This window comes from Geovibrio sp. ADMFC3 (genome assembly GCF_054687035.1).
In genome coordinates, this window is sequence record NZ_BAAFZG010000002.1 from 2,931,216 (window position 1) to 2,988,886 (window position 57,671).

Sequence of the window (57,671 nt, forward strand, 5' to 3'; positions counted from 1 at the left end):
GCGATGCTTTCTCTTTCTCCGAAAGACAGAATATTGATGGAACTGGTATATTTTGACGGTGTATCCGCTTCTGAAGCAGCGGAAATGATGAACATGACAAAGGCAGGGGTAAAGGTCAGAACATTCCGTGCCAAGAAAAAACTTTCAGACGCACTTAAGAAAATGGGAATCAGGGACAGTAACTATGAATAATGAAAAATTGATATCAGAGCTTGGCGATGCCAGCAGAGCATTCAGGAAAACTGTTCCTGATGAATACTTTGCGGAAAAGACATACAGAAAAGCCATTGAAAGCAAGCAGGATTTACCATTTGCAGCTATGAAATCTCCGGCATTTGCTGTTCTTGTGCCTGTTCTGTGCGTTCTTGTGGCTGTTTTCTTTATAACAGAAAACTATATGGTGCAGGAAAAAGCGGTTTACCTTATGGAACTTCTTGTAACCGGTGTTTCCGGCGTTGTTATATAGGTTTGCCATGAAGAGAGCAATTTATATAGGCATTATTTTTCTGATAGGTTTTGTGACGGGTGCTACTGCAATGAATATATTCCGCATAGCGCAGTTTCACCACATGCGTAAGGAACCGCACAACATAGCGGAAAAGATACATTCTACCTTGGAAAGAGAGCTGAAGCTTAGTCCGGAGCAATCTGCAGAAGTCAGACGTATCCTTGAGGAGACACGCCCGCAGGCGGATGCTTTACGTGAAAAAACTAAAGCAGAGGCCGATAGAATTTTTGAAGAAACCTTCAGAAAGATGGAAAGTGTTCTTGATGACGGGCAGATGAAAAAGCTGATTCAGCTCCATGAAAGATTTAAAAATAATCCTCCGCCACCTCCGCCTATGGGCGGTTTTCCGCCTCCGCCGCCGGACAGACCCTAGGTTTTTACCGGCAGTTTTAATGTAACTTTGAGACCTTCTTCTGTGTTGGATGCTGATATTGTTCCTTCATGAAGATCCACGGCACGCTTGGCTATAGCGAGACCGAGCCCGGTTCCTCCGGTTTGTCTGTCTCTGTCGGCATTTTCCCTGAAAAACGGGATAAAAATTTTCTCAAGGTTATCTTCATGGACACCATTTCCGTCATCAGTAACTTCCACAGTGACAAAATATTCATCGGCGCTGACATTTATTTCAATTTTTCCTTTTGAATAGCGGAGAGAATTTCTCACAACATTCTCAATGGCGCTCGAAAGAAGCCTTTTGTTACCATATATTTTGTAGCAGATGCACCCGCTGTATAAGATTTTTTTCCCTGACGCTTCTGCTTCAAAGTGGAAATCAGGCATGAGGCTTTCAAGAAGTCCGCAGATATCAAAATGCTCAAACCTGATCTGTTTATCCGTACAGTCTGAAACTGCCTTGAGATCAGATATCATTGCCCCCATCCTGTTCCATTCAGTTTCGATGCGGTTCAGAAGTTTAGCGGTGGGCTGATCAGACTTTGCCAAAGCCAGTTCAATGGCAAGTCTCATCCTTGTGAGGGGTGAGCGGAGTTCGTGGGATATGTCTCTGAACATTCTGATCTGCTGCTGTCTGTTTTCTTCCAGACGTTCAGCCATCTGCATAAACTTGTGTGCAAGTTCACCGAATTCATCGTTTCTGTGCGCAACATTGCTTAGGGAAATATCAAACGAACCTTTGGCTATTTTGTCCGAAGCCACATTAATTTCCTTAAGAGGAACAGTAAAGTGCCTCGCCAGATAGAAACTGATTAGCGAAATAATGATTATATGAAGGAGAATTTCCTGTGAATATTCCTTTATCCATACCATAGCGACTGTTTTTCTTTCAGGGCGGCTGAAAACCAGAATAAGATACTTCACCTTGTCATATGAATTGCCGGCATCATCAAGGAGAATATATCCGTTTATAATTTCACTTTCATTTATCTGCCTTACGACACGGAGCTTCTGCTTATGCAGTGTTGTGACTGTTTCCTTAACTACGTCATGAAACGACTGCCCTGTCAGTTCTTCAAGGCTGCTGTTGAAAAGGTAGCCTTTAGTTTTAGAAGCGGCAGATTCTTTTGTGATATATTTTATGAAGCTGTCGGCATCCATTGACTTATATTTATCAGAGAGAAGGATGCTTAAATTAATTTCGTTTGAATGCTGTGCCTTTATGCTGAGGATTCTGACAAAATCCTTGTCTGACATTACATAAAGAAAAATGCTGAAAACACTGAATGCTATGAGGCTTATCCAGAAAGATATAAAGATCTTGAGGAATATTCCGCCTTTAACAAGTCTCAATTCTTAACCTCTGCGGTGAGAATGTAGCCTGCGCCTCTTATGCTTTTGATTGAATCCGTACTGCCTATTTTTTTCCTTATATTGCTTATATGAACATCAATACTGCGGTCAAATGAGTTAAGCTCTCTTTCAAAAACAAATTTGGAAATATCGTCCCTGCTGACTGTTTTTCCTGGATTCCGCATAAGCATTTCAAGGATCTGGAACTCTGCGGAGGTAAGGGGAACTTCCTCTCCGTCAACATAAGCATTCAGCAGAGCAGTGTTAATACGCAGATTTCCTGCTTCAATTATATCGCCGGTGGAGGAGCGTCCGGTACGCCGGAGAATAGCTTTAATCCTGACTATCAGTTCACGGGGGTTGAAAGGTTTAGGGAGGTAGTCGTCCGCTCCGTTTTCTATACCGGATATTCTGTCGCCTTCTTCACCTCTGGCAGTGAGCATAAAAACCGGAGTGTCATTGGTTTTCCGGAGTTTGCGGAGGATAGTGAAGCCGTCCATCCCCGGGAGCATCACGTCTAATATTATAAGAGAAAAGTTTCCGTTTGCGGCTTTTTCAAGCCCTTTTACACCTTCATGGACACTTTCCACAAGGAAACCTTCCTCACCGAGATAGGTTTCAAGAAGTTCGCAAAGTTCTTTATCATCATCTATGATTAGTATATTTGCATTTATAAAATTCATAAATACAATTATAAAAGTAAACTGCAATAAAATCACGTTAATTTACGTTAAGCGTGCTGACGCTGCTTTACAAAAATTTACCAAGCAGTTAAGACTTTTTTTCTTTAAATAGGTCAATGTAGTGTAAAGTTTTATTATTCCGCAGGGATGGGATGATTATGAAATATATGATTGCATGCGTGCTTTTTTTCTCTTTAGCACTCATGGGATGTGGGGTCAGAGAGCAGTCGGTCAAAATTAAGGAACTCAAAGCTGAAGTACCGGAATCATTTGTTAATGTTTCTGCGGGCTATGTTCCTGATAATTCATCGGAATGGTGGAGTATTTTTGACGACATTGCTCTGGATCGGCTTATTCGTGAGATGTTTGCAGAAAACTATGAGCTTGAAGATACTTACGTCGCTTTGGAAATAAAACGTTCAGGAGTGAAGTCCGCCCGTGCGGACAGAATGCCTGTTGTAACAGCCGGCGGCGGGATTAACGAGACTTCAAGGGAGTCCGGCGGCGAAAGGAAATGGCAGGATGAATATGAGCTTTCTGTCAGAGCCTCATGGGAGGCAGATATATGGGGCAAGGATGCAAGCCTTGTTTCAGCAGCAGAGTATGATTCTGAATATGCAAGAATGACCCTTCGGGGCAGATACATTTCTCTTTCTGCCGAACTGGCGGACAGATACTTCCTCTACAGATACGAAACTGAACATCTTCTGAAATTAAAAAAGCTTGAAAAGTTATATGAAAAGCTTGTCAAAGCAGACAGAAATTCTTTCAGATCAGGGCTTGGCACTCTTGAAGATATATACGAATCTGAAAAAAAGCTTGAAACTGTCAGAATAAACAGAGCGTTCGCTGAATCCACTGCCATGAGCCTGCGTGAAGAGATAGGGCTTCTTCTTGCCAGAAGGGGCGCAGAGCTGCCTGAACTGCCTCAGGGATGGCAGGTGCGTATTCCTGATGTGCCCTATGCTGTCCCTGCCGATGTAATAACCTCAAGACCTGACATCAAAGCCGCTGAATACGCAATATACAGAACAGACAGACAGCTTGCCTCTGCCATAGCTAACAGGTATCCGTCGCTTTCCATTTCTGCAGCGGGTGTTTACGGTTCTGACAGTGTTTCCGCACTGATACGCCCTGAATCCTTTGCATTTTCACTTATTGCTGATGCTCTTTTCACTGTTTTTGACGGCGGAAAAAAGAAAACAGCCGTAACTGTAAAGGAGCTTGAGCTTGACTCGTACATATTAAAATACAAACAGGCAGTGCTTACCGCTCTGCATGACATTGAGAAAGGGCTCCTTGAAAATTCCTACAGAGAAAAAGCCATTACCGAACTTAGGCGCACCGCAGAGAAAAACAATTCTCTTTATGAACTTGGCAGCCTCAAATTCAGAGGCGGTCTTATCCCCCTCAGAAGTGTAATATCCGCTGAAATAAGCATGCTTGAGCAGGAAATAGCGCTTCTGGGCGGTGAACGGGAACTGGTGAGCGCAAGAATAAGTCTTATCCGTGCCTTAGGGAATGGATGGGAGAATAAATATATAGCTGAAATGGAAAAATCAGGAGACGGGAAATGAGCAAGAACATAATTAAAATTATTCTGCCGGTGGCAATTATCGGAGTTTCGCTGCTGGTCTGGAAATACTATATGTCCAACATTCCCGTTCCTGAAAAAAATGACCCTGCTCGGATTCCCCCTGTTGTTATTACAGAAAAAAGCACAAAGACTTTTATTCCCCTTGAACGTGAAGGATACGGCAGAGTGCAGGCGGAAAAAACTATTGATGTTAAAACAGAAACAGGCGGAACTGTAATATATAAGAATCCTGCTTTTGATGAAGGCGGCAGAATAAATAAAGGCGATGTGCTTTTCAGGCTGGAGTCTGTTTCCTACGAAGCTGCTCTGAGTGAGGCTGAAACAGCCCTTGCCACCGCAAGACTGAATCTGGCGGAAATTGAACATTCTGCAGATATAACCTCCAAAGAATGGGAGCTGTGGAATGAGGGCAGAGAAAAACCTGAAATTCCGGGAAGGCTTGCCGATTACCAGCTTCAGAAGGCGGAAGCGCAGGCAAAGCTTGTTCAGGCGGAAGACAGGCTGCGTCTTGCAAAGAGCAATCTCGGCAAAATAGTCTACTACGCTCCATTTAATGCTGTGGTTGTTTCATCTTCAATTGAAAACGGAAGTGTTGTTAAATCAGGCGATGTGCTTGGTTCACTGGCGGGGAATGACCTGTACGAAGCTGTTGTTCCTTTTCCAGCTTCGGTTTCAGTGGATTTCCGTTTTGCTCTCACAGAAAAAGAGGCATCACCCGTTGCCGTAATATTAAAAGACGGACATAACTCATGGGAATACAGAGGTTATCTGGCAAAGCTTCTGCCTGCTGCTGACGAAACAACAGGCATGGTAAGAGCAGTGGTGAGGATTCCTTTAAAAGAAAGTAATATCGAAAACAAGCCTGCGCCCGCCATAGGAATGACGATTAAAGCTGTTCTCCGCACCAGAGAGCCTGAACAACGGGTGATCATACCCGAAGGGGCGCTCCGTGAGGGTTCGCAGGTCTGGGCTGTGGAAAACGGCAGACTCCGTGTTATTCATGTGGATGTTCATTCTTATAAGGAGGACAGGGTTATCCTTTCCTCTGGTCTTGAGGGAGGAGAGGAGCTGATAGTCTCCAGACTCCGCGGCGCAGTGGACGGTATGGATGTTACCGTGCGTGATGCGGACAATTCCACCCTTTCAGGGAGTCTTAAATGATCCGCAGGGGCGGTGCTGTGGGCTGGATGGCTAAAAATAAGGTAGCCTCCAACCTTCTTATGCTTTTCTTCCTTGTGGGCGGCATATTCATGATGCTGAACACCAAGCAGGAAGTTTTTCCTGACTCTGAAAAAGATATTATTAACATAACATTTGAATACACAGGCGCTTCACCCGCAGAAATTGAAGAGGGGATGATTCTCCCCACGGAAGACGCTGTAAGCAGCCTGCATTTTGTAAATAAGCTCACATCTGTTGCCCGTGAGGGTTCTGGTTCAGTGAGCATTGAGCTGATAAAAGGTGTGGACAGACAGCAGGCGCTTCAGGATGTTAAATCTGAAGTTGATAAAATATCCACCTATCCCGATGAGGCTGAAACACCGGATGTTGAGCTTGAAATAAGGCGGAGAGAAGTTCTGACCGTAAGCGTTTACGGTAATGTGAACGAAGAGGCGCTGCGCTATTATGCGGACAGGATAAAAAACGGACTTCTTGCAACAGAGGGTATTACCCAGCTTGAATACGTCGCTGTGAAAGACAGGGAAATAGCTGTCTGGATACCGGAAGAGACCTTACGTAAGTACAGCATAACCCTCAGAGATATATCAAACGCTCTCAGGGAAAACTCCATAGACTATCCGTCCGGAACCCTTGAAACCGAATCCGGTGATATTAAACTCCGAATGTATGATAAGCGCCGCACAGGGCAGGAGTTCAGGGATATTCCCGTTGTCTCATCCGCAGGCGGCGGCACTGTTCTTTTGGGTGATATAGCAGAAATTTATGATGGTTTTGAAGAAAAAGACATACTGGAACGTTTCAACGGCGCTCCGTCTATTTCAATAGATGTTTACAGGGTGGGCAAACAGACACCCGCCAGCGTATCAGAGCGGGTTCATGATACAATAAGCAAAATCACTCCGACATTTCCGGATTCGGTTAAGGTTACAATCTGGGACGACAGGTCAGAGCAGCTTGAAAACCGAATAAATCTGCTTATGAAGAACGCTGCTTTTGGTCTTTCGCTTGTTGTTATAATCCTTGCAGTGTTTCTAGAAACAAGGGTTGCACTCTGGGTAGCTCTGGGGATCCCCATATCAGTATTCGGATCTTTCTATTTCCTTAATCTGGCAGGCGCTTCCATCAACATGATAACAACTTTTGCATTTATAATGACTCTTGGTATTGCGGTGGATGATGCCATTGTTGTAGGAGAGAACATACACTCGCACTATAAATCAGGCAAAAGCAGATACCGTGCCGCAGTTGACGGCACAAGGGAGATGTTAAGCGCTGTTACCTTCTCTGTTCTTACCACAGTTGCCACATTTGCACCGCTTCTGTTTGTTGAAGGGAGCATGGGACTTCTTATGAACACCCTTCCGGTGGTTGTTATCTCTGTTCTTATGGTTTCTCTTGTGGAATCATTTTTTATTCTCCCCGCACATATGAACAGCGGGAGGGATACGGAGAAAAAAGCTTTAATCTCTTTCGGGATAAGGGAAAAAATAAGAAATGCCCTGGACAGGTTTGTTAACGGTCCGTTTGAAAGATTTTTGCGTCTTTCCATGGAATATAAATACGCAACAGTATCAGTCTTTTTTGCGGTTACGATTGTATTTGCCGCTATTGTCTGGTCGGGAAATCTGAAGTTCAGGTTTCTTGCCCCGCTTGAAGGTGACAGAGTCAGGGCGACAGCGGTTATGCCCACCGGAACAGCCTCCGCTGTATCTGAAAGAGTTATAAAAAGGCTTGAGGAAGCGGCGTTTCAGGTTGATGCGGATATGATGAAGCAAAGAGGCAGTGATAATGGCTTTATCGAATACATAAACAGCGGTGTCAGGGGAGACGGCAGCGTTGTTGTCAATGTTATGCTTTATGAATACGAAATACGAAAATTCCGCACCGGGCTCTTCGAGGAAAAATGGCGTGAGAAGGTGGGAAATATCAACTCTGCGGAATCACTGAGCTTTGATTCCCAGCTTAGGAACTTCGGGGCAAATATCTCCGTTCGCCTTGATCATGACAATGAGGAAACACTGCGGAGCGCAAGCAATATTATTAAACAAAAACTGGCGGAATACGGCGGTGTTTATGATATTGAGGACTCCTTTGCATCCAAACAGCAGGAAATTCACTATAAACTCAACAGCTACGGCAGATCACTCGGACTCACTAATGATATCATCGCCTCGCAGGTCTCTCCGGCATTTCTCGGCATAAAATCCCTGACCTATCAGAGAGGGCAGGATGAAGTGACAGTGAGGGTTAAATATCCCGATTACGGGCGGAAATTTCAGGGTGATATATTTGCACTGAATATAAAGACTCCTGCCGGTTCTGAAGTGCCTTTAAGTGCGGTAGCGGAGGTTTACTTCACAGAAGATCTCACCGAAATAAACCGAACAAACAGACGCAGGGTCGTAAACGTTATTGCAACAGCAGGTGTGACATCAAACCCGCAGGAAATAATGAAGGATCTCGCTGCGAACACTCTGCCGGAGGTTCAGGGTCTTTTTCCCGGTCTGGAATGGAAATTTGAGGGGCAGGAAGAAAGCAGGCGGGAATCTATGGACAGCCTTAAATACAACATGACATTTGCCGTGCTGATAGTTTATGCATTGATTGCTGTCCCTTTGGCAAGCTATGTGCAGCCGCTTATAATCATGTTTTCAATTCCTCTGGGACTCGTGGGTGCAGCAGCAGGGCATATGCTTCTGGGCTTGAGTTTAAGTCTTATGAGTATCTTCGGAATGGTTGCTGTGAGCGGTGTTGTTGTTAACAACTCTCTTGTACTTGTTGACTTCATCAACAGGTTCGGACGTGACAAAGGCTACGTGAATGACGAAGTTATAATCGACGGCGCAAAACGCAGGTTCAGACCGATTATCATGACATCTCTTACCACCTTTTTCGGTCTTGCGCCTATGATAATGGAAACATCAATACATGTGCAGTTTCTTATACCTATGGCTGTGAGCATAGCCTTCGGAGTTCTGTTCACAACTATTGTTGCACTTTTATTTGTTCCCAGCGCATATTCAATCATGGAGGATATTAAGCGTATGTTCGAGAAAGCCAAATAAAAGAGCTTCTCCCTGTATTTCATGCTTATTTTAATGGTATTATTTATTGTTAAGAAAAGACATGCATATATATTTAAAATATAGAGCTGTTTCGGCTGTTTTTCAGACAGAGACAGCGTTTTTGTTTTGAATATATCCGGGGAGTTTCCATTGTCTGTCACACGCCAAACGACACTTGGGGTCGTTCTGATAGTCTTACTGGCAATCTTCATGTTTACGGCTCTTTCCGTTATTCATGTCAATAAAGATCTCTCCTCCGCCATAGAATATAAACACAACAAAATAGATCAAATGCTCGCTCTTCAGTCTGAGGAGTTTGAAAGAGCTTTAAGGAGCAGGTTCAGGGCTCTTCTTTCAGATTACTACCTCCGTGAAGTGATGGCATCCAAGGACAAGGAAAGAATCCGTCTTTATTTCAATGAGAAGTACAGCGCTCTGGTCGGTGAATATCATACAGAAGTTGTGGTTCATATACATGATGAAAACGGCAGATCATTCATGCGTATGCACGCTCCGGGGCATCTGAACTATATGGGTTATCCCAGACCGATGATAAAGGAAGTTGCGGAACAGAAAGAACCCAGATTCGGTTTTGATTTGGGCTGTTACGGTCTTTATTACAGATATGCGGAACCTGTGTTTTATATGGGTGTTTTTGTCGGAGTGGCTGAAATAGGAATCGGAGTGGATTATCTGCTTTCCAGAATGAAAAACACCCTTGATTTGGAAATGGGGCTGTTTATTCCGGCAGAAAAGGCGGAAACTCTCTGTTTTGAACCCAGAGCTGAAAGTCTTGATGGTGAGAGGCTTCTTAATGTGTCCAATGATGAGTTTATCCATATTTTCAATAAAGCAGACTTCTCAAAAGGGGTCGCAAAAGAGGTAGAAGAAGACGGCAGAATATACCGTGTTCACATGGGGCATTATCTTAAAGGATATAACGGGCAGAAAATTGCCAGCATTGTTACCTTTCAGGACATAACTTATGAAAAAGACGCCATAGGTCACTTTCTGAAACTCGCCGTTATTATGGCGCTGCTTTTGATGGGCGTGACGGTTCTTTTGATGAAAAACTCCTTCATGCGGATAATAAGCGACTTGGAAAAAAAGTATAAGGAAAGCAAATCCAGAGAGAATTATCTGGGTGAGATAATAGCCAACTCGCTCAATGAAATATTTATATACGATATAGACACGCTTCGCTTTGTAGAGGTGAACAGGGGCGCATGCGAGAATCTGGGTTATACGCATAGCGAGATACTTCAGATGACAACTCTGGATATTAAGCCTCAGATGAGCTACAGCCAGTTGAGAAAGCATATGATGCCTGTTTTGCAGGGGAAAAATGCCACTGTAATGTTTGAGACAGTTCACCGCAGAAAGGACGGAACCCTTTATCCGGTTGAGATACATATTCAGAAAACCTCACTTCATGGACGGGATGTTATGATGGCTGTGGTGCTTGATATAACCCAGCGTAAGGACGTGGAAAACAGGCTTAAGGCTCTTAATGATGCCCTTGAAAAAAAGGTGGAGCAGGAAACGGAGCGCAGGCTTTTCAGCGAAAAAATAATGATGGAGCAGAAGAAGTTTATAGATATGGGGCAGATGATAAACGCTGTTGCCCACCAGTGGCGCCAGCCTCTTAATGCGCTGGGGCTGTATGTTCAGGATATGAGAGAAACCCATTACAGTCAGGGGCTTGATGATGTGTACGTGAATCAGATAGAGTCGGACTGTATGCACATAATCAACCATATGTCAGACACAATAGATGATTTCCGCCGTTTCTTTGCTCCGGATAAAAGCGCAGAACCCTTCGAGATAATTGTATCTGTTATTGAAACCATACGCCTTGTGAGCGCACAACTTACCTCATCAAGCATTAATTACAAGATAATATGCAAATGCGGTGAGCAGACATTCCTTTCTGAAAACTCTGTGGAAAGCCCGGACTGTATAAAACATAAAACTCTCGTGGACGGTTACGAAGGTGAGTTTAAGCAGGTGCTTCTTAATATTATTCATAACTCAAGGGACGCTATAGTAGAAAGAAAGCTTACTGAATCTGATGATTTTCAGGGCTTTATAGAGTTTGAGCTTGATGCGGGCGGTGAAAACATTCTCCTTCTCATAAAGGATAACGGCGGCGGCATACCTGAAAAAGTGATTCAGAAAATCTTTGACCCCTACTTCACAACCAAAGAAGAAGGCAAGGGAACAGGGATAGGTCTGTACATGTCAAAAAATATAATTGAACAGCATATGAAAGGTTCTTTAAGCGCAGAATCAAAGGACGGCTGCGCCGTTTTCAGGCTTGTTCTTAAACATGCGGTGGTGAGAAATGGCGGCTGAAATATTGAGGGCTAAGATACTTTATATCGAAGACGATGCCCTGACTAGAATGCTTATGGTACGGCAGCTTAAGCTTTATTTTTCTGATGTTTTCGAGGCAGCAGACGGTAGAGACGGACTTAAGGTTTTTTTCTCATCTGCGCCGGATGTAATCATAACTGATTTATCAATGCCTCATATGGACGGATTTCAGCTTGTGGAAAAGGTCAGAGCCTGCGGCAGCAGCACAAAGTTTATAATCACCACAGCCTTCAGAGAGGAAACCGCCTCCCTGAAAGACTGTGAAATTCTTTTTAAACCGATAAGCTTCGCGGATGTTTATGCCAGTGTTACAAAGCTTTTGAAACTTCAGTGACTTAACTGACCAAGCCTTTCCAGCCAGAACTGGTATTCTTCTGATGATACTTCCGACTGCCAGAAGCCGGTGAGTATTGCTGCTGTTATGCTTGCCCAGAATATTATGAATACAGCTAGGGTAATATATCTGTAGTCTGTTTTGTAAGTTTTCAGACATTTATCATTTGCCCGCACTCTCACGCAGTCGTGGCAGCCTATACACTCCGGTGAATGAACTGTTCCCGCCTTATGAACCTGAATATCCATCGGGCACACCTGAGTACACTTCATGCAGTTTATGCAGGCATCTTTATCTCTTTGTATTTTAAAAGGCGAAATCATTGAAATAAGCCCCATCAGCGCACCGTAAGGGCAGAGAAACCTGCACCAGAAATTTCGGAAGAGAAGTCCCAGAATCATAAGCACGGCAATAACTATAAGCGTGGTACGTGAGGGATCAGCAAAGAAATCCATCATTTTGGCATCGGATACTTTATTATAAGGAGCGTTAAGAAAGCCCTCTATTGATGGAAGAGACATCTGAATCAGGATTATATAAACAAAGAAACCGAGCAGAAGATATTTCAACAGGAACAAAGGGTAGGCGGCAAACCTGTGTATTTTGATATTTTTCCCCACGCTGCCTACTGTTTCGGAGATTAACCCTATCGGGCAGATGTATCCGCAGAATCCTCTTTTAAAAACGATACTGATTAAAAGAAAGACAATCAGCAGTGTGAGACCCGCCGGATGCACCATGTCATAATTTCCGCTCATAACAAATCTCTTAAGCCCCATCAGTGCGCTTATAGGGAGAAATGCTTCAACGCCGCCCGGTTTTACTGCGGATGTATCTCCGGCTCTTAATGCTCCAAGGAAAAAGAAAAACCTTATGCCGATGTAAATAGTTGTTAAAAGGAAGAAATATTGGATAACTCTTCGTACTGCAATGCTGTCCGATTTGAGAAATCCTGTTACTTCCCTGAAAATACTTTTCATTAAAATCTCCTTTTTAATAAAATGTTAGGGCATCATAGCCTTAAATTTTATTTCTATAATTGATCCCGAACAAAAAACAGCAAATTAGTTCCCTTAAATGTATAAAATATAACCAGTGGTTCTTGATGATAAATAGTTTATAGATAAGGAAATTTGTTTCAAAATAGAACAATACTGACAAAATTGTAAAAAATGTTGTGATAACCGCTTAAAATTTAGGCAGCAGCGTTGTAATAAATCTTCCAAAAGCTTGTTTTTCGTGGATTTATCAATGGCACAGGCATTGCTTATTAAACTCACATGGAAAAGAGATTAAGCTACTATAAACTTCTTTTGAATACAATATACGATATAAGCCTTGAACTGAACTCAAAGGTCAGTGAGAGTGCTGCGCTTCAGAATGTTATGAATATTATGAGCAATAACCTTAACATTCAGAACGGTACGATTCTTATCTTAGAGCCTGAAACAGGACTTCTTGCCCCTAAGGCGTCCCACGGTCTCAGCCGTGCTGCTTTGGCAGAGATGTTTTACAAAAGCGGCGAAGGCATGGTGGGAAAGGTGTTTAAGTATGGTTTTCCCATAATGCTTCACGATATAAGCCTTGAACCGGATTTTGAAGATAAGATAAAGCGGAAGGACAGCGAAAAAACAAGTTTTATCGCTGTTCCCATAACTAACGGGAGTATCAAAATTGGTGTTCTCGCAGTGGACAAACACTATCATGAGGTGGTGAGTTATGAAGCAGAGGTGGATATTCTCAAGATGATCGCCGCTCTTCTGGCATCTTTCATGCACAAAATGTCCCTGATAAATAACGAGAAAAAAGAACTGATAGAGGAAAAAGAACGTCTCCGCAGCGAGGTTGTCGGAAAATTTTCAGTGAAAGGACTCGTGGGCGGCAGCAAAGTGATGCAGGAAGTCTTTAAAAAGATCTCGCAGGTTTGCCGCACAAAAACCACGGTTCTTATAAGAGGCGAAAGCGGTACGGGAAAGGAAATGGTGGCAAAAGCCATACATTACTCCGGAGACCGGTCACAGAAAGCATTTGTAGCGGTAAACTGTGCTGCTATCCCCAAAGAGCTGATAGAGAGCGAGCTGTTCGGCTATAAAAAAGGCGCTTTCACGGGTGCCAATGCAGACAAAAAAGGCAAGTTTGAGCTTGCCAACGGCGGAACGATTTTTCTTGATGAAATAGGAGACATGCCTCTGGAAGCGCAGAGCAAGCTGCTTCGTGTGCTTCAGGAGATGAGCATCGAACGTGTGGGCGGCTCTGAACCTACGCCTATTGATGTGAGAGTGATCGCCGCAACAAACAGAAACCTTGAAAACGCTGTGCGTTCCGGCGAATTCAGGCTGGATCTTTACTACAGGCTGAATGTTGTCTCCATCTTCCTGCCGCCTCTCCGTAAACGCAGAGAGGATATACCGGAACTTGCCGGAACAGCCCTTGATAAATTCAACGCAAACTACGGAACAAAGCTAAAGATATCTCCCGATGTTTTCCCTCTGCTGATGAAATGCTCATGGCCGGGCAACATACGTGAGCTTGAAAACTGTATAGAGCGTGCTGCTCTTTCTGTAACAGGAGATGTTATCACGCCCGAAGAGTTCACCTGTTCCAGAGGTGAGGTCTGTCTTGCTCAGTTGATGGACAACAACGGGGATACCGGATGCGGTGAACATGCTGTCTGTATTGAGTCTTTGAACATGGATATGAACGGTGAGCAGAAGTTCTTCTGTGAGCATTTTCCTAAGGCCGGAGAAAGGCAGGAAACTGTGAACCACGCCAAACCTCAGTCAGAAATGCCCCTTGCTGTTGATGATGAAAAACAGATGGTGATAGACGCCCTTGAAAAAACAGGCTGGGTTCAGGCTAAGGCAGCAAGACTTCTTGGCATGACCGTACGCCAGATCAACTACCGCATAATGAAGTTCGGAATCGAAGTTAAGAAAATATAACAAACAGAACCCCTACAATTAATGTAGGTAAGCTTACAAAAACAGAACAAGAAATTCTCCGGTGCGTGTAAGTTATTGATAAAAATGGTGTTCATGACTGGCACGCCGCTTGCATTAGTATCTGTCAAAAGAATAAGGAGGATTTCAATGCCCTATATCACAGGAATTACCAAAGACGGCGGAACATGGACGCCTGAATTCGTTATGGCGGTTGACAACGAAAAATGTATCGCATGCGGACGCTGTTACAAAGCATGTAACTATAATTGTCTCAGCCTTCACGAAGATGATGACGATGATTCTGCAAAAAGATACATGGTTCTTGAAAACGACGGAGACTGTGTAGGCTGCAAGGCTTGTTCCGTTGCCTGTCCTAAAAAGTGTTTCACACACGCACCCATGGAGGCTTAATATGGAATTCAGAGAAAACCAGAAAGTCAGAGTTCTCGGCTGCACGAAGAGTGACGGAACCTGCGCAGGCTGCAACCGTGGTAAAGTGGTCGCCGAAGAGGGAGAGGAAGGTTTTGTCTGCCAGATTACGGAGTTCCTCTTCGAGCCTGTAGTAGTGGTTCATTTCCTTGAAACCAACAAAAAAGTCGGCTTCAGGAAGCATGAGCTTGAAATAATTGAAGATTACGATCCGGACTCTATGGTCTGGATAAAAATTAAAAAAGACGGTTCTCAGAATACGGTTTCAACATCGTAGCGCCCGCCGATTACAAGGTACTCCAGCTCTCCGCTGAAAGACCTTTTGGGAAGGGCTTCTGAGAAGTAGACTATCTTTGTGTAAGGCACTTCAGCCTTAATTATCTTACTGCCGAACTGTTCTGCTATTTCCTTTTCCGAAGTGAATGAGGAGAGAGAGTTCAGTTCGATGCAGTATTTTCTTTTTGAGAGCTGGCTTATGATTATGTGGTCGCTCAGGTCATTCACCCCTCTGTAAAGGGTTATGGAAGGAACATGATTTTCACAGTATGCCTTAATAATTGTCTGGGTATATGTATAAAGGAGGTCAAGCTGGGAAAACATGCTGTTTTTGTTTGTTCTGGAGTTCATCCACTCCTGAAGATAATCGTAATACTCCTTGGAGTAAAGACCGGGAATACTCTGACCATGATAAAACGGGATAAGTCCGAATCGGTTTTCAACCCATCCCTTCAGCACTGCTCCGGCAGAATTGTTGGAGTCAAAAAGCCAGCTTTTCAAAAGCCTTATATAGCTCCCCACCTTTTTGCCGTTTACACGTTCCTCCAGCGCAAAAAGCTCATTCATATAGCTTTCAAAAAATGCAGAGGCATCATTAATACTGCCTGCGGAGGCAACAATCTCGAAAAGCCTGCGGTGATACTCCACCACCCCGTCGATTATAATGGGCGTAATGCCGACATTATATTCCCTGCTTACAAAAAGTTTTGCAGGAATGTTTATTTTGTTTGTGCTGTGGTAATAAACACCTGCTTTATGGCTGTCATCAAGATTGATCATATCGAAATATGCCAAGACAAAGGAAAGTTTGCAAATGAAAAATGAAGTTTTTGAACGGTCGCTTGCTGCATATATCTGTTTTGCCATAGGTGATGCTCTCGGAGCAACAACAGAATTCATGCTTCCGAGGGAAATAAAAGAAAAATACGGCATACATGATAAAATAATCGGCGGCGGCTGGCTTCGTTTTAAACCGGGCAATGTCACAGATGATACGGAAATGTCCCTCGCCCTCGGTGAAAGTATTTTGGAAACCGGCGGATACTCTGTTCAGGGAGCTGCTGAACACTTTGCAAAATGGATGAAGAAAAAACCTGTGGATATAGGCAGCACAGTGAGAAGGGGGATTGTCAACTTTATTACAAAAGGTTCTGTTGTATCCCTTTACTCAACATTTTCTGCCGGAAATGGCGCAGCAATGCGGAATCTGCCCGTTGTGCTGTATTGTCTGAAGGACTGGAAATGGTTTGAGGAGATGACAATATCCCAATGTCACATAACTCACAATAACGAACTGTCCGACATGGCAACCCTTGTCCTTGGCGAAGTTACAAAGGTTCTGATAGAAACAGGAGACAAAAAAGCAGCTCTTGAGATTGTCTCGGAGCTTATCAAAAAAGACCCTTCATTCTCACATTCAAAATACAACGGCGAGGCATCAGGCTATATTAAGGATACGTTCAGAACTGTGATGCACTATTTCTTCGACTCTGACAATCTGTACGAAACAATTGTCAGAACCGTTAACCAGGGCGGAGATGCAGACACCAACGGAGCAATAGCCGGAATGCTTGCAGGCGCCCTTTACGGCATGGAAGGCATACCCTCCAAATGGCTCAAGGCGCTGGATCAGGATGTGGTAAAGCTTATAACAAAACAGACTGAAGATTTATTGAATGCGCCTATGGATGTGATTTTATTGTAACTTTTGTAAGCTTACCCCTTCAAACCATACAAAAACCTTACAAATCAGTTTTTATTAGATCTTACAAAACATGACAATTCTTTATTATTAATAATTTACCTTTTTGGCACACTTCTTGTTTATAAAGTTATAAGATAATAAACCGGAGGTTTCGGATCATGGGTAAATTAAGACAGATAGCTTTTTACGGTAAAGGCGGTATCGGTAAATCAACTACTTCTCAGAATACTATTTCCGCTCTCGCTGAAATGGGCAAAAAGATAATGATCGTAGGATGCGACCCCAAGGCGGATTCTACCCGTCTTATCCTTCACTCCAAAGCACAGGCGACAATTATGGAGCTTGCAGCCGAAAAAGGTTCAGTTGAAGACCTTGAACTTGATGATGTCCTGAAAGAGGGCTTCCTCGGCGTAAAATGCGTTGAGTCAGGCGGTCCTGAGCCAGGTGTAGGCTGTGCAGGAAGAGGCGTTATCACTGCTATCAACTTCCTTGAGGAAGAAGGCGCTTATGAAGATGAGCTTGACTTCGTTTCCTATGACGTTCTTGGTGACGTTGTTTGCGGTGGTTTCGCAATGCCCATCAGGGAAGGAAAAGCTCAGGAAATATACATCGTAGCATCTGGCGAGATGATGGCTATGTACGCTGCCAACAACATATCAAAAGGTATCCTTAAATACGCCAACTCCGGCGGTGTACGTCTTGCAGGTCTTATCTGTAACGAACGTAAAACTGACCGTGAAGACGAGCTGATCAGCGAACTTGCAAGAAGAATCAACACTCAGAGAATACACTTCGTACCCAGAGACAATGTCGTTCAGCACGCTGAACTTAGAAGAATGACTGTTATCGAATACGATTCAACATGCAAACAGGCTGACGAATACAGAGCCCTCGCAAACAAAATCAACGATAACAAAATGTTTAACATACCCACCCCTCTTACTATGGATGAGCTTGAAGGACTCCTTATGGAATTCGGTATCATTCAGGAGGATGACGCAGAGGTCGGAAAAGCGAAGAACGCTTAATTCCGCTATGGTTATGGCTTTCTTTTCAGCCGCTGCCGTTCATATCTTCCGGTGAGGATGCCACAGAAGCGGTGTGACCGCAGAAAAGAAGGCGGAAATTTTGAGACCTTTGACCGCAATAAAACGAGGTAAGCAGCATGAGCACATTAGATAAAAAACAGGCCGAAGAGTTTATAGAATCGGTCATCACTCAGTACGAGGAGAAAACCTATAAGGACAGAAAAACTCACATAGAGGTTGTAGAACCCGGACAGGAAAAATGTGCAGTTAAGTCCAACAGGAAATCCCGCCCCGGAGTTATAACCATGAGAGGCTGTGCATATGCAGGCGCAAAAGGCGTGGTCTGGGGTCCCATAAAAGATATTATCAACGTGAGCCACGGTCCTGTGGGATGCGGACAGTACTCATGGTCATCAAGACGTAACTACTATAACGGTACCACTGGTGTAGACAGTTTCGGTACTATGCAGTTTACGTCCGACTTTCAGGAAAAGGACATCGTTTTCGGCGGAGATGCAATGCTCAGAGCGCTTCTTCGTGAAGCCAACGAACTTTTCCCTCTTAACAGAGGCTTGAGTGTTCTTTCCGAATGTCCCATCGGTCTTATCGGTGATGATATTGAAGCAGTTTCAAGAGAAATCTCCAAAGAGATCGGCAAGCCTGTAATCCCCTGCCGCTGTGAAGGATTCAGAGGCGTTTCTCAGTCTCTCGGACACCACATAGCAAACGATACTATCCGTGACTGGATATACGAAAAAGACATTACCGGACAGAAATTTGAGAAAGGCCCTTATGATGTTGCCCTCATAGGCGACTACAACATAGGCGGCGACATATGGTCTTCAAGAAAAATCCTTGAGGATATGGGTCTTAACCTTGTTGCACAGTCAACAGGCGACAGTACATTCAGCGAGCTTGCAAACGTTGCGCAGGCTAAAGTGGTTCTTATCCACTGCTACCGTTCAATGAACTACATCTCACGCTATATTGAAGAGAAATACAATGTGCCGTGGCTTGAGTTCAACTTTTTCGGACCCACTCAGATTATCAAATCAATGCGTAAAATCGCAGAAATGTTTGATGACAAAATCAAAGAGAAGACAGAAAAAGTTATCGCTGAAAAATATCAGCCTTACTTTGACAAGATTGTCTCTAAGTTTAAACCCAGACTCGAAGGCAAGAAAGCAATGCTTTTCGTCGGTGGTCTGAGACCCAGACACACAATGCCCGCCTTCCATGATCTCGGTGTTGAGATAATGCTCACCGGCTATGAGTTTGCCCACGGTGACGATTATCAGAGAACTCTGGAATATGTGAATGAAACAACAATTATTGTTGACGACATGTCAGAGTTTGAGATGGACAACTTCCTTGAGAAGTACAAACCCGACCTCTTCGGTTCAGGTATTAAAGAAAAATACCAGACACAGAAATCCGGCATCCCTTTCAGGCAGATGCACTCATGGGATTACTCAGGACCCTATCACGGTGTGGAAGGTTTCGCAGTATTCGCCAGAGACATGGACATGGCAATTAACGGATCTGTGTGGAAAAACATTAAGGCTCCGTGGAAAGCTTAAGCTAACCGTATTAAGAGGTGCAACATGAGCAAAGATATAAAAATTAAAGATCATATAACTCTATTTAACGATGAACGTTTCTCTGAAATGTTCGACAGAAAGCGCGAGCTTTATGAAAACGCCGCAACTAAGGACGAGGTTGCTAAAACCCTTGAGTGGACACTTGGTGAGGAGTACAAGGATCTTAACTTTAAAAGAGAACACCTTGTAATCAACCCCCTCAAGTCCTGTCAGCCTCTCGGTGCGCTTTACGCAGCAATAGGTATAGATGACACTATGCCCTATGTACACGGTTCACAGGGCTGTGCAGCTTACTTCCGCTCGCACTTCTGCCGCCACTTTAAAGAACCTTTCCCTGCTGTTTCCGACTCAATGACGGAAGACGCTGCGGTTTTCGGCGGACACAACAACATGTATGTAGGTCTTGATAACGTTTACAAGCTCTACAAACCCGGCATGATAGCAATATGCACATCCTGCATGTCAGAAGTTATCGGTGATGACCTTAACAACTTTGTGAAAAACGCAAAGGAACAGGGCAAAATACCCGCTGATTTCCCCACTGCATATGCGCATACACCCTCATTCGTGGGTTCGCATATCAACGGATATGACAACATGATGCTGAGCCTTCTTTCTCAGATAGGCGAGAAAACAGGTGAGGTAAAAGACAGAATCAACGTTATTCTCGGATTCGACACTTATATAGGCAACTTCCGTGAGATAAAAAGAATCCTCGGTCTGTTCGGAGTGGACTACGTACTTATAAGCGACCCCTCCTACAACCTCGATTCACCCACTGACGGACATTACAAAATGTTCAACGGAGGAACAAAGCTTGCAGACCTTAAGGATGCACCTAACTCCAAGGCTACTCTTCTTCTCCAGAAATACTCTACTGCAAAAACAATAGAGTACATGGAAAAAGAATGGGGACACCCTGTGAAAGTGGTTAACCCCTTCGGTATCAAAGGTTCTGACGATCTTATGATGGCTATAGCCGAGCTTACCGGTAAGGAAATACCTGCTGAAATCGAAAACGAAAGAGGCAGATTCATAGACGCCATCGGCGATTCATACTTCTGGGTACACGGCAAGAGCTTCTCTCTTAACGCTGACCCTGATTATGCAATAGGTCTTACAAGATTTGTAATGGAACTCGGCGGGGACATAAAACACGTTCTCCTCACTAACGGTTCCAAGGACTGGGAAGCAGAAATTAAAGGAATACTCGCTGAATATCCTCAGGGTAAAGATGCGGAAGTTTACGCTAACAAAGACATGTGGCATTTCCGCTCACTCCTTGCGACAGACCCTTCCGACTTCATTATCGGAAACACTTTCGCAAAATATCTCATGAGAGATACAGGCATTCCGCTTATAAGAATCGGTTTCCCCCTGTTCGACAGACAGTTCCTCCACAGATACCCCACAATCGGGTACATGGGCGGACTGAACCTCCTCAACTGGATTGTTAACACTATCCTTGACGAGACAGACAGGAAAACTATGTACACTACAAGCTACGACGTAATTCGTTAGTATCTTAAAAAAAGTATAAATACCGCTGCGGGGCGGCGGCAAAAGTCCGCCCTCCGCTTTTTTTAACTCATTAATTATTATTTTTTGAAGGTAGGGCTATGAAAGTAACAGTTAGAGAAACCCCGAAAGGGCTTAATATTTATGTTCCCAAGAAGGACATCGAAGCGCACGTAATCAAAATAGAGCAGGCAGGGGCATGGGGCGGAGTGTTTGAACTTGACAATGGATGGGTTCTGGAATTTCCCGCACTTGAGGAAACACCGAAACTCCCCGCAACATTCGAGGCGAAAGTCCTCTCAAAATAAAGGAATGTACCATGGCTGCAAAATTTGACCACCTGACCGAAGTCGACAGCTGTTCCGAAAATCAGAAGAAAAGCACAGCGGAAAAAGTAAAGAAATGTGCTAAACCCACTCCCGGCGCCACAATGGGCGGATGCGCCTTTGACGGAGCGCAGATTGTGCTTCTCCCTGTCGGTGATGTGGCACATCTCATCCACGGACCTGCAACTTGTGTAAGCCAGAACTGGAACAACAGGGGCAGCAGAAACCTCCACGGTCAATACTATAAAATGGGTTTTTCCACCGATGTAACAGAAATGGACGTTGTATTCGGCGGAGAAAAAAAGATTACGGATAAATGCGTTGAGATAGCAGACAGATACCCTGTTAAGGCGATATTTGTCTACACCACCTGCGTTACCGCCATGATAGGTGACGATGTTCCCACTGCCTGTAAAAAGGCTTCCGAACTCACCGGACTTCCTGTCATACCTGTGGAGTCACCCGGCTTCATCGGCAATAAAAACTTCGGTAATAAAATAGCGGGCGATGCTCTCCTTGAGTATGTAATCGGTACGAGAGAACCTGAAAAAACAACTAAATACGACATAAATATAATAGGCGATTACAATATCGCAGGCGAACTCTGGCAGATGATGCCTGTTTTTGAGGAGCTTGGGATAAACGTTCTCGCAAGCCTTACGGGCGGTACATCTTTTAATGAGATTACATACGCACACAGAGCAAAATGCACCCTTGTGATATGCAGCAAGGCTCTGCTCACTCTTGCGGAAGGACTCAAACGTAAATACGGCATACCCTTCGCCGAAGGCTCTTTCTACGGACTCGGTGAAATAGAGAAAACACTCCTTTCCGTGGCAGATATGCTTGGTTCTGATGAGCTAAGAGACAGGATCCTCAAATTTGTTGAGAGGAAAAACGCAGAGGTTCTCGCAGAGTTAGCCCCTTACACGGCGCAGCTTAAAGGGAAAAGAGTTTTTGTCTACACCGGCGGGGTGAAAAGCTGGTCAACAATCTACCAGCTTGAAGAACTCGGCATGGACGTAATCGGCACAAGCACGAGAAAATCAACTGAGCAGGATATAGAAAGAATCAGGGAACATTTTGAAGGAACACAGAAAATGCTCCTTGAAAAAGGAGACGGACGGATACTTCTGAACATACTTCAGAAAGAAAAGGCCGATCTCCTCCTTGCCGGCGGGAGGAACATGTATACCTCCATCAAAGGCAGGTATCCTTTTGTGGATGTAAATCAGGAAAGGATACACGGTTATGCAGGATATACCGGAATGGTTGAACTGGCAAAACAGCTCGCTTACACCCTCACTTCACCTGTATGGAAAGTGGCAAAAAGCAAAGCACCCTGGGAGTAAGTTTATGGAAACAAAGATAAAAACCGGGCAGACAAACCCGCTTAAAAAGAGTCAGATTCTTGGCGGCAGTTTAGCCGCTCTCGGGATAAAGGGAGCTATGCCCCTCCACCATGGTTCACAGGGATGCACAGCTTTTACCAAGACGTTTCTTACACAGCACTTTCGTGAGATTGTTCCGATGCAGACAACAGCACTCACCGATATAGCCACGATAATGGGTGAGGACTGGAACTTGCTTGAAGGGATGAAAAATGTGATAGAGAAACACAAGCCGGAACTTCTGGTTCTTCTATCCACAGGGATTTCAGATACCAGAGGGGACGACTTTGAAAGAAGTATAAAGGATTTCCGCAAAAAGTATCCGGAATATGCAGTAACAAAAATAGTTTACTGCACAACACCTGACTTTGTGGACGATGCCCACCTTGGCTATACAAACACCTTGAAGGCTGTTTTCAAACAGCTTGCACCCACAAAAATGCAGACAGAGAAAGGGCGTGTGAACATACTCCCCGCATTCGGCATGACCGCAGGAGATATAGACGAGATAAGGGATATTATCGAATCATTCGGGCTCAGACCTGTATTTCTGCCTGATATATCGGACAGTATGTCCGGCAGTGCGGACTTTTTCTACAGCACCGCTCCCGGCGGATGCACAGTGGAAGAGATAGAAACCGCCGGAGCCGCCGAGATGAATATCGCCGCCGGCAGAACAATGGGCGAAATAGCTGAACAGCTTAAAGAACTTAACGGTGTCCCTTTCGTGACATTTGATTCTCTCATCGGAATCTCCGAAACGGACAGATTTATAGAGCTGCTTATGAAACTCAGCGGGAGGACGGATGTCCCCGCCAAAATCAAAAAGCAGCGCAAAATAGCAATAGACGTAATGCTTGACGGACACTTCAACTTCGGCGGCAAAAAATGTGCTGTCGCCATTGAGCCGGATCTTCTTCTCGGCGTATCAAAGTTTCTTCATGATGAGTTAGGCATTACGGTACAAATCGGCATCACCACCTTTAATTCCTCCTTCCTCGGAGAAATTCCGGCGGAAGAGGTTATCAAAGGTGATCTGGAAGATGTAGCCCTAAAGGGGGGAGGAGTCTCCCTTGTTATTTCAAACACCAATGCCCACTTAACCTCGGAGATGATACACGCTCCATTATTGAGGATGGGGATTCCGGTGAAGGACAGGATAGGGCAGTTTATCAAAGTTTACTCCTGCTACAGAGGAGCGGCTTATTTTGCCGCAGAGATCGGGAGCATCCTCCTTGAGCGTGACGAACACGAATCATGGGAGGAACAGACGGAGAACTACAGGAGGAGTTTATGAAGGTAGCGTTCTGTACGAACAGTTTAAAAGAGGTAGACGAACATTTCGGAAGGGCAACCTCTGTTGCAGTTTATGATGTAAACACGGACGGGGCAGAGTTTTCCGAGCTCCGCAGCTTTATCCCCATAGACGCAGAGGAAAACCACAAGGTTGATATTAATACAAAAGTCAGCGCACTTAATGACTGTTCCATACTTTACCTCACTGAAATAGGCGGTCCGGCTGCTGCTGTGGTTGTGCGCAATAAAATCCACCCCATTAAGGTGGATGAAAACGCTTCCATAGATGAGCTTCTGGAAAGTCTGGTGAACAAGCTGAATGACTCTCCGCCGCCTTGGCTGAGAAAAGCGATACAGGTAAAATGACATGGTCGGCATGTCTCTCTCCCAGAGAACAGGTTGGGAGGTCTCAGGCTTTACGGACACGCTTGTTAAGAAAATGAGAGCGTTTGACACATATGGCTCATGGAAAAAGCTTGATGATACTCAGGTTTTGAGCCGTTATGTGAAAAGCAGGGAAGAAAAAAAGAAGATTGACACCTCCGGAGCGGTGGATATTCAGACTGTGTGGCAGATACGCATGTTTTACGAAGCTGTTGCCATGATTGTTGAGGAAAATACCGGTAAGATGTGCTACGCCGCTCTGGATTTAGGTTATGAAGGCTTTGGAAGAGCATTTGTTATAACTGAGGATTTCATACTCTGCTGTGATACCCTCCGCAATGCTCATAGATACCCCCGGGTAAACCCGGGGTTCTATGCTTTCGCCATGCTATCGCATGTTTTTTACAGCTCAATCTTGAGCTGTCCTGAATCCTGTTGCCCTTGCATTTCGACGTAATTTTTAATTACGTCTTCATTCAAACCAATACTGCTAACGAAGTAGCCTGGCGACCACACTATATTTTCATTCCAGTATACTTTTTCTAACCAATCAAAAAATTTTCGCATACGGGAAGCCAATTGGCTTTTTAATCTACCCATAACATCTGAAATACTATATTTGGAAGGAATAATTATAACCATATGCAAATGATCTAAGTCAAAGCCAATGGCTTCTATTTCAACGCCAGGCATACTTCTCAATAAACTGGGCAACGTTTTACGAATATAAGAACAGACACCAGGCTTCAGGATCTTTCGACGGTATTTACAAACCCAAACTACATGATATTTCAAGTAATAAGCACTGTGAGAGGTCTTAATGATTTCCATAGAAAAGTATACCGTCGAAAGGCTCATTCATCCACGCTTAAAAGCGTGGTGTTCTGTCTTCGACCGCATAAATTTGCCTTCAGCTCCCTTGAGGAGCTTGCAGGCTCAGGCGAGAAAAAGACTCTCAAGGCATGTGAGAAGGCCGAGGAACTGGGGCTGATTTAGATATATTCTCTTGGAAACCGCATGGTAAATACAGCGCCTTTACCGCTGTTTGAGGCGGCTATACTGCCTTTCATGCGGTTTTCTATGATCATGCGTGACATATAAAGCCCTATTCCTGTTCCTTCGTCACCTTTGGTGGTGAAGTAGGATTCAAAAATCCGCTTGAGCGCATCTTCCGGAATACCGCCGCCATCGTCTTTTGTTTCAATAATCACTTCGGTATCGGTTTCGGTTATTATAAGGTCTATATTGCCCACGTTTTTTCTTTCCAGAGGGGGCATTGAAGCTCTTTTTGAATCTATGGCGTCACGGGCGTTACTCAGCAGGTTCACCATAACCTGTTTGAACTCACTGGCGTATCCGAAAAGAACTACACTGTCGGGGTCATTCCCTTCTGCAGTGATGTTAACGTTTATTCTGTGTTTTTCCAGAGATGATTTCATCAGTGCTGTTACATCATCAAGGGCTTTCTTAACAGAAAATTCTCCTAATGTTTTTGACGGGGTAAAGAAGGTTCTGAAGTCCTCCACAGTGTGAGCCATGAAATTAAGTTGGTTCATTATTTCTATAACGTATTCACTGAGCTTTTCTTTGGTCAGCTCATTAAAGTCGTAGTCATCTTCAATAAGCTGAACATAAAGACTGGCGGAGTTGAGAGGCTGCTTCCACTGGTGGGCTATTGCACCTATCATTTCGCCAAGGGCGGCGAGTTTTGACTGCTGAATGAGCATCTGTTCCTGCTCTCTGTGTATCCGCTCTATCCTGTTTTTTTCGGTAATGTCCGCTATTGAGTAAATAAAGTGGAGTTTTTCATCATCCATCTTCACAGCACCGGCAGTCACAAGAAGATCAAGGGTTTTGCCGTTATCTGCATTATGCTTCCACTCTGTGGTGTGCGGTGCTTTTTCCCTGTCTGCTTCGGGGAATATATCAAAGAAGTTGGAGTTTTTGAGTATCTTTTCCGGAATGGAAAGAATCTGGCTGAATTTTTTGTTGAATCTGACAAAACAACCTTTTTGATCAACAAGACAAATACCGAAAGAAGCAAAGTCGAATATAAATGAAAGAAGCTGTTCATTCTGGCGGAGGGCAGCTTCTGTGCGTTTTATTTCTGTAATGTCGTGAGCAGTTCCCAGAATATGTAGATTTCCGGATAAATCTTTCTTCACGCGGCTCTGTATGCGGAGAATACGCTTTTCACCGTCTATTCTGTTGATATGGATGTATTCGTCAAAAGTTCCCTTTGCTATTGTTTCTTCCGAACTCATAGTTTGAAGAAGGTTTATATCTTCCGGTGCTATCATATCAAAAAAGTTTTTCTGGGAGAGTATAACCTCCGCCTTGTCCACTCCGAAAATTCTGTAGAGTTCGTCTGAGCAGTCCAGCTTATTATCTCCGCCTGTCCATTCCCAGCTTCCTATTCGTGCGATCTGCTGCGCCTGCTCAAGCTGCTGGCGGCTGCTCTCAAGCATTCGGTTTGTTTTGCGGAGTTCCTCCGTGCGTTCGTTGACTATTATTTCCAGTATGCGGTTTGCGTCTCTTAATATTTTGTGGTAATTCTCTAAATCTGTTATGTCTGTGAGGGAAACTATGTATTCTCCGGCAGTCATAGGGAGAACACGGAAGCTGACCTGAAATGTTCTTACCGCTCCGAAGGGGTCACGCATTTTAACTTTGCTGTCCACACCCATACGGAAGTTCTGGAAAACCTCTTCAAGCCATCCCTGCTCATCATCACCGGTAACAAGCCCCTGTTCTTCCATGAAATAATCAGATAGTTCCTTCTTTTTGCTTTTAAAATCCTCAAGGGATTTTGACTGAAAGAAATCAAGGAAACTTTTGTTGCAGTTGAGCAGAAGTTCTCCGTCAGTTACTATGATAATATTTGACTGGAAATCCAGAATCTTCTGGACATACTCGCTCTTTTTCTCCAGCTCTATCAGAAAGTTTTTTCGTTCTGTAATGTCATCCATGACACAGACCACGTATTCAGCTCTGCCGTCCTGATCAAAGATTACCGAACCGGCTATCCTGCTCCAGAAGTTTCTTCCTCCGGGTGTCTGTATTTTGACCTCTTCCGTTACTGAGTCTCTCTGACCGGAAAAAAGCCTGCCAAAACAATCTCTGCAAACTTCAATATGTTCATCACAAAGAAATTTTTCAAAATCCATTCCTTTGAGTTCATTCTCATCGAGTCCGGTCATTTTACGAAAAGATTCATTTGTGATGAGAATCGACTTATCAGTATTCAGTATTACGATACCGCTGGCGCTTCTTCCAAACACGGCACGCTGAAATGATTCGCTTTCTTCAAGTTTTTTCTGTGTCTCAAACAGCCTTGTCTGGTCGTATATCATCACAAGAGCGTATTTAAGTTCTTTATCAAACGGGGATATTACAACATTCTGCTTCATGTATTCAAAAAGCGAATTTGTAAATTTTGCAGATTTAATCCTGAAAAGCCATCCGTCTGTCCCTGCGTCATAATAAGTATGGGAGCGGAGAGCTTTCATTGAGCGTATTTTTCTTTTAAGCTGCTTTACATTGATTTCAGGAAAAAAGTCAGTAATTTTTTTTCCTGTAACTTGTTCTCTGAAAAGGGAAGTATGCGCCTCAAGCCATTTGTTCCAGAAGTGAACCGTTAATTCATCGTCCAGAATGCAGGCGCCGTTGTATATGGAGTCAAGGAAATAAGAAGGATCGGTCTCAAATTTCATACTGTTCAATATATTTATCCAGAGCTATAAGCAGGTGATCGAAAGAACTCTCCTTCAGAAGAAATATAAGAAGCCCGTTGATCTCCTCCTGCCTGAAATCCAAAACAGTTTCAACTACTATAATTTTGCTGAAATTCTCGAAGTTTTTGTATTCCGCAATCTTTTCACCGCTTTGTTTATCAACAGCGGGCGGGTGGAAGAACACTTCAAGTTCAAGGAGTTCCGCTATTTTACCCACGCAGGCGGATGTAAGAATATTGGACAGCTCATGAATAGAGCTGATGATATCTTCTTCGTCTTCAATGGTTTCATCATTATCACTCATGAATATATCCGCAACTTTTCCTGCGGATTCATTGTCTATGATGAAAATGCTCTCTCCGTCCAGTTTATTGATAAAAACCTGAACGGAAACGTAATAGTTTTTGGTTTTGGATGTTTTGCTGTTGACGTAGTTTTCCAGACCTTCTGTACCTACAACATGAATCTTTGGTACATGGAGATTTGCGTGCGCCTCGATAGAGTCGGATATAATGGCAGTAGCCATACCGTAGGAAATGTTCATTATTTCTGTGAGCGCATCTTTCCTGTCTTCGTTAAGAACATTTATCATACAAATCAGCCGCTATACGAGTTTTGATATTATTTGTGATATTTTCTCTGCAGTTACAGGCTTGTTTAGTATTTCATCTGCACCGAGTTCAGCAACCATCTCGGTTGTCTTTTTCTGTATATCCGCTGTAATTATAACAACCTTTGCGGACGGATTCACTGACTTTATTTCCTCAAGCGCTTCCATACCGCTTTTCTCAGGCATGGTGAGGTCCATGAAAACAATATCCGGTCTGTATTCGGAGTATATTTCAACAGCTTCTGCTCCGTTAGATGCCTCACGGTAGTCAAAATCGTCGGTAAAAGCTGTAGACAGAGACTTAAGAACTCCCTTTCGGGCTATCTTTGAATCATCGGCAATTAATATTTTCATGTGTACCTGCTAAAAATTATTATTAATTTTATGTGATCATAACCTGAGAACGTCAAATGTCAAGTTCAAGATCCGTAAGCCGTTATTCAATCCATATACAGTGTTTATTGATGAAATTAATGTTAAGTTGCAGTTCCCGTTATGCAAATGTATAATAAATAGTGTTTTGGTATTGTTTAAACAGTTTGCTGTTTAAAATCCGTTTCTAAAAAGGTGGTAATGCTATGACTGTCCGCATGAGGGCAATGCTTCTTGTTATAATGCTTATGCTCTCTCTTTCCGCTATTTTTCTGTTTGCGGGCAATTATTTTAATGAAAAATACCTTGATTATTCTTTCCGCAGGTTTGACTCTCAGCTTGCACGTTCATTTGAGTTGTCAGTTGCGGATACCGAACGCCGTTATTTTGATAAGGCTCACAGCCTTTTGCAGCATGGGTCTGTTTTAAAGGCTATTGAAGAAGGGGACAGAGAAAAACTGTTTCTGGAGCTTATACCTTACTACAGGCAGATGAGGGAGGAAGACCCTTTTTTTCACGTTATGCATTTTATTGATAAAAACGGAGTGACATTGCTGCGAATGCACAGACCGGATTATTTTGGCGATAACCTCACGGAAGTGCGTCCTCTTGTAAAAAAAATGAATGAGACACGCACAGAATTATCCGGTTTTGAGCCGGGCAGACACGGAATATTCTACAGAATTATAGTGCCTGTTTTTTCAGGCGGAGACTATCTGGGTATGCTTGATTTGGGGCTTAGTTCTGACTTTGTGATAGAGGATGTTGCAAAACATTTTCAGTTCAGGAGTGCAATCTTTATTAAGAAAAATTTTGCCGAGATTATTAACAGCAGAGAAAATATGGCTGAATCAGGCGGTTACTATATTGCAGGCACCAGTGATCCTGCTTTCAGAGAACAGGAAGCAGATTTTACACCGGGGCGCGGAATGCTGCTTAAAAAAATCGACGGCACCTACTACAGCTTTCACACTGCTTATGAGTTGAAAGAATATTCAGGGGAACCGTTTGCCTATCTTGTTGTGGTGCAGAATATTGATGCGGAAGTGAAAGATTACCGCAATGCCAGATTTTATCTTGCTTTGGTGGTTGTTGCTTTTCTGGTTCTTGCCGCTGTTATTCTGCATTACAGCTTCCGGGTTATGCTCAAGGTTATAGAAGAAGGAAAAAGAACCCTCTCTGCACAGCAGAGGACAGATACCCTCACCGGACTACCGAACAGAAACGCTCTTCTGAATGATTTGCAGGGTCTTTCAGGCTCAATAATGATCCTGATTAATATTGACCGCTTCAAAGAGGTCAACGAGGTTTTCGGAATTGGGGCGGGGGATCATGTCCTTAAGGAATATTCTGCCTGTCTGCGGGATTATATTTCGACCCTTGAGTCAATTTATCCGGAACTTGAGGATATTAACACGCTTTACAGGCTCGGCAGGGATGAGTTTGTAATACTTCTTAAATCAAGGACTGAGCTGGCGGAAAAGATAGCTGAATACATATCATTAAGAACAGATTCGGAACTCATCGACTATCAGGGTATTGAGATTTCTATCTCTGTCAGTATAGGTATTTCAGGCAACAGGGATAAACCGCTCCAGTCCTCTGACATTGCTCTGAAAATATCCAGAGAGCGTAAGCGTGCCTATATGCACTTTGACGAAAGTATGGAACTGAGCCAACACCAGTCAAATAACTTTTTCTGGCTTAATAAAGTTAAACAGGCGATTAAAGAGGATCGTATAGTTCCGTATTTTCAGGGTATAATGGATAATAAAACCGGAGAGATCCGTAAGTACGAATGCCTTATAAGGATGCTTGAACCTGACGGAAGCGTGGTATCCCCCGGGCTTTTTCTGCCCATAATAAAGAAGACCAAGCTTTATCCGCAGCTCACTAAAATTATGCTCCGCAAATCTGTGGAACATTTTAATGGCGGCAGCAACGAGTTCTCCATTAATATATCAACAGAGGATATACTCAATAAAGATATAGTTCTTTACATACAGAGTCTGCTCAGGGAAACCGGTATTGCTTCCAATGTGATATTTGAAATCCTTGAAACGGACAACATCGGCAACTATGAAGAGATAAGGGAATTTATCAGTGAAGTGAAGAGACTGGGATGCAAGGTGGCGATAGATGACTTCGGTACCGGTTATTCCAATTTTACTCATCTGATGAATCTGGATTTTGACTATCTGAAAATTGACGGCAGCCTGATCCAGAACATCCACCGGGATGAATATACAAACAGACTGGTGAAAAGCATAGAAGGCTTCGCAAACGGCATGAAAATCAAAACTGTTGCGGAGTTTGTGAGCAGTCAGGAAATTTTCGATGCGGTAAACGCACTGGGAATAGACTATTCACAGGGATTTTTTATTGCTAAACCAAAGCCGGATACCAAGCCGGACGTCTTTACTTGACTCTGACGTTATTAGGATTATGCTTTATTTGTAAGCTGTTGTGTATTATAAGGCATAAACTGTCTTAATTATAGCGAGTAATGAGGGTGTTTTTTGAGCGGTATGAAAAAAGTAGTTCTTAAGAAAGGGATTAACCTTCCCTTGGACGGGGCTCCCGAACAGAAAATCTATGAGTCGGGAACTGTGAGCAGATATGCTGTCATAGGAGACGATCATATCGGTCTTAAGCCCACTATGAATGTTCAGGAAGGGGATTCGGTAAAGGCAGGAGATTTGCTTTTTACCGATAAAAAGAATCCGGAGGCGAAGTTTATTACGCCTTTTTCCGGCAAGGTTCTTTCTGTCAGCAGAGGTGAAAAGCGCAGGTTTCTTTCTCTTGAAATAGAGATCGACGGCACAGACGGAAAAAGCTTCAGACAGTACAGCCTTTCAGACATTCAGAAGCTTGGTGAAGAAACCGTGCGTAGTGCTGTCAACGAGGCAGGTTTGTGGACATCGTTTATCAGCCGCCCGTTCGGCAAAGTTTCTGCTGTTGATGCCGCTGCGGACTATATTTATGTCACCGCCGCAGACACAAGACCTCTTTGTGCTGATGTGAAGATTGCCCTCTCTGGAAGAGAGGAGTATTTCACGGCCGGAGTGGCTGCTCTTGAAAAGCTTGCAGGTAAAAAGCTTTTTGTGTGTGTTAATTCAGAAGACTCTGTGCCGGTTGTTCCGAGTGCAAAAACGGAATACGCATGTTTCATGGGCAAACACCCTGCGGGACTTGCAGGAACCCATATCCATTTTCTGGCTCCTGCCCACGCAGGCAACCGCACATGGGAAATAAACTGGCAGGACACAGCGGCAATAGGCGAGCTGCTCCTCACCGGTAAAATACCGACGCAGACTGTTGTCTCACTTTGCGGAACAGGGGCGGTTAAGCCGAGGCTTATCAGAACGGTCAGAGGTGCATGGCTTGGCGACCTCCTCAAAGACGAAATCTCCGCAGAAGATGTCCGTGTAATATGCGGAAGCGCTCTCTACGGACGTAAGGCTGTTGCTCCCACTGACTATCTCCACCGATATATAAATCAGGTTACACTTATACCCGAAGGAAGGGAAAGAAAGCTCCTTGGATGGGCTGGTCTAGGAACGGACATGCATTCTGTGAAACGCTCTTTCCTCACCGGGTTCGGCATAGGCAAACCTGTTTTCAATACGAATCTTAACGGCGGTAAGCGTCCCATAGTTCCGGTTGGAAGTTATGAGGATGTGATGCCCTTGGATATTCTGCCTACTTATCTTCTTCGTGCAATATCCGTTGGGGATTTTGAAACGGCGGAGAAGCTCGGCTGTCTTGAGCTTCTGGAGGAGGATTTATCCCTGTGTACTTATGCCTGCCCCGGCAAGCAGGACTATGCGCCTATGCTCCGGCAGGTGCTTGATACCATAGAGAAGGAAGGCTGATGAAAGGGCTGCGTAATTTTCTCGAAAAACATGAACATCACTTCAAAAAGGGCGGTAAGTTGGAAAAGTGGTATCCGGTCTTTGAAATGACCGACAGTTTTCTGTACACTTCACCGGAAGTGACAAAAGGGCACACACACATCAGAGACGGGCTTGATCTCAAAAGGATTATGACCACTGTTGTTCTTGCTCTCATACCCTGTGTGCTTATGGCGTTTTACAACACAGGTCTTCAGGCAAACTATGCCGCTGAAGCGGGCACTCTTTCCGAGGGCTGGCGTCTTGCTGTCATGACAGCATCAGGCGGTGCGGACAGCTCGTCAATCGGCTCCTGTTTTCTGCACGGGGCATTGTATTTCCTGCCTGTTTATATAGTGACACTGGCAGTGGGCGGTTTCTGGGAGCTTCTGTTCGCAGTTGTAAGAAAACATGAAATAGGTGAGGCGTTCCTTGTAACCTCTCTTCTTTTTCCGCTGATTCTTCCCCCCACCATACCCCTGTGGCAGGCTGGTGTTGCGATCTCCATCGGTCTGGTTATGGGTAAAGAGGTTTTCGGCGGAACAGGACGAAACTTCGTAAACCCTGCTCTCATCTCAAGGGCAGTGTTGTTCTTCTCATACCCTGCCGCCATGACGGGAGATAGAGTGTGGATTCCCGCAGATGCAATGACATACGCAACTCCTCTGGGCTCACTGGCACATGGCGGTGAATCAGGTATAACTTGGATAAATGCTTTTCTGGGGCTCATGCCCGGTTCAATGGGTGAGACATCAACGCTTGCGTGTCTTTTCGGAGCGGCAGTTCTGATAGCCACCGGCATAGGCTCATGGAGAATAATGGTTTCAAGCCTTGCGGGGCTTGTTTCTCTGGTGCTGGTGTTTAATGCCGTGGGCAGTGAAACTAATGTTATGATGAATCTTCCTCCCGAATGGCATATAGTTCTCGGCGGCTACGCCTTTGCCATGGTTTTCATGTCAACTGATCCCGTGTCCGCCTCAATGACAAGAACGGGGATGTATATATACGGATTTCTCATAGGTGCTATGACAGCGCTGATAAGGGTCGTTAACCCTGCATTTCCGGAGGGTGCAATGCTTGCGGTTCTTTTCGGAAACGTTTTCGCACCTGTAATAGACCAATATGTTATCAAAGCAAATATAAGAAGGAGGGGGCGCAGATATGCCGGATGTTAATTCAAGAAAATTTACATTTATAGTATCTCTCGTTCTTTCTGTTGTCTGTTCGGTGCTGGTTTCCGCCGCTGCGGTTTCCCTCAAACCGATTCAGGATAAAAACCGTGAACTTGACAGGCAGAGGAATGTTCTCGCTGCTGCAGGACTTCTAGGTGAAAATACTGATATTGAAGAAGCCTTCAGGGATATTTCTGTTCTGGCTGTGAATGTTACGGACGGCAGCTATGAAAAGGAAATTGGCTTTGATACCGAGTTCTTTAAAGATTTCAAGGCTCTCAGTACCGCCTCTTCAACATCTGTGCGTCTTACAAAGGAACAGGATATCGCTGGTATAGCAAGCATATCCAAAGAACAGCCGGTTTATGTTGTCATGAAGGACGGCAAGCCGGATAAAATAATTCTCCATGTTTACGGCAGCGGTCTCTGGTCAACCATGTACGGTTTCCTTGCCCTTGAGGGTGACGGCGAGACTGTGGCCGGGCTGACATTTTATGACCAGAAGGAAACTCCCGGTCTGGGCGGCGAGGTGGATAACCCCAACTGGAAGGCTCAGTGGGTAGGCAAAGAGGTTTACGGCGAAGACGGCAGGCTTAAACTTGGTGTCGGAAACGGTAAAGTTGATCCTTCAAACCCCGATGCAAAACACCTTGTGGATTCTCTTTCAGGAGCTTCCATGACAAGCAGGGGTGTTAACGGGCTGGTGCGTTTCTGGCTTGGTGAAAACGGTTACGGAAAATTTCTTTCAAAGATAGAATCGGAGGGGTTCAATGGCTAGCAGCACGGCAAAAATATTCACGGACCCCATTTTCAGGAATAACCCAATAGCTGTTCAGGTTCTCGGCATCTGCTCTTCACTGGCGGTTACATCAAACCTGAAAACCACTATGGTTATGGCACTCGCTGTTGTTGTTGTTCTTGGTTTGTCCAACTTTTCACTCAGCATAATCAGGAACTATATTCCCTCAAGCATCAGGATTATTGTTGAGATGACCATTATCGCATCGCTGGTTATCATAGCTGATCAGTTCATAAAGGCTTACTTCTTCGAGATAAGCAAACAGCTTTCAGTCTTCGTTGGACTTATCATAACAAACTGTATCCTCATGGGCAGAGCGGAAGCATTTGCCATCAAAAACCCGCCATTCCAGAGCCTTCTGGATGGTCTGGGCAATGGAGCCGGCTACGGTTTGGTTCTGATTGTCGTTGGAACAATACGTGAGCTTGTGGGGGCAGGAAAGCTGCTTGGTATTCAGGTGCTTCCCCTTGCTACCGACGGAGGATGGTACACACCCAATGGTTTGTTTCTCCTCGCTCCGAGTGCATTTTTCCTGATAGGGCTAATCATCTGGGGCGTTCAGCTTATTATTGCTAAAGGGGTGAAGGCATGATTGAGATATATTTAAGCCTTCTGGTTAAATCAATTTTTGTCGAGAACATGGCTCTTGCCTTCTTCCTTGGTATGTGTACCTTCCTTGCCGTTTCAAAGCAGGTCGAAACAGCGACCGGACTGGGTATAGCGGTAATAGCGGTGCAGACAATAACAGTTCCGGTAAACAACCTTATATATCAGCATGTACTTAAGGACGGAGCCCTCGCTTGGGCTGGTCTGAGCGATGTTGATCTTACCTTTCTCGGTCTTGTGACTTATATAGGCATTATAGCAGCTATTGTTCAGGTGCTTGAAATGGGTCTGGACAGGTTTGTACCTAAGCTATACAACGCTCTGGGGATTTTTCTGCCGCTTATCACTGTGAACTGTGCGATTCTCGGCGGAACTCTGTTCATGGTTCAGCGTGATTACACTTTCGGCGAAAGTGTGGTTTACGGCTTTGGTTCGGGAGCAGGCTGGGCACTTGCTATAATCGCTATGGCGGGCATAAGGGAAAAGATGAAATACGCCGATGTCCCCAAAGGGTTGGACAATCTGGGTATTGTATTTGTGATAGCGGGAATCATGGCGATTTCGTTCATGCTCTTCTCCGGAATACAGCTTTAAGGGGAGGCAGAACTTGATAGAAATAGTTTTAGGTGTTGCTCTTTTTACGGCGATAATCCTTTTTCTCGCTGGGTTCATCCTCACGGCTAAACAATGGCTTGTTCCCTCCGGAAATGTGCGTATTGTCATAAACGGCAGTGAGGACAAGGCTCTGAATGTACAGAGAGGAGGCAAACTTCTCAGCGTTCTGGCAGATGAAAAAATATTTGTTTCATCTGCATGTGGGGGCGGTGGTTCCTGCGGGCAGTGTAAGGTTGTTGTTAATTCCGGCGGCGGGAGCATCCTTCCCACGGAGAAAAGCCATATTAACAGAAAAATGGAACGTGAGGGCTACAGACTTTCATGCCAGCTTACTGTCAAAGAAGACCTTGACATTGAAGTTCCGGCGGAAGTATTCAGTGCCCGTCAATGGGAGTGCGAACTTATATCCAACAGAAATGTTGCGACTTTTATAAAAGAGGTTGTTCTCAAGCTTCCCGAAGGAGAAGATGTGAATTTCCGTGCCGGCGGCTATATTCAGGTTATGGTTCCGCCTTATGAGGCTGATTTCACGCAGATAGACGTTGGAGAAAAATACCACGCCACCTGGGAGAAATTCGGCATATATCAGTATAAATCAAAGGTTGATGAACCTGTTGTCCGTGCTTATTCTATGGCGAATTATCCGGAAGAGAAGGGCGTGATAAAGCTTAACGTACGTATCGCAACTCCGCCTCCTAAAACCAATGGCATACCTCCGGGAAAGGGCTCAACCTATCTTCACACAAGGAAACCGGGCGATAAAGTGACCATCACCGGTCCGTTCGGTGAGTTTCATGCAACGGATAATAATACGGAAATGATATTCCTCGGCGGTGGTGCGGGCATGGCGCCGCTTCGTTCCATAGTGTTTGATGAGCTTAAAAGAAAAGGCACAAAGCGCAAAATATCCTATTGGTACGGAGCCAGAAGCGTTGCTGAACTGTTTTATGATGAAGATTTCAAACAGCTTGAAAAAGAGTTTGAAAACTTCAGCTGGCATGTGGTGATGAGCGAGCCTATGCCGGAAGATAACTGGACAGGCTATAAAGGATTTGTTCACTGCATAGCCTATGACGCTTATCTTAGGAACCATCCTGCGCCGGAGGACTGCGAATACTACCTCTGCGGACCTCCTGTGATGATAGATGCAGTGCTAGACCTGCTGGATAAGCTGGGTGTTGAACCTGAAAATATATACTTTGACGATTTCGGCGGGTAGCTAATGAAGATATTCGCTGTCGCAGTTATAGCGGCATTAGTAGCTTTTGCGGTGTTTTTTCTCTCCGTGCTTAGTGCGAAGAGGAAAAACGCATCGTGCGGATGCGGGAAGGGGGCAGAATGCTGCGCCTCTTCCGGCGGGCACGCAGATAATGACAAGTGTGAAAACAGCCAGAACAACTGCGGGAAAAGTTAGGTTATTTGCTGTTCAGCTTTTCAACACATTTTTCGAGAAGCTCAAAAAGCCTTTTTTTAAGAATAGGTTTAATAAGAGAAAAATCGGCCCCTGTTGCTACTTCTGCCTGATCCTCAAAGGCGGTTATGATAATAATGGGGGTTTTTTCGTCTGTTTTTCTGATTAAGGAAATCATCTGCAGCCCGTTCATCACAGGCATATCCAGATCAGTAATGACTATATCTGGCTTCATCTCCCCGTGTATTTTAAGACCTTCTTCCCCGTTGACCGCAAGTTTAAATTCACCGACATGCTTTGCCAGAATCTTTTCGATGGATTTCTGCATAAGCAGCTCATCTTCCACGAAAAGAAGCCTGATATCCTTCAGCTCTTTCATTAGACACTCCCCTCAATAAGTTTTTCCAGTAAAATAGTGAATTCAGCGCCTTTTCCTGAATTAATTACGCTTATTTTCCCTTTCATTTTACCTTCAATAATTGTACGGCACATGTACAAACCTATACCTGAACCTGAGCCTTTTGTTGTGAAATAGGGCTCAAACAGCCTGTTCATTACCTCATCAGGTATCCCGCCTCCATTATCGGAGAAAATAATTCTGACCTGTTTTTCTGTGGATTCTATTTTTATACTTATTATTCCTGCTTCGGAATTCTTGAGAGTTTTTGCCGCTCTTCTTTCAGCTATAGCATCCTTTGAATTGGCTATCAGGTTGAGTATTACCTGCTTAAACTCATTGGGATAACCATAAACCTCCGATCCGTAAGTGTTTGTAGCGGAGTTATCCACGTAGACAGCTATGTAGTTTACTTTAAGCTGAGGCAGCATAAGGTTGACAATATCTGAGACAGCAGATGAAATTTCAAAAGCCTGCATGGTTCTGGCGGGTTTGAAGAAATTCCTGAAGTCATCAATTGTAGCCGCCATGAAGCTTACCTGCTTCAATATTCCGTTGACGTGTTCGTTTACGGCATCAAGCGTAAGCTCCTTATAGTCATAGTCATCCTTAAAGCATTGAGCTATCAGCGCTATGGCATTGAGAGGCTGTTTCCACTGGTGGGCAATTGCACCTATCATTTCACCCATAGCAGCCATTTTTGACTGCTGAACAAGCATTCTTTCCTGCTCTCTCTGCTTTTGCTGCAGTCTGTTTTTATCGGTTATATCAAGGTGGGTTGATATGAGGTAGCGTTTACCATCATACATAGTTACCCATTTTGTTGTCATCAGAATGTCAACCTGAGTGGAGTCAACTCTCTTAATTTTCCACTCTGAAGCTATGCGTTTAATATGACCGTCACGGTATTTTATAAATAGGCGGTGCATATCATCACGTAGAGTTTCGTGAAGAACCTCTCCGAAGTCAGAGTTTATTACATTGTGTTCCTTGAGCCTGTATATTTCACAGAATCGGCTGTTTACCCGAACGTAGCGCCCTTTGTCATCAACCATTGCTATGCCGATGCTTGCCATGTTGAAAATTACGGAAAGCATCTCTTCATTTGCGGCAAGTTTGCGGTAACTTTCAAATAGTTCTCTGCTGCGTCTGTTTATCTTCTCTTCAAGGGATATGTTGGTATTTTCCAGAAGCTTTTTCTGGTTTTCAAGTTCAGTTATGTCAGTGAATGAGACAATGTAGTAGTATTTTTCACCGGGAAACGGCTGTATATCCACCATAAAGAAGCGTATGGCTCCGGTTGCGGGGTCTTTTATGGCAACTTTAGTGTCACCGGAAGATGCTTTATTACGCAGGACTTTTTTGAGCCAGTGACCTCTTCGGGTTTCGGTGAGGTAGCCAGCAAGAGGGATGAATGTATCGCATATACAGGAGTTCTTTTCTTTGAAGCTGTTAATGTTTTCGTAGCTGAAAAAATTCAAAAGATTTTTATTGCAGTTGCGTATCTCTGTTCCGTTTGTGACCACAACCATGCTGTTTACAAAATCCAGCATATTCTGAAGCTGTTCCCTGCTTGTTAAAAGCTCTTCCCGGAGATTTTTTTCAGTTGTTATATCTCTTATAACAAACAGTATTCTCGGTTCAGAGTCTTTATACCCTGAGATCAGTGAAATAGCTGTATGCCCCCAGAAAAAACCATCACGGGTCATATACAGGTTTTCAGCTTTAATCCCCTCAGGGAAATCACCTTTGATAAGGCTGCTGTGAGCTTCTTTGCTGATAATTTTACGTCCGAAAGCAAGGGCGTTGATATTCTGGCGGGCAAGCTGTTCCGATTCCATCTCAAACATATGAACAGCGGCGGGATTAAAGAAAAGCACATTGTTTTTGAGATCTGTTATTATGACAGAGTCTGAGCTTTGCTCAAAAACTGAACGAAACAGAAAACAGCATTCATCATCCTGAGAAATGCTGTCAGCAGTCTTATACTGTTTTTTATGTTTGTCAGCTTTATCCGCACTCATACATTCACAGCCTTAACAGATTAAAAAACAAATTGTTTTATAAAACTATCATAATCTATCACTAAGTAAAAGTGCAATAGCACAGATTATCTGTTTTTATGATGCCGAATGAAGAAAAAAGCCGTAATTATGGTCACTGAAAGAACAGTGAGGGTCTTGACGGCGCTTTCCGAAATACTGCCTGCGTATATCGCCTGATAATTGTAAGTGCTATGCAGAGCTGCGGAAACAAAAATATATCCTGCGGCGCATTGAAGAAAGCCGCAGCGTGCAAATTTTGCAGCATTTATACCTGCTGCCCATATCAGCGCAAGGCTAATATGAAGTGGGGTGGAGATGCAAAGCCGCATAAGGAGCATTTCAGTGTTAAGCCCTTTCAGGTAGTATATGTTTTCAAGCAATGCAAAGCCCAGCCCCGCTGAAGCAGCGTATATATATCCCTGCACAGGGGTTTCATAGTTTTTGGAGTCTTTAATAATCAGAAAGGTTATGAGGCATTTGAGAAACTCTTCGTTAATGCCTACAAATGCAGAATATGCTGCTGTAGCAGATCGGGGAAGGTTTACAGCATTCATTTCGATACCAATGGTATCAAGAAAAAGCGTGTTCAGCCATGCAGCAGGGTGATAGGCGGCTGAACCGGCAGCAAAGGCTACAAGAAGGGACATAAAAACCGTCCGTTTCTCAAACCTGCCGAAGGCATTTATAATGCAGATCCACAACAGTGAACCGGCAGTCAGAATTAATACCAACTCCAATCAGCACCCGCCAAAGTATAATCAATCAAACTACCTCAGTCTTTTTTCATACGCAATATTAAAGTTGCTTAACTCCTTAATGAGCTTTTCTTTATGAATAATGAAATGAACGGTAACTCATAATGAAAAGAGAAGTAAGTAAAAATGTGTCAGAAAGAGGAATAGAGTCATGTTGATTTTAATAAATACTTGAAGGAGAGCCTTTTTAGAAAGAGGTTATTTGTTTTGCGCACTAAAGAATTATATTAACAAATAAACCGATGATTAACAACGTATTAGAACAATAAAACACGTTTTGTTCTGCGATCTGTTAAATAGAGACAAAAAATGGAGTTGTTTTATTTGTTTTAGGGTTTATTATTGCCTTATATACATAACAAAAAAGTTGAATGCAGTTTTCCTGCACTGTTTCAAAGGAAAACACATTCTTTTTAATGGAGGCAGAAATGGCTATATTTTTAGGCATCCTTTGTGTTTCGGCTATCGCAGGCTTTTGGACTGCGGTTTACTTTAAATCCCAACATGTAGACTAGTGTGCAGACTAGTTTTTCATAGCTACAGTTCCTGACTGAAAGCCATCAGGAAGGCGGGGGATGTCTGAAACGGCAAAACCCGCCTTCTTCATATCTTCCCTAACTCCCTTAGCACAAGAATAGGTTACCACTCTGCCGTCATCTTTTAAAACCCTGTGAAGGTTTCTGAAAACACTCTCTGTCCACATTTCAGCGTTTTTTCTTTTGCTGAACGGGTCGAAGTAAACTGCATCAAAAGGTGCCTGAATCCTGTCCAGACTATTTACCGCATCACCGTACATTACATCAAGACCATACCTTCCGCATGTTCCCTCATAAAGAAGCTTTCTTAAGATTCTGTATCCGTCGGGCGGGGTCAGAGAGGCTGTTTTCTGAATAAGCTGAACAAGGCTGTGATCTTTTTCAAGGCTGACTATCTGAAGCTTGTGTTCCTTCGGAATATCCAGTTTTTCAATTTCATGGAAAGTCACTGCGAGATTAGCGCCTATTCCCAGGCAGATGTCGAGAATACGCACATGACCTTTTTTCAGCTTCTCTATTACGCCTGAAGGGATTACAAATTTATGCAGGCTTTCGGTGAATGTACCAATACTCTTTGCGTGGTAAGCCTGCTTATATGTAAGGTTGTAGAATGATATGGAGCCGTCCCCCGTGGAGATCGGCTTCTTATCACCTGAAATGAGGATTAAATTCGGCATTTGTAAAATATACGTGATAGTCTTTTGTTATTTTTTCCGGCATGTCGTCACGGTAGTGCCCGCCACGGCTGCCTTCTCTGGCGAGGGCGGCATGAGCCATCAGCAGTCCGCTCTCTGCAAGGTTTTTAAGCTCGGCGGTTTTTCTGTCTGCCGGAGTTTTACCCTCAAATTTACTGAGAAACGATGCAAGCTCACTGATTGCTTTTTTCAGCCCTTCTTCATTTCTGGAAACGCTTACATACTTCCACATAGTTTCCTGAATGAACTTAAGTGCTTGGGCGCAGTCGGTTTCTTTGTAAGTTTCAGATACTTGGATCTCTGTTTCACTTATAAGCGTATTTTCTGTGTCTTTGACCGCAGCCTTTGCACTTCTTCCGCCGAACACAACACCTTCAAGGAGTGAATTGCTGGCAAGGCGGTTTGCTCCGTGTACCCCGGTGCATGCAGCTTCACCGCAGGCGTACAGCCCTTTCAGACTTGAGCGTCCGTCAAGGTCAGTTTTTATGCCTCCCATATAGTAATGAGCGGCAGGGCTGACGGGGATGTAGTCTTTGGTTATATCTATGCCATAGCTGAGGCATGTGTTGTATATCTTCGGAAATCTGTGAAGTATATGTTCTTTATCAAGGTGAGTCACATCGAGATAGACGTGTTTCGTTTTTGTCTTGTTCATTTCAAAGAATATGGAACGGCTTACCACATCCCTCGGCGCAAGTTCGCCGTCTTCATGGTAATTAAAACAGAATCTTTCTCCGGCGTTGTTCCGCAGTACAGCTCCTTCGCCTCTCATAGATTCGCTCAAAAGAAACGCTGGCGCTCCGGGGAAGTGCAGGGCGGTGGGGTGAAACTGGAAAAACTCCATGTCTTCCAGCTCTGCTCCTGCTCTGAAAGCCATAGCAGCTCCGTCCCCTGTGGAAACATCCGGGTTTGTGGTGCGGGTGAACAGTCTGCCTGCGCCGCCTGTGGCAACGACTACTGCTTTTGAATAGAATGATGTCAGTTCCCCGGTTTTTTCATCCAATGCAAGAACACCCGTGACTCTGCTGTTTTCCATTATGAAGTCCAGAGCGTAGGTGTAGTCCAGCCTGTATATGTTAAGGAATTTCAGGGAATATTCTTTCAGGGTGCGGACAATTTCATGCCCTGTGGCGTCACCGTGCGCATGGATTATGCGGTTAACACTGTGTGCCGCCTCACGGGTAAATGAGAGAGCTCCTTCTTTAGTGTCGAAATTTGCACCCCATGATATAAGCTGTGTTATATATTCCGGTCCTTCAGCCACAAGGGTTTTCACCGAATCTTTAATGCAGAGACCGTCACCAGCTTTCAGAGTGTCTTCGTAGTGAAGAACTATATCATCCTCTTCACTTAAGGCTACAGCAACACCGCCCTGAGCATATTCAGAGCTGCTTTCACCGAGGACACATTTAGTTATAAGAGCCACATCTCCGTGACCTGCAAGCTCAATAGCGGCGCGCAAACCTGCAACGCCGCTGCCGAGAACTATATAATCGAAACGTTTTTTATTCATCAGAAGCGAATGCCTGCCTTAAGACTGAGCTGGTTTATTTCTCCGATACCTGCTTCAGCATTGAATTTCAGGAAAGGAAACGGAGTAACCTGAATTCCTAATATACCTTTTGCTGTGTAAGCTGTTTCAGTGTCAAGATCAACTGCATCGGATTTTTCTTTGAGATAATTCATAGAGCCTACAATACCAGCATAGGGTTTGATGATAAGTATGCCTTTGCTGATAAAGACGCCGATGTTTGCGTTGTAGGCATCTATTTCATCATGACCCACTGTCTGAGAATATGCCGCTCTGACAGAAAGTGCAGGAGTCGCCATTGTGCCTTCCAGTATGGCGTATTTTATTGAAACACCAGCCACTGTGAGGTCGGAATTGGCAGACTGACCTATCATTGCTCCTATGTCAATTTTTCCGGGCAGACCTTTCTGGGCGTGCAGCCTGTACATGATGAGGGCTTCCTGCGAGTCACCGTCGGAAGCTGCGTGATCCCATACATCAGTATCAATTATGTTGAAAGATGCTTCAGCGGCTATATCAAAACCGAGGAGCCCGAGAGGGTCTGCGGGGCTGTTGGGGTCAAACGAAATTACAGAACCGAGTTCTTTGGCAAAGGTTTTAAAGTCGTTCTGAGTCATACCGGGACGGAGTTTGATGTCGTCTGCGAATGCGGAGCCCGCAAAGCAGATGATAAATGCCAATACAAGAAGCTTCTTCATGAGTTATCTCCTTTTAAGGTCAGGGTAGCCGAAGTCTTTAAAAAAGTTTTCCTTCGTGCGGTTGAAGTAACCGAACCTGACATTTTTGTTTTTACGTTTGATTAATTTTAGCATGTTTTTCAATCCAAGGATTTCTTCTGTTTTAAACTTCATTTTAGAGAACAGAAAGTCCGGATCTATATTGAGGTTACGAAGCTGGATAAGGTCTATATTGTACGCTCCGAGGAAGTCAAGGAGGGTATTCAGCTCGCCCTCTCTGTCATTAATTCCGGGTATTGTGAGCAGGTTGAGAGATACGTACGCTTTATATCTGTTTGCCAGTTCAATACTTTTCAGAACATCACCGAAGTCGTAATTAACCGGTGAATAGTACATTTCATAGGTTGTATGGTTGGCTGAGTTCATGCTTACTCTGATGCTGTCTATTCCTGCATCAAGGAGAAGTTTGAGCTTTTCAGGGCTTGAACAGTTGGAGTTGAAGTTTATTGTCATGTCAGGTGCTTTTTTCTTTATGACCGACACAGCCTTGGCTATAGTTTCGGCTTCTGTGATCGGATCTCCCTCACACCCCTGACCAAAGCTGATTATCGGTTCTTCCGCCGTTTCATAATGGTTCAGGGCAACTTCGATTATCTCCTTCGGTGAGGGAACAAAGCTGATGCGTGACTGCGGGGAGGGGCAGCACTCCGCAGGCTGTTTGGATATACAGCCCAGACATCTGCTGTTGCAGGTAGGAGCTGTGGGGATGGGGCATTCCCACCTGCCCATGAACACATTTTTCGCAGCCGTGCAGTGGTATTCAAGGGCGCATTTCGCAAGCTGCTTATATAATCTGTTGTCCGGATATTTACTAAGATATGCCTGAACCTTTGGTTTAAAGCTGTCTGTAAAATCATAGAGGCATGGATTCCATTTGGAATCATCGTCTATTTTTAGTGCGGGCACAACAAACTTCCCGTTCATCCATCCCACTGCTGTATAAGCGTAAAGAGGAAGAATGTCTTCACTCAGTTTTTTATATGCAGGAAGAAACAGGCGCAGAAACCCAGGGGCAAGAAATACGCTGACTGCCATTCCTCCTGTAAAAGTTTCCATATTCGCCGTATCCTGATTATAGGCTATGGGGTGCGTATCAGGCATAAAATACAGCCTTGATGTTTCGGGTAGTTCAATAAGCTCCGTCTCGTACGGAACAAAGTTATAGTTTTCACTTCTCACAGCCATTTTGAGGCTGGGGTGATCATATATATTTCCCTGTCTGTCCGCAAACAGCAGACTTGGTATATCGTACATTTTACCTGCCTTATTTTATGAACCCGTCTGAGTCAGACCTGAACGTAAACAGAGCCCTTTTGACGGGCAGACGGAAAACAAATCATATTGTATTTTCGCAATTTTTCAATATATACTTACGGCACAAAATAACCGGAAAGAAAAAAATATATATTCGGGAGCAGAAAATGACAGATATTATTGAGGTTTATGCACGGGAAATACTGGATTCCAGAGGCAATCCCACGGTCGAGGTAGAGGTCGTTACAAGCGGCGGATATTTAGGCAGAGCGGCTGTTCCTTCAGGCGCGTCCACTGGCGAGCATGAAGCTGTGGAACTCAGAGACGGCGACAAAAGCAGATACCTCGGTAAAGGTGTTCTGAAAGCCGTTCAGAATGTTAACGAAATTATTTCGGACGAGCTTGAGGGAATAGATGTTCTTGAGCAGAAGCTCATTGATGAAATCCTTATTGATCTTGACGGAACTGACAACAAGTCAAAACTCGGAGCAAACGCTATCCTCGGTGTCTCTCTTGCATGCGCCAAAGCCGCTGCGGACGCTTCTTCGCTCCCTCTCTATAAATATATAGGCGGAGCATTCGCCCACACTCTTCCAACTCCTATGATGAACATCATCAACGGAGGTCAGCACGCTGATAATAACGTGGATATTCAGGAATTTATGATTATGCCCGTGGGAGCTGAAACTTTCCGTGATGCACTCAGGATGGGAACAGAAACTTTCCATTCACTTAAAAAAGTTCTCCATGAAAAGAAATACAACACCGCTGTTGGCGATGAAGGCGGTTTTGCGCCTGATCTCAAATCAAATGAAGAAGCCATAGAGGTTATTCTCCGTGCCATAGAAAACGCAGGCTACAAACCCGGTGAGGACATCTGCCTTGCGCTGGATGCTGCAGCAAGCGAATTTTATAAAGACGGCAAATACTTCATGGCTGCTGAAAAGAACCCTGAAAAATCAGCGGATGATATGGTTGAATACTACTCTTACCTCTGCGGAAAATATCCGATCATCTCCATTGAAGACGGTCTCTATGAAAACGACTGGGACGGATGGAAAAAACTCACCGATGCTCTCGGAAGCAAAATTCAGCTTGTAGGGGATGATCTCTTCGTAACAAACGTTAAGCGTCTTCAGGAAGGTATCAGAAAAGGCGTTGCCAACTCTGTTCTTGTTAAGCTCAACCAGATAGGCACACTCACTGAAACACTGCATACAATAGAAACAGCCAAAACAGCAGGCTATACAAATATTATCTCTCACCGCTCAGGCGAAACTGAAGATACAACAATAGCAGATCTCGCAGTTGCCACAAATGCAGGGCAGATCAAGACAGGTTCAGCATCCAGAACTGACCGCATCGCCAAATACAACCAGCTCCTCCGCATCGAAGAAGAACTGGTTGATCAGGGTGTTTACAAAGGGCTCGGCTCTTTCTACAACCTGAAAAAATAATCGGCGGTTCTTAAAACCCGCAGGATGCGGGTTCGCCGTGCGCAGCGAAGGGCGGTTCATCCGCCCGCGAGCGTGTGTGTAAACACCGCAGGACGCAGGTGTTTACGCCATCAAGACGGTTCAGGGTGTCTATAAAGGACTCGGTTCTTTCTACAACCTGAAAAAATAATCGGCGTTTTTAAAACCCGCAGGATGTGGGTTCGCCGTGCGCAGCGAAGGGCGGTTTATCCGCCTGCGAGCGTGTGCGTAAACGCCGCAGGACGCAGGTGTTTACGCTATTAAGACGGTTCAGGGTGTTTATAAAGGACTTGGTTCTTTTTACAACCTGAAAAAATAATCGGCATTTCCAGAAACCCGCAGGATGCGGGTTCGCCGTGCGCAGCGAAGGGTGTGCAATTTTTTTAGTATTCTAATTATTTGTATTTAAACAAGTTTTATAAAGGGAGCTGTAAGCTCCCTTTTTTTATGCGGTCGAAGACAGAACACCACGCTTTTAAGCGTGGATGAATGAGCCTTTCGACGGTATACTTTTCTATGGAAATCATTAAGACCTCTCACAGTGCTTATTACTTGAAATATCATGTAGTTTGGGTTTGTAAATACCGTCGAAAGATCCTGAAGCCTGGTGTCTGTTCTTATATTCGTAAAACGTTGCCCAGTTTATTGAGAAGTATGCCTGGCGTTGAAATAGAAGCCATTGGCTTTGACTTAGATCATTTGCATATGGTTATAATTATTCCTCCCAAATATAGTATTTCAGATGTTATGGGTAGATTAAAAAGCCAATTGGCTTCCCGTATGCGAAAATTTTTTGATTGGTTAGAAAAAGTATACTGGAATGAAAATATAGTGTGGTCGCCAGGCTACTTCGTTAGCAGTATTGGTTTGAATGAAGACGTAATTAAAAATTACGTCGAAATGCAAGGGCAACAGGATTCAGGACAGCTCAAGATTGAGCTGTAAAAAACATGCGATAGCATGGCGAAAGCATAGAACCCCGGGTTTACCCGGGGGTATCTATTTACAATATCAGGTAATAATCACTAGATCTTGACAACATTGATGTTAAATTGTGCTATTATTAGTATTGATGATTATAATCTTGCTTTTTCATGGTGGTATCTTATGAATAGGAATGTACTTAAAGTATTGCTAGTACTTTTAGTTCTATTGTTTTCCCTGAACGCACATGCGTCATATCTGGGTGTTGCTAATTCCTCAAAAATTTCTCCTGATTTTTCTGAGTTTGAAAGCTCTGGAAAAACTGCATATCATTACGGATATGGCATAACAGCAGGCGGAAAAGTTGTGTATTCTGTTGGTCTCTATGATGCGTCATGGAACTTAAGCAATCTTTATGTTAAAGCCTATAATTTAGATGGCTCAACAGCCTGGACTTACGATGCAAGCACTCTTATGGGTTCAAGGGCAACGAATTATCAAGGTTCATATGTACAGACACTCTCCAACGGGAATATCCTTGTTTCATGGGACGGAACTGATTCCGGCTGCGGAAGTGATTACCAGATGATTATTCTTGATGAAGACGGAAATCTGGTTAAAGGTGTTACAAACATCTCCGAGACTTCATCTTCTTATAACTGCTACGGGAATTCCGTTGAGCTTTCAAACGGAAACGTGCTTTTTTACTGGCAGAATACCGGAAGTGAATATCTGATGAAAATTTTTGATTCCGCCGGAAATGTGGTGAAGAGTGCAACATCTATATCAAACACAGGCACAAGAGACGGCACATGCACATCAATGTACAGCCACTCTGCCGGAGTAATAGACGGCAAGTTTATGCTTGGCTACACCTGCTATACATCTGATAACTACTACGGAGTTATATATAATAATGACGGAACGCAGACTTCTGTGGGAGGATATAACCACTTTAAGGTTTCGTCAGTTGATAAAGGCGGTTCTGCACAGATATATATCCAAGGACTTTCCAATGATACATTCCTGACAATGTTCATGGGAGAACCAGGAGCAGATTATAACTCACGAGATGAGCGCAGAGCGTTTATCAGCAGCACAGGCATAGTCTCCGGTGAAACAATACTGCGTGTAATTGGTAACAACAACATAAGACAGCCTGCTAGTCTGAAGGGCGGTGGGTTTGTTATCGCTGGCGATGACGGAAGCTCATATGTAACAGCCGAATTGTTCGATAATAATGCAACGAGTCTCGAAGGACCTGTCAGAGCCGGAGAGACAACGGACAGTTACGGATTCTCTGTGCCCGGTTTTATTCCCGGTCCTGACAGCGGTTTTATATATGTGAATTATGATGATTCAAAAACATATGTTTACGGGGTTACATCTTCCACTCCCCAACCTTCCATAACAGAAGGTGCTTCAACAAATGTAACAATGAGCGAGGACGGAAGTCCTACTGCATTCAGCCTCACTCTGAATGCCACTGATCCCAACGGAGAAACTCTTACGTGGAGCATATCTTCAGCTGCTTCTCATGGTACAGCGTCCGCAAGCGGAACAGGTACATCCAAAGCTGTAACATACACTCCCACCGGAAACTACTTTGGTTCTGATTCATTCAAAGTTAAGGTAACTAACACCAGCGGCGGCACTGATGAAATAGCTGTTAATGTAACAATTGATTCTGTTGCAGACCCTGTTGCTATAACCAGTAACGGAGGCGGTTCTCTTGCAGCTGTTTCAGTTAATGAAAATTCTTCATCCGTAACGACTGTTTCCGTCTCTTCTGTATACGGAGAAACATATACTTACTCTATTGACGGAGGAGCGGACAGCGTCAAGTTTTCTATCAATTCCTCAACAGGGGTTCTGACTTTTACTTCAGCTCCTGATTATGAAAATCCTTCAGATTCCGGTGCTGACAACTCATACGAAGTAATAGTCAAAGTATCGAACGGAACCAATTTTGACAGTCAGATTATAACTGTCAATGTTCAGGATATTGATGACACTGCTCCTTCTTTTACAAGCTCCGCCTCTGTATCAGTGACTGAAAACACCGAAGAAGTTGTCGCCGTTACTGTCACAGACCCGGATACCGCTTCGGCGACCTTTTCAATATCAGGAGGGGCAGATTCTTCAAAGTTTAATATAAACGCAACGACAGGGGAGTTGGTATTTATTAATGCTCCCGACTATGAAAATCCCGGTGATGCAGACACTAATAATATTTATGTGGTTCAGGTCAGCGCAACAGATGGGACAAACTCCGCAAGCCAGACGCTGAATGTTACTGTCACCAATGTAGTAAATGAGAATCCTCCGGTTATTACAAGCGGAACGTCTTTTGCTGTTGATGAAAATCAGACCAATGTCGGTGTGATATCAGCAACGGATGCTGACGCTGATACTCTGTCGTTCAGTATAACCGGCGGTGCTGATTCAGGAAAATTCATTATAAACAGCTCCACCGGAGCTTTGTTTTTTAATTCCGCACCTGATTATGAAAATCCGGGAAGTGCCGGAGGAAGCAATTCCTACAGTGTGACCGTTACCGTATCTGATGGTCTTCATACAGCAAATTCCACAGTTTCTGTTAATGTTGGTAACATAAACGATAATCAGCCTGTTTTTTCAGGTTCAGGGTTGTATTCCATTGATGAAGGACAGACTGCAGTCGCTGTTCTTACGGCCACTGACACCGATGGCGACAATCTTACTTACTCTCTCGCCGGCGGCGTGGATTCGGGAAAATTTTCACTGAATCCATTCACGGGGGCTTTGACTTTTGCTTCTGCACCGGATTATGAAAATCCTCTGGATAATGATGGAAATAATGTATACAGCCTTGTTGTTATGGTTAACGACGGCTCTCACAGTGTTAACTTGAATGTTGCTGTTACAGTAAATAATCTTAATGATAACACTCCTGTTTTTACCAGCGAAGCAATAACAAGTGTTCAGGAAAACAGTACGGGTGTCATGACAATTACCGCAGATGATGCGGATGGCAACACCCTGATATTTACAATAGCGGGCGGGGCTGATGCGGCTAAGTTTTCACTCAACAGTGCCAACAGCGCTCTCTCGTTTGTCTCAGCTCCGGACTATGAAGAACCGGGGGATGCTGACAGCAACAACGTTTACCTTGTTGTCGTCAAAGCTTATGACGGTGTAAATCAGGCAACTCAAAACATAGCTGTGACCGTAACAGATGTTGACGAGCCTGTATTTGAGATAACAAGTGCCTCTTCCGCTTCTGTTGCGGAAAAACAAACTGCTGTACTTACTGTTGTTGCTGAAGATCCTCTTGCACGCAGTATTGTCTATTCGATAATCGGCGGAGCTGATGCCTCGTCTTTCAGCATAAACTCATCAAGCGGTGTACTTACATTTAACAGCGCTCCTGATTATGAAGATCCCTCAGATTCTGACAGTAACAACACATATGTGGTGCGTGTTAAAGCTGCTGTGGTTGTTGGAACGGACAGTGACGAACAGGATATTACTGTAACAGTCACCAATGTAAACGAAGCGCCTGTTGCTGAGGACGCTTCTGTGACAACAGAGGAAAATACCGCTGTTGCTGATAGCGTAGATGCCGAAGATATTGACGGCGACAGCCTTACTTACAGCATAAATACTCAGCCTCTCCATGGTACGGCTTCGGTGAATGCTTCGACGGGAGCTTTTACCTACACACCTGCAAACGGGTACATAGGAGAAGACAGCTTCAAAATCAGAGTTTCTGACGGAGTTCTTTATGATGATGCGGCGGTTTCTGTTAGCGTAACACTCTCATCAGATAAAACTGCTGACTCTGACGGAGACGGTATTCCCGATTACCTTGAAGGAACAAACGACTCTGACAATGACGGCAAAGCTGACTATCTGGATGATGATGCAAACGGTGACGGTAAAAAAGACTTCCCGTTTAATGTTACAAGTCAGGGTAGTGTGCTTAACTACACAAAAGTTCAGCTTAAAACAGGCAAAACTTTAAGCTTTACCCTTCCTGCGTCCGTAACACCTTCTGTAAGTGTTTACAAAGAAGGGGGAACTGCTGTTTATGAAGTTGTTCGCAACGGCACCTCATTTGACCTGAAAATAACTCCGGAAGGAGCATTTGCAGGTAACTACACAGTTAAGATTACCGATACTTTGACAGGCGAAGTTTCTGTTTTTGAACTGCATGTTCCCATGAATATTTTTGTTCAGGAACAGCAGATATATGAAAAAGACTCCACTAAAAAAGTTGTGCTTAAGGGCGGTGAAGTAAGCTCTGCAGCCGTGTTTACCGTTCTCGACTCTGACGGAGTTGAAGATACTTCCGGAAAAATAGCCGAGGTAACTTCAGGAACATTTGCAGCTGCGGATTCCGGCGGTAATACTGCATACGGAACAATTATTCCTGCAGATACCGATGAGTTCCTTAATTTCAGCATCTCAGCATTAAGCGGAGAAGAAACCGCTGCGACCGGTTCAATCCTTATGGTTCCTTCTGTAGTATATGCAGGCACTGTGGTGGATTCGTCACAGAATCCTGTTTCAGGTGTGAATATCTTTGCTGAACATGAAGTCAGGTACGATGGTGTGAATTATACCGCCTCCTCAGGTGCAGACGGCAGATTCTCAATGGAAATACCTTCCAGATTTGATAAAGCTCATACACTGACGTTTACAAAATCAGGATACGTGTTTACCAAGGTATCCGGCAGTACGCTCACCGGATACGGACAGACAGTTCCGCTTCAGGCCACTGTAAAAAGCCTTACAGCAAGGGTTAACGGATTGCTTCAGGGCGATACTGTTAATGTAATCCTTTGGGTAAAAAATAACGGTGTGCAGACCAAATATGCTTCCGTTACGATCACTGCAGGTGCAGGCGGGACTGCTGAAAATGTATTCTGGCTTGAAACAGGCTCAGAATTCTCATACCTTACTTGCGAGTCTGCAGGGTATGTAACCGGGACAAAAATCATAGGCGTATCCGACACAGAAGTGAACGTTTCAATGACTCCTAAGGCATATACCGGAATAAAAGCTTCTGCGGCGGATGGAGACAATGAGACAATAATCAGTTTTACCGGAAGAAACTTCAACGGGTTGACTCTGATTGTTAAGTCTGATAACGGCACTCTGCTGGATACTGAGTCTATGATTGGAACGGAATATGATTATACATACACCGGCAGCAGTAATCTTGTAATGAATGTCTCAGACAGAGGCCGGGTGCTTTATACATACACTTATCTTGCAGCAAATAAGGCTGTTGATAACGATGTACAGCCCGTTTATCTTAATGAGCAGATTAATGTGGAAGGCGGAAGTCAAGTCGGACAGGAAACTGCCGATGCTGAAAACGGAGACGGAATGACAGCAGATGAGAAAATAATTGTCGTTATTCCGCCCGCAGGTCTGAACACTGATAAGATTATGGAGGACACAGCTTCAGTATGCGGCAATACCGATTCTCTTACTGCAAATCTTGAGGTTCAGCAGCTCTACAGCGGAAATGGAGAGCTTAACGGCTCATACGCCAGCTTATATGATGTTTCGCTCTATATTTACGGATGCGAGGAGCTTAAATTCGCCACAAACGGGAAAGATAAGATCCTTGAGAGGATTGAAATTACTGTACCATTTAATACAGGGCTGATTGAACCGGGTGATATCGAAAGCGGAGAATACCGTCTTTTCAGTGCCAATTCTTACGAAGAGTTTCTTGCAGGAAAACTCACGGCAGTTCCGTTGAATAATATTATCGAAATTGACTACATTACCGGCACGGTTACTTTCTGGATCGATCACCTGACAAGCTTTGGAATAGTCAGTAAAGATTCATTACCTGCTGATAATTCCGGAGGCGGAAGCGGTCATGGTCACGGCGGATGCTCCGCAGGTGACGGCGATATGCTCATGAGCCTTATCTTCCTTGTATCTGCTGCTGTTCTTATTATGAGGAGAAGAAAAAGAACTTCCATATAAGATGCAGTAAAAAAATTATGTAATCTAAAGTGCCGTATCCTCTGGGGTGCGGCACTTTTTTCGTTTTACACATTCTCAGCCCGCCCTTTTTTTATTGAGCAAAATGGATTATGTTATGTCAGAAGATAAAACAACGGGGAGTACATCTATGAGTCTTGAAAAGAAATTAGCTAAACTTATATGCGAATACAGCCTTTCTTTAAGGAAAGGAGATATCCTTCTGATCCGTGCGGAAACAGTTAGTGAGCCTCTTATAAAGGAAATATATGCAAAAACGCTGGAGACCGGAGCTTATCCTGTTCTGCGTATGGCGTTTTCCGGTCAGCAGTCTGTATTTTATAAACACGCACAGAAGGATCAGCTTGAGTTTATACCTCAGAGCGTCTGGGCGGACACCCATAATGTCACCGCATCTATTTACATAGACGCTACAGACAACACGAAACAGCTCACCGGTGCCGATAAATCAAAAATAGCTGTTTATGCCAAATCCTATGCAAAGGTTCGAGAAGTTCTCATGGACAGAGAGCAGAAAGGTGAGTTCCGCTGGTCTCTCTGCCCTTATCCCACAGCAGCTATGGCGCAGGACGCTGAAATGTCTCTGGATGAATATACTGAGTTTGTTTACCGTGCATGCAGACTGCATGAAGATGATCCTGTTGCCGCATGGAAAGCGGTTGATGAGTATCAGCAGAAAATTGCCGGACTTCTGAACGGAACAAAAGAACTCCGCATCGTGGGCAATAAAACCGACATAACCTTCAATGTTGACGGGCGCAAATGGATTAACTGCAACGGACACCACAACATGCCCGATGGTGAAGTGTTTACGAGCCCTGTTGAGGATGGTGTAAACGGAACAATCCACTTTGATGTTCCCACATCATACATGGGTGTGGAAGCAGGCGGAATCACCCTTAAGATCGACAAGGGCAAAATAATGGAAGCTCATGCAGAGAAGGGGAATGATTTTCTCCAGTCTGTACTTGAGACAGACGAAGGCTCACGCTTCATAGGCGAGATAGCTTTCGGGCTGAACGAATCCATCACCAAGCCCACTAAGAATATTCTGTTTGATGAAAAAATCGGACGTACTATACACATGGCTGTGGGTGCATCATACCCTGAAGCCGGCGGGAAGAACAAATCCGGTATTCACTGGGATATGATAAAGGCTATGGAAGACGGCAAAGCTTACATTGACGGCAAGCTTGTTTTTGAAAACGGCAAATTCACAGGATTCTGATGTCATGAGCTTCATGTTTTCGTTCCAGAGCCCTGTGGAGGCTTTTTTCGGCTTCGGCAGCATAGAGAAGATTAAGGAAATAATGCGCCCTTATAAATCAATTGGTGTGGTTTCCGGGCGCACATCCCTTGAAACTATGGGGATGAAGGCTTTTCTTGAGTCTGAGCTTGCTGATAAGTCACTCCATTTCTTTCAGGAAGTGGAGGAAAACCCGTCCATTAACACCATAATCAGGGGCGGAACTTTCATGCGTAAAGCGAGGTGTGAGGCAATAATCGCCGTGGGTGGAGGAAGCCCCCTTGATGCTGCAAAATCCATGGCAGTGTTTGCCACTAATAACGACAGCTTCTACGAACTTCTCGCCAAAAAAGATATGCCCAATAAGCCTCTGCCTGTTCTCGCAGTCCCCACAACCTGCGGCACAGGGAGCGAGATGAATGCTTACTCAATTATTACTGACGTGGAAAAAACAGATAAAATAAACTTTTCCAAGCCCTGCATGTTCCCAAAATGGGCGGTGCTTGATCCGGGGCTTCTTAAAACTCTGAACGAAAAGACTCTTCTTGCCACAGTGTTTGATGCGTTTACTCATTCGATGGAAGGGCTGGTCTCACTACGTGCCAATCCTTTCAGCGATATGTGCGCAATGACCTCGCTTGAGCTTATACTTGCTACTTTGAGCGCTGCGGAAGACCTTAAGGGCGACAGGGTACTGGCTAATTTTATGTATGCTTCATCGCTGGCGGGTGTTGTTATTCTGCATACAGGAACAACATTGCTTCACAGCCTTGGCTACTACCTGACAAATAACAAAAAAATTCACCACGGCACGGCAAATGCAATGCTGATACCCTGCTTTATGGAAATGCTTCAGGAAAAAGGGGTTACTAAGGCCGGGGTTGTTCCGTCTTTATTTGAGAAACACGGGTTTGATCTCTCTTTCTGGCTTGAAAGACTCGGTGCAGATTCCTTAAGCAGTGTTCTTACTATGGAAGAGAAGCGGATTATGGCTGAATATGCGATAGGAAAGCCGAATATGAAGTCCACACCGTTTGAAGCGGATGCGGACTATGTGGTGAAAAAGCTTATCTAGTCCGGATCAGCGACCTGACTGTAGCGGTACATTATCTTTTTAACGTACCGCTGGGTCTCGCCGAAATCAGGTACTCTGTTACCTCTGGATGATACAGTGTAAGGTCCTGCGTTATAAGCGGAAAGAGCAAGCTCAGTATTGTTGAAGCGCCGTAGCTGTATGGAAAGGTATTTTATCCCCGCTTCAAGGTTAGTATCAATGTCAAAGGGGTCTTTGCCTCCCATGTCCTTGAACGTAATGGGCATAAGCTGCATCAAACCCATTGCGCCTGTCCGTGAGATGGCGAACTTGTTGTACTCTGATTCAACGTCTATAACAATTTTTACAAGTTTTGGGTCCACTCCGTATTTTGAAGAGTAGTTCTCAGCTTTTTCGTCAATAAGTTCATGGGGAATTGTTCTGAAAGCAACACCAGACACAAGTACGACATGACGCACAAGATGGTACACGCTGACCGTTCTTGTCTTTATATGAAAAGGGTTTATGAGCGCTTTTGGGTTCAAGGTGGTGAAAAATGTGCAGGTATTAAGCAAAAAAACGTAAACAACAAACGCTAAAAGTATTTTTTTATAAAGGGAAATAAGCTTCATCTGTAAAGACTATTTCATAAATATTTCTTGCAGTCAACGCATTCTGCGGTTATTTTTCATTAAACCTCCGGAGATGTCCACATGAAAATTATTGATATAATAAATTCAAAACGCACAATATCTTTCGAGTTTTTCCCCCCTAAAAAGGAGGAAGCGGAATCTGTCCTTTTTGACACTATTTCTCAGTTAAAAAAGTTTGACCCGGATTTTGTCTCCGTTACGTACGGAGCAGGCGGAAGCACAACTGAAAAAACTGTTGAATGGATACGCAGAACCCGTCTCAATTACGGGCTTGAAGTGATGATGCACCTCACATGTATTGCTGCAACAGGTGAGGTGATAGATTCCGTTACCTCAGAGCTTGATTCCATTGGTGTGAAAAATATTCTGGCTCTTCGCGGGGACATTCCGCAGGATATGAACCCGGAAGACATAAGCAGGGAGTTTGAATACGCATCTGATCTTGTGAAATTTCTGAAAAAGAATGGTGATTACAGCATTGGTGTCGCCTGCTATCCCGAAGGGCATATACAGACAAGAAATATAGATAAAGAACTGGAACATCTTAAACTTAAACAGGATCTTGGTGCAGATTTTGCAATTACTCAGCTCTTTTTTGTGAATGACTACTATTACAGGTTTCTGGAAAAGTGCGAAAAAGCAGGTATCACTATGCCTATAATAGCAGGTGTTATGCCTATTACAAATATATCTCAGGTGATTCGTTTTACCCAGATGTGCGGTGTTGAAGTTCCTTCCGCAATTATCAGTGAAATGGAAGGGAAAGGCGAGGATGACATGTT

At 44.1% G+C, this 57,671-nt stretch carries 51 protein-coding genes (2 of these 51 cut by a window edge); 35 read left to right on the forward strand and 16 right to left on the reverse strand.

The window, feature by feature from the left end; all coding sequences use genetic code 11:
• The 3 genes in view from ACYRYY_RS14305 to ACYRYY_RS14315 are tightly spaced (at most 7 nt apart) and all read left to right on the forward strand, a layout consistent with a single transcriptional unit that may run on beyond the window.
• Positions 1–192, forward strand: partial view of an RNA polymerase sigma factor gene (locus ACYRYY_RS14305; RefSeq protein ID WP_460216272.1) — the end only. Its footprint begins 417 nt before the window's first position; 192 of the gene's 609 nt are visible here — the last part of the coding sequence; its start codon lies beyond the left edge, outside the window; the stop codon is at positions 190–192.
• Entirely contained in the window at positions 185–466 is a 282-nt protein-coding gene (locus ACYRYY_RS14310) for a hypothetical protein (RefSeq protein WP_460216273.1), read from the forward strand. The genes ACYRYY_RS14305 and ACYRYY_RS14310 overlap by 8 nt, the downstream gene beginning before the upstream one ends.
• A gap of 7 nt (positions 467–473) precedes the next feature.
• The gene (locus ACYRYY_RS14315; RefSeq protein ID WP_460216274.1) at positions 474–881 is read left to right on the forward strand and encodes a hypothetical protein; all 408 of its coding nucleotides are present in this window, start codon (positions 474–476) and stop codon (positions 879–881) included.
• Here ACYRYY_RS14315 and ACYRYY_RS14320 read toward each other — a convergent pair.
• Both ACYRYY_RS14320 and ACYRYY_RS14325 read right to left on the reverse strand, forming a co-directional pair.
• Positions 878–2,254, reverse strand: coding sequence for an ATP-binding protein (locus tag ACYRYY_RS14320; RefSeq protein ID WP_460216275.1), 1,377 nt, complete (start codon positions 2,252–2,254; stop codon positions 878–880). The genes ACYRYY_RS14315 and ACYRYY_RS14320 overlap by 4 nt on opposite strands.
• Entirely contained in the window at positions 2,251–2,937 is a 687-nt protein-coding gene (locus ACYRYY_RS14325) for a response regulator transcription factor (RefSeq protein ID WP_460216276.1), read from the reverse strand. The genes ACYRYY_RS14320 and ACYRYY_RS14325 overlap by 4 nt, the downstream gene beginning before the upstream one ends.
• A gap of 152 nt (positions 2,938–3,089) precedes the next feature.
• Here ACYRYY_RS14325 and ACYRYY_RS14330 point away from each other — a divergent pair, with 152 nt between their 5' ends.
• The 5 genes from ACYRYY_RS14330 to ACYRYY_RS14350 all read left to right on the forward strand — a co-directional run bounded on the left by ACYRYY_RS14330 (position 3,090) and on the right by ACYRYY_RS14350 (position 11,491).
• The gene (locus ACYRYY_RS14330) at positions 3,090–4,514 is read left to right on the forward strand and encodes an efflux transporter outer membrane subunit (protein WP_460216277.1); all 1,425 of its coding nucleotides are present in this window, start codon (positions 3,090–3,092) and stop codon (positions 4,512–4,514) included.
• Positions 4,511–5,695 carry an efflux RND transporter periplasmic adaptor subunit gene (locus ACYRYY_RS14335; RefSeq protein ID WP_460216278.1) on the forward strand — a complete coding sequence of 395 codons (1,185 nt, stop codon included), beginning with the start codon at positions 4,511–4,513 and terminating at the stop codon, positions 5,693–5,695. The genes ACYRYY_RS14330 and ACYRYY_RS14335 overlap by 4 nt, the downstream gene beginning before the upstream one ends.
• Positions 5,692–8,781 carry an efflux RND transporter permease subunit gene (locus tag ACYRYY_RS14340; RefSeq protein WP_460216279.1) on the forward strand — a complete coding sequence of 1,030 codons (3,090 nt, stop codon included), beginning with the start codon at positions 5,692–5,694 and terminating at the stop codon, positions 8,779–8,781. The genes ACYRYY_RS14335 and ACYRYY_RS14340 overlap by 4 nt, the downstream gene beginning before the upstream one ends.
• A gap of 150 nt (positions 8,782–8,931) precedes the next feature.
• Positions 8,932–11,136: a PAS domain S-box protein gene (locus tag ACYRYY_RS14345; RefSeq protein ID WP_460216280.1), complete on the forward strand. Its 2,205-nt coding sequence runs from the start codon at positions 8,932–8,934 to the stop codon at positions 11,134–11,136.
• Entirely contained in the window at positions 11,126–11,491 is a 366-nt protein-coding gene (locus ACYRYY_RS14350; RefSeq protein WP_460216281.1) for a response regulator, read from the forward strand. The genes ACYRYY_RS14345 and ACYRYY_RS14350 overlap by 11 nt, the downstream gene beginning before the upstream one ends.
• On the opposite strand, the gene ACYRYY_RS14355 is transcribed toward ACYRYY_RS14350, so the two are convergent.
• Complete coding sequence (locus ACYRYY_RS14355) at positions 11,485–12,471, reverse strand: 4Fe-4S binding protein (protein ID WP_460216282.1); 987 nt, start codon at positions 12,469–12,471, stop codon at positions 11,485–11,487. The two genes, ACYRYY_RS14350 and ACYRYY_RS14355, sit on opposite strands and share 7 nt — an antisense overlap.
• Positions 12,472–12,771: 300 nt before the next feature.
• On the opposite strand from ACYRYY_RS14355, the gene nifA reads away from it, so the two are divergent.
• The 3 genes from nifA (at position 12,772) to ACYRYY_RS14370 (ending at position 15,139) form a co-directional block, all read left to right on the forward strand.
• On the forward strand, positions 12,772–14,433 hold the full coding sequence (gene nifA, locus ACYRYY_RS14360; RefSeq protein ID WP_460216283.1) for a nif-specific transcriptional activator NifA: 1,662 nt from the start codon (positions 12,772–12,774) through the stop codon (positions 14,431–14,433).
• A 147-nt stretch (positions 14,434–14,580) separates the two neighbouring features.
• Positions 14,581–14,844 carry a ferredoxin III, nif-specific gene (gene fdxB, locus ACYRYY_RS14365; RefSeq protein WP_460216284.1) on the forward strand — a complete coding sequence of 88 codons (264 nt, stop codon included), beginning with the start codon at positions 14,581–14,583 and terminating at the stop codon, positions 14,842–14,844.
• 1 nt (position 14,845) lies between these two features.
• Entirely contained in the window at positions 14,846–15,139 is a 294-nt protein-coding gene (locus ACYRYY_RS14370; protein WP_460216285.1) for a nitrogen fixation protein NifZ, read from the forward strand.
• Here ACYRYY_RS14370 and ACYRYY_RS14375 read toward each other — a convergent pair.
• Positions 15,115–15,918 (reverse strand): NAD(+)--dinitrogen-reductase ADP-D-ribosyltransferase, encoded by an 804-nt coding sequence (locus ACYRYY_RS14375; protein WP_460216286.1) that lies wholly within the window; start codon positions 15,916–15,918, stop codon positions 15,115–15,117. The genes ACYRYY_RS14370 and ACYRYY_RS14375 overlap by 25 nt on opposite strands.
• Before the next feature lie 34 nt (positions 15,919–15,952).
• Here ACYRYY_RS14375 and draG point away from each other — a divergent pair, with 34 nt between their 5' ends.
• The 9 genes from draG to ACYRYY_RS14420 all read left to right on the forward strand — a co-directional run bounded on the left by draG (position 15,953) and on the right by ACYRYY_RS14420 (position 24,844).
• Positions 15,953–16,843 (forward strand): ADP-ribosyl-[dinitrogen reductase] hydrolase, encoded by an 891-nt coding sequence (draG, locus tag ACYRYY_RS14380; protein ID WP_460216287.1) that lies wholly within the window; start codon positions 15,953–15,955, stop codon positions 16,841–16,843.
• Between the two features lie 158 nt (positions 16,844–17,001).
• Positions 17,002–17,871 carry a nitrogenase iron protein gene (gene nifH / locus ACYRYY_RS14385; protein ID WP_460216288.1) on the forward strand — a complete coding sequence of 290 codons (870 nt, stop codon included), beginning with the start codon at positions 17,002–17,004 and terminating at the stop codon, positions 17,869–17,871.
• Between the two features lie 137 nt (positions 17,872–18,008).
• Positions 18,009–19,451 carry a nitrogenase molybdenum-iron protein alpha chain gene (nifD, locus tag ACYRYY_RS14390; RefSeq protein WP_460216289.1) on the forward strand — a complete coding sequence of 481 codons (1,443 nt, stop codon included), beginning with the start codon at positions 18,009–18,011 and terminating at the stop codon, positions 19,449–19,451.
• A 24-nt stretch (positions 19,452–19,475) separates the two neighbouring features.
• The gene (nifK, locus tag ACYRYY_RS14395) at positions 19,476–20,993 is read left to right on the forward strand and encodes a nitrogenase molybdenum-iron protein subunit beta (RefSeq protein WP_460216290.1); all 1,518 of its coding nucleotides are present in this window, start codon (positions 19,476–19,478) and stop codon (positions 20,991–20,993) included.
• A 98-nt stretch (positions 20,994–21,091) separates the two neighbouring features.
• On the forward strand, positions 21,092–21,298 hold the full coding sequence (nifT, locus tag ACYRYY_RS14400; protein ID WP_460216291.1) for a putative nitrogen fixation protein NifT: 207 nt from the start codon (positions 21,092–21,094) through the stop codon (positions 21,296–21,298).
• Between the two features lie 11 nt (positions 21,299–21,309).
• On the forward strand, positions 21,310–22,668 hold the full coding sequence (gene nifE, locus ACYRYY_RS14405; protein WP_460216292.1) for a nitrogenase iron-molybdenum cofactor biosynthesis protein NifE: 1,359 nt from the start codon (positions 21,310–21,312) through the stop codon (positions 22,666–22,668).
• A gap of 4 nt (positions 22,669–22,672) precedes the next feature.
• Positions 22,673–24,004 (forward strand): nitrogenase iron-molybdenum cofactor biosynthesis protein NifN, encoded by a 1,332-nt coding sequence (nifN, locus tag ACYRYY_RS14410; RefSeq protein WP_460216293.1) that lies wholly within the window; start codon positions 22,673–22,675, stop codon positions 24,002–24,004.
• Positions 24,001–24,369 (forward strand): nitrogen fixation protein NifX, encoded by a 369-nt coding sequence (gene nifX, locus ACYRYY_RS14415; RefSeq protein WP_460216294.1) that lies wholly within the window; start codon positions 24,001–24,003, stop codon positions 24,367–24,369. The genes nifN and nifX overlap by 4 nt, the downstream gene beginning before the upstream one ends.
• Position 24,370: 1 nt before the next feature.
• Positions 24,371–24,844 (forward strand): DUF269 domain-containing protein, encoded by a 474-nt coding sequence (locus ACYRYY_RS14420; RefSeq protein ID WP_460216295.1) that lies wholly within the window; start codon positions 24,371–24,373, stop codon positions 24,842–24,844.
• On the opposite strand, the gene tnpA (ACYRYY_RS14425) is transcribed toward ACYRYY_RS14420, so the two are convergent.
• Positions 24,790–25,245, reverse strand: coding sequence for an IS200/IS605 family transposase (gene tnpA / locus ACYRYY_RS14425; protein ID WP_460213869.1), 456 nt, complete (start codon positions 25,243–25,245; stop codon positions 24,790–24,792). The genes ACYRYY_RS14420 and tnpA (ACYRYY_RS14425) overlap by 55 nt on opposite strands.
• On the opposite strand from tnpA (ACYRYY_RS14425), the gene ACYRYY_RS14430 reads away from it, so the two are divergent.
• A complete protein-coding gene (locus ACYRYY_RS14430; protein ID WP_460216513.1) occupies positions 25,171–25,383 on the forward strand; it encodes a hypothetical protein in 213 nt (70 codons plus the stop codon). The genes tnpA (ACYRYY_RS14425) and ACYRYY_RS14430 overlap by 75 nt on opposite strands.
• Here the strand turns inward: ACYRYY_RS14430 and ACYRYY_RS14435 are convergent.
• The 3 genes from ACYRYY_RS14435 to ACYRYY_RS14445 are packed head-to-tail and all read right to left on the reverse strand — an operon-like array spanning position 25,380 to position 29,085.
• Positions 25,380–28,100 (reverse strand): PAS domain-containing sensor histidine kinase, encoded by a 2,721-nt coding sequence (locus ACYRYY_RS14435; RefSeq protein ID WP_460216506.1) that lies wholly within the window; start codon positions 28,098–28,100, stop codon positions 25,380–25,382. The two genes, ACYRYY_RS14430 and ACYRYY_RS14435, sit on opposite strands and share 4 nt — an antisense overlap.
• Positions 28,090–28,713, reverse strand: coding sequence for a chemotaxis protein CheX (locus ACYRYY_RS14440; protein ID WP_460216296.1), 624 nt, complete (start codon positions 28,711–28,713; stop codon positions 28,090–28,092). The genes ACYRYY_RS14435 and ACYRYY_RS14440 overlap by 11 nt, the downstream gene beginning before the upstream one ends.
• 12 nt (positions 28,714–28,725) lie before the next feature.
• On the reverse strand, positions 28,726–29,085 hold the full coding sequence (locus ACYRYY_RS14445) for a response regulator (protein WP_460216297.1): 360 nt from the start codon (positions 29,083–29,085) through the stop codon (positions 28,726–28,728).
• Between the two features lie 224 nt (positions 29,086–29,309).
• On the opposite strand from ACYRYY_RS14445, the gene ACYRYY_RS14450 reads away from it, so the two are divergent.
• The 8 genes from ACYRYY_RS14450 to ACYRYY_RS14485 all read left to right on the forward strand — a co-directional run bounded on the left by ACYRYY_RS14450 (position 29,310) and on the right by ACYRYY_RS14485 (position 37,602).
• Entirely contained in the window at positions 29,310–31,529 is a 2,220-nt protein-coding gene (locus ACYRYY_RS14450; RefSeq protein ID WP_460216298.1) for an EAL domain-containing protein, read from the forward strand.
• A 102-nt stretch (positions 31,530–31,631) separates the two neighbouring features.
• Positions 31,632–32,978 carry a Na(+)-translocating NADH-quinone reductase subunit A gene (locus tag ACYRYY_RS14455; RefSeq protein WP_460216299.1) on the forward strand — a complete coding sequence of 449 codons (1,347 nt, stop codon included), beginning with the start codon at positions 31,632–31,634 and terminating at the stop codon, positions 32,976–32,978.
• On the forward strand, positions 32,978–34,171 hold the full coding sequence (locus ACYRYY_RS14460; protein ID WP_460216300.1) for an NADH:ubiquinone reductase (Na(+)-transporting) subunit B: 1,194 nt from the start codon (positions 32,978–32,980) through the stop codon (positions 34,169–34,171). Before ACYRYY_RS14455 ends, ACYRYY_RS14460 begins: the two co-directional genes overlap by 1 nt.
• Positions 34,158–34,946 (forward strand): Na(+)-translocating NADH-quinone reductase subunit C, encoded by a 789-nt coding sequence (locus ACYRYY_RS14465; RefSeq protein WP_460216301.1) that lies wholly within the window; start codon positions 34,158–34,160, stop codon positions 34,944–34,946. The genes ACYRYY_RS14460 and ACYRYY_RS14465 overlap by 14 nt, the downstream gene beginning before the upstream one ends.
• Complete coding sequence (locus ACYRYY_RS14470; RefSeq protein WP_460216302.1) at positions 34,939–35,559, forward strand: NADH:ubiquinone reductase (Na(+)-transporting) subunit D; 621 nt, start codon at positions 34,939–34,941, stop codon at positions 35,557–35,559. Before ACYRYY_RS14465 ends, ACYRYY_RS14470 begins: the two co-directional genes overlap by 8 nt.
• Complete coding sequence (gene nqrE / locus ACYRYY_RS14475) at positions 35,556–36,167, forward strand: NADH:ubiquinone reductase (Na(+)-transporting) subunit E (RefSeq protein WP_460216303.1); 612 nt, start codon at positions 35,556–35,558, stop codon at positions 36,165–36,167. Before ACYRYY_RS14470 ends, nqrE begins: the two co-directional genes overlap by 4 nt.
• 16 nt (positions 36,168–36,183) lie before the next feature.
• Entirely contained in the window at positions 36,184–37,407 is a 1,224-nt protein-coding gene (gene nqrF / locus ACYRYY_RS14480) for an NADH:ubiquinone reductase (Na(+)-transporting) subunit F (protein WP_460216508.1), read from the forward strand.
• A gap of 3 nt (positions 37,408–37,410) precedes the next feature.
• Positions 37,411–37,602 carry a hypothetical protein gene (locus tag ACYRYY_RS14485; RefSeq protein ID WP_460216304.1) on the forward strand — a complete coding sequence of 64 codons (192 nt, stop codon included), beginning with the start codon at positions 37,411–37,413 and terminating at the stop codon, positions 37,600–37,602.
• Position 37,603: 1 nt separating this feature from the next.
• Here ACYRYY_RS14485 and ACYRYY_RS14490 read toward each other — a convergent pair whose 3' ends face one another.
• The 7 genes from ACYRYY_RS14490 to ACYRYY_RS14520 form a co-directional block, all read right to left on the reverse strand.
• Positions 37,604–37,978 (reverse strand): response regulator transcription factor, encoded by a 375-nt coding sequence (locus ACYRYY_RS14490; protein ID WP_460216305.1) that lies wholly within the window; start codon positions 37,976–37,978, stop codon positions 37,604–37,606.
• Positions 37,978–40,020 carry a PAS domain S-box protein gene (locus ACYRYY_RS14495; RefSeq protein WP_460216306.1) on the reverse strand — a complete coding sequence of 681 codons (2,043 nt, stop codon included), beginning with the start codon at positions 40,018–40,020 and terminating at the stop codon, positions 37,978–37,980. Before ACYRYY_RS14495 ends, ACYRYY_RS14490 begins: the two co-directional genes overlap by 1 nt.
• Before the next feature lie 86 nt (positions 40,021–40,106).
• The gene (locus tag ACYRYY_RS14500; protein ID WP_460216307.1) at positions 40,107–40,688 is read right to left on the reverse strand and encodes a PrsW family glutamic-type intramembrane protease; all 582 of its coding nucleotides are present in this window, start codon (positions 40,686–40,688) and stop codon (positions 40,107–40,109) included.
• A gap of 631 nt (positions 40,689–41,319) precedes the next feature.
• Complete coding sequence (locus ACYRYY_RS14505) at positions 41,320–42,009, reverse strand: tRNA (5-methylaminomethyl-2-thiouridine)(34)-methyltransferase MnmD (RefSeq protein ID WP_460216308.1); 690 nt, start codon at positions 42,007–42,009, stop codon at positions 41,320–41,322.
• Positions 41,981–43,540, reverse strand: coding sequence for an L-aspartate oxidase (nadB, locus tag ACYRYY_RS14510; RefSeq protein WP_460216309.1), 1,560 nt, complete (start codon positions 43,538–43,540; stop codon positions 41,981–41,983). Before nadB ends, ACYRYY_RS14505 begins: the two co-directional genes overlap by 29 nt.
• The gene (locus ACYRYY_RS14515; protein ID WP_460216310.1) at positions 43,540–44,256 is read right to left on the reverse strand and encodes a hypothetical protein; all 717 of its coding nucleotides are present in this window, start codon (positions 44,254–44,256) and stop codon (positions 43,540–43,542) included. The genes nadB and ACYRYY_RS14515 overlap by 1 nt, the downstream gene beginning before the upstream one ends.
• Before the next feature lie 3 nt (positions 44,257–44,259).
• Entirely contained in the window at positions 44,260–45,549 is a 1,290-nt protein-coding gene (locus tag ACYRYY_RS14520) for a radical SAM protein (protein ID WP_460216311.1), read from the reverse strand.
• A gap of 167 nt (positions 45,550–45,716) precedes the next feature.
• Here ACYRYY_RS14520 and eno point away from each other — a divergent pair, with 167 nt between their 5' ends.
• The 5 genes from eno (at position 45,717) to ACYRYY_RS14545 (ending at position 56,278) form a co-directional block, all read left to right on the forward strand.
• Positions 45,717–47,006 carry a phosphopyruvate hydratase gene (gene eno, locus ACYRYY_RS14525; RefSeq protein ID WP_460216312.1) on the forward strand — a complete coding sequence of 430 codons (1,290 nt, stop codon included), beginning with the start codon at positions 45,717–45,719 and terminating at the stop codon, positions 47,004–47,006.
• A gap of 534 nt (positions 47,007–47,540) precedes the next feature.
• Entirely contained in the window at positions 47,541–47,969 is a 429-nt protein-coding gene (gene tnpA / locus ACYRYY_RS14530) for an IS200/IS605 family transposase (RefSeq protein WP_460213496.1), read from the forward strand.
• 162 nt (positions 47,970–48,131) lie between these two features.
• A complete protein-coding gene (locus ACYRYY_RS14535; RefSeq protein WP_460216313.1) occupies positions 48,132–53,939 on the forward strand; it encodes a cadherin domain-containing protein in 5,808 nt (1,935 codons plus the stop codon).
• Between the two features lie 148 nt (positions 53,940–54,087).
• Entirely contained in the window at positions 54,088–55,185 is a 1,098-nt protein-coding gene (locus ACYRYY_RS14540; protein WP_460216314.1) for an aminopeptidase, read from the forward strand.
• A gap of 4 nt (positions 55,186–55,189) precedes the next feature.
• Positions 55,190–56,278 carry an iron-containing alcohol dehydrogenase gene (locus tag ACYRYY_RS14545; protein ID WP_460216315.1) on the forward strand — a complete coding sequence of 363 codons (1,089 nt, stop codon included), beginning with the start codon at positions 55,190–55,192 and terminating at the stop codon, positions 56,276–56,278.
• On the opposite strand, the gene ACYRYY_RS14550 is transcribed toward ACYRYY_RS14545, so the two are convergent.
• A complete protein-coding gene (locus ACYRYY_RS14550; protein WP_460216316.1) occupies positions 56,275–56,715 on the reverse strand; it encodes a lytic transglycosylase domain-containing protein in 441 nt (146 codons plus the stop codon). The two genes, ACYRYY_RS14545 and ACYRYY_RS14550, sit on opposite strands and share 4 nt — an antisense overlap.
• A gap of 234 nt (positions 56,716–56,949) precedes the next feature.
• Between ACYRYY_RS14550 and metF the strand changes: the two genes are divergently transcribed.
• Positions 56,950–57,671 carry the 5' portion of a methylenetetrahydrofolate reductase [NAD(P)H] gene (gene metF / locus ACYRYY_RS14555; protein WP_460216317.1) on the forward strand. The gene runs 127 nt beyond the window's last position, so only the first 722 of its 849 coding nucleotides appear in the window; the start codon lies at positions 56,950–56,952; the stop codon falls past the right edge of the window.

Excerpts from the sequence above, each read along its gene's own strand:
- ACYRYY_RS14310 (WP_460216273.1), top strand. The coding sequence starts at position 185 with ATGAATAATGAAAAATTGATATCAGAGCTTGGCGATGCCAGCAGAGCA.
- ACYRYY_RS14315 (WP_460216274.1), top strand. The coding sequence starts at position 474 with ATGAAGAGAGCAATTTATATAGGCATTATTTTTCTGATAGGTTTTGTG.
- ACYRYY_RS14325 (WP_460216276.1), bottom strand. The coding sequence starts at position 2,937 with ATGAATTTTATAAATGCAAATATACTAATCATAGATGATGATAAAGAA.
- ACYRYY_RS14330 (WP_460216277.1), top strand. The coding sequence starts at position 3,090 with ATGATTATGAAATATATGATTGCATGCGTGCTTTTTTTCTCTTTAGCA.
- ACYRYY_RS14335 (WP_460216278.1), top strand. The coding sequence starts at position 4,511 with ATGAGCAAGAACATAATTAAAATTATTCTGCCGGTGGCAATTATCGGA.
- ACYRYY_RS14340 (WP_460216279.1), top strand. The coding sequence starts at position 5,692 with ATGATCCGCAGGGGCGGTGCTGTGGGCTGGATGGCTAAAAATAAGGTA.
- ACYRYY_RS14350 (WP_460216281.1), top strand. The coding sequence starts at position 11,126 with ATGGCGGCTGAAATATTGAGGGCTAAGATACTTTATATCGAAGACGAT.
- ACYRYY_RS14355 (WP_460216282.1), bottom strand. The coding sequence starts at position 12,471 with ATGAAAAGTATTTTCAGGGAAGTAACAGGATTTCTCAAATCGGACAGC.
- nifA (WP_460216283.1), top strand. The coding sequence starts at position 12,772 with ATGGAAAAGAGATTAAGCTACTATAAACTTCTTTTGAATACAATATAC.
- fdxB (WP_460216284.1), top strand. The coding sequence starts at position 14,581 with ATGCCCTATATCACAGGAATTACCAAAGACGGCGGAACATGGACGCCT.
- ACYRYY_RS14370 (WP_460216285.1), top strand. The coding sequence starts at position 14,846 with ATGGAATTCAGAGAAAACCAGAAAGTCAGAGTTCTCGGCTGCACGAAG.
- ACYRYY_RS14375 (WP_460216286.1), bottom strand. The coding sequence starts at position 15,918 with ATGATCAATCTTGATGACAGCCATAAAGCAGGTGTTTATTACCACAGC.
- draG (WP_460216287.1), top strand. The coding sequence starts at position 15,953 with ATGAAAAATGAAGTTTTTGAACGGTCGCTTGCTGCATATATCTGTTTT.
- nifH (WP_460216288.1), top strand. The coding sequence starts at position 17,002 with ATGGGTAAATTAAGACAGATAGCTTTTTACGGTAAAGGCGGTATCGGT.
- nifD (WP_460216289.1), top strand. The coding sequence starts at position 18,009 with ATGAGCACATTAGATAAAAAACAGGCCGAAGAGTTTATAGAATCGGTC.
- nifK (WP_460216290.1), top strand. The coding sequence starts at position 19,476 with ATGAGCAAAGATATAAAAATTAAAGATCATATAACTCTATTTAACGAT.
- nifT (WP_460216291.1), top strand. The coding sequence starts at position 21,092 with ATGAAAGTAACAGTTAGAGAAACCCCGAAAGGGCTTAATATTTATGTT.
- nifE (WP_460216292.1), top strand. The coding sequence starts at position 21,310 with ATGGCTGCAAAATTTGACCACCTGACCGAAGTCGACAGCTGTTCCGAA.
- nifN (WP_460216293.1), top strand. The coding sequence starts at position 22,673 with ATGGAAACAAAGATAAAAACCGGGCAGACAAACCCGCTTAAAAAGAGT.
- nifX (WP_460216294.1), top strand. The coding sequence starts at position 24,001 with ATGAAGGTAGCGTTCTGTACGAACAGTTTAAAAGAGGTAGACGAACAT.
- ACYRYY_RS14420 (WP_460216295.1), top strand. The coding sequence starts at position 24,371 with ATGGTCGGCATGTCTCTCTCCCAGAGAACAGGTTGGGAGGTCTCAGGC.
- ACYRYY_RS14430 (WP_460216513.1), top strand. The coding sequence starts at position 25,171 with ATGATATTTCAAGTAATAAGCACTGTGAGAGGTCTTAATGATTTCCAT.
- tnpA (WP_460213869.1), bottom strand. The coding sequence starts at position 25,245 with ATGAGCCTTTCGACGGTATACTTTTCTATGGAAATCATTAAGACCTCT.
- ACYRYY_RS14435 (WP_460216506.1), bottom strand. The coding sequence starts at position 28,100 with ATGAAATTTGAGACCGATCCTTCTTATTTCCTTGACTCCATATACAAC.
- ACYRYY_RS14440 (WP_460216296.1), bottom strand. The coding sequence starts at position 28,713 with ATGATAAATGTTCTTAACGAAGACAGGAAAGATGCGCTCACAGAAATA.
- ACYRYY_RS14445 (WP_460216297.1), bottom strand. The coding sequence starts at position 29,085 with ATGAAAATATTAATTGCCGATGATTCAAAGATAGCCCGAAAGGGAGTT.
- ACYRYY_RS14450 (WP_460216298.1), top strand. The coding sequence starts at position 29,310 with ATGACTGTCCGCATGAGGGCAATGCTTCTTGTTATAATGCTTATGCTC.
- ACYRYY_RS14455 (WP_460216299.1), top strand. The coding sequence starts at position 31,632 with ATGAAAAAAGTAGTTCTTAAGAAAGGGATTAACCTTCCCTTGGACGGG.
- ACYRYY_RS14460 (WP_460216300.1), top strand. The coding sequence starts at position 32,978 with ATGAAAGGGCTGCGTAATTTTCTCGAAAAACATGAACATCACTTCAAA.
- ACYRYY_RS14465 (WP_460216301.1), top strand. The coding sequence starts at position 34,158 with ATGCCGGATGTTAATTCAAGAAAATTTACATTTATAGTATCTCTCGTT.
- ACYRYY_RS14470 (WP_460216302.1), top strand. The coding sequence starts at position 34,939 with ATGGCTAGCAGCACGGCAAAAATATTCACGGACCCCATTTTCAGGAAT.
- nqrE (WP_460216303.1), top strand. The coding sequence starts at position 35,556 with ATGATTGAGATATATTTAAGCCTTCTGGTTAAATCAATTTTTGTCGAG.
- ACYRYY_RS14485 (WP_460216304.1), top strand. The coding sequence starts at position 37,411 with ATGAAGATATTCGCTGTCGCAGTTATAGCGGCATTAGTAGCTTTTGCG.
- ACYRYY_RS14490 (WP_460216305.1), bottom strand. The coding sequence starts at position 37,978 with ATGAAAGAGCTGAAGGATATCAGGCTTCTTTTCGTGGAAGATGAGCTG.
- ACYRYY_RS14495 (WP_460216306.1), bottom strand. The coding sequence starts at position 40,020 with ATGAGTGCGGATAAAGCTGACAAACATAAAAAACAGTATAAGACTGCT.
- ACYRYY_RS14500 (WP_460216307.1), bottom strand. The coding sequence starts at position 40,688 with ATGTCCCTTCTTGTAGCCTTTGCTGCCGGTTCAGCCGCCTATCACCCT.
- ACYRYY_RS14505 (WP_460216308.1), bottom strand. The coding sequence starts at position 42,009 with ATGCCGAATTTAATCCTCATTTCAGGTGATAAGAAGCCGATCTCCACG.
- nadB (WP_460216309.1), bottom strand. The coding sequence starts at position 43,540 with ATGAATAAAAAACGTTTCGATTATATAGTTCTCGGCAGCGGCGTTGCA.
- ACYRYY_RS14515 (WP_460216310.1), bottom strand. The coding sequence starts at position 44,256 with ATGAAGAAGCTTCTTGTATTGGCATTTATCATCTGCTTTGCGGGCTCC.
- ACYRYY_RS14520 (WP_460216311.1), bottom strand. The coding sequence starts at position 45,549 with ATGTACGATATACCAAGTCTGCTGTTTGCGGACAGACAGGGAAATATA.
- eno (WP_460216312.1), top strand. The coding sequence starts at position 45,717 with ATGACAGATATTATTGAGGTTTATGCACGGGAAATACTGGATTCCAGA.
- tnpA (WP_460213496.1), top strand. The coding sequence starts at position 47,541 with ATGGAAATCATTAAGACCTCTCACAGTGCTTATTACTTGAAATATCAT.
- ACYRYY_RS14535 (WP_460216313.1), top strand. The coding sequence starts at position 48,132 with ATGAATAGGAATGTACTTAAAGTATTGCTAGTACTTTTAGTTCTATTG.
- ACYRYY_RS14540 (WP_460216314.1), top strand. The coding sequence starts at position 54,088 with ATGAGTCTTGAAAAGAAATTAGCTAAACTTATATGCGAATACAGCCTT.
- ACYRYY_RS14545 (WP_460216315.1), top strand. The coding sequence starts at position 55,190 with ATGAGCTTCATGTTTTCGTTCCAGAGCCCTGTGGAGGCTTTTTTCGGC.